This is a genomic window from Kitasatospora sp. NPDC028961 (genome assembly GCF_055564815.1).
Map to the genome: position 1 here is coordinate 1 of NZ_JBVHVO010000021.1, position 56,287 is coordinate 56,287.

Here is a 56,287-nt window from a genome sequence, read left to right on the forward strand (position 1 = left end):
TGTTTTTTTCGGTTTTTTGGGGGGAGCCCCGTCGGGGGGGCTGGGGGTTGGGGTTTGGGGGGGGGGGGGGGGGTGGTCCCTGGCGCGGCCCCCCCCCCCGGCCCCGGCCCCGGTGCCGGAGCCGCCCCCGCCGACGCCCCCGGCCCCGACGCCCCCCGCCCCGCCTCTCCCGCCCCCGGCCGTCGTGCGAGCGGGGGGTGACCGAGTGACGGTGCCGCATCCGGCAGGGCTCTTCCACCACGTCGAGCTCTGGGTGGACGACCTCGCCGCCGCCGAGGCGCAGTGGTCCCCGGTGCTGCTCGCCCTCGGCTGCGAGCCGTTCCAGCAGTGGCCCCGGGGCCGCAGCTGGCGTCTGGGCACCGCCTACCTGGTGATCGAGCAGTCGACCGCGCTGCTCCCCGGCGGTCATCAGCGCCTGCGCGCCGGGCTCAACCACCTCGCCGTGCACGGCTCGCGCGCGGCGGTGGCCGCCGCCCTCGAGGCCGGGTGGACGGTCCGGGTGGACACCGGCGAGGCGGTGCACCTGATCAACGGTCAGGGCTTCGAGCTGGAGATCGTCTGCGCCTAGCGGCGGACCTCGGTGTCCGCTCCCGCGCGGCGTCCGGCGGCCGTCCGCCCCGGATTCCCGGCGCCGGCACCGGCGGGTGAGTGCGCGACGGCCTCGTGACCGTCCCTCGATCGGGGCACCCCGACACCGGTGCCGCCGACGGCGCCGCCGGGGCCTGACCAGCGCACTTGCCGTATCCCGCCGCCGAGTTCACTCCACCGTCGTCAGACTGCCCGTCAATTGCCTTGGCATGACCACTTACCGAGCACCCTACTGCCTGGTATCACAGACGTGACTCACGTCACTCCCTGGAGGTGTCATGCTACGCCCCACCCGTGCCATGTCCATGGCCGCCCTCGCGGCTCTCCTCACGATGACCACCCTCTTCACCGCCTCGTCAGCCCACGCGGCCGGCGTGAACTACGCCGCCCTCGGCGACTCCTACGCCTCCGGCCTCGGCTCCGGCAGCTACACGAGCGAGAGCGGCAGCTGCAAGCGCAGCACCAACGCCTACGCCTACCTCTGGAAGAACGCGCACGCGCCGTCGTCCTTCTCCTTCGTCGCCTGTTCCGGTGCCAGAACCGGTGACGTCCTCAACAACCAGCTCTCGGTCCTGAACTCCGGCACGACGCTCGTCAGCATCAGCGTCGGCGGCAACGACGCGGGCTTCGCCAGCACCATGCAGACCTGCGTGCTGGACTCGGAGAGCGCCTGCCTCAACGCCGTCGCCGCCGCGAAGACCTACGCCAACAACACCCTGCCCGGCCAGCTCGACCAGGTCTACGCGGCCATCCACGCCAAGGCGCCCAACGCCCGCGTGGTGGTGCTGGGCTACCCGCACCTCTACAAGGTCGGCGGCAGCTGCATCTTCGGCATCGGCGACACCAAGCGCGCCGCCATCAACAGCGCGGCGGACGTCCTCGACGGTGTCATCGCCAAGCGGGCGGCCGACGCCGGCTTCGCGTTCGGTGACGTCCGGGGCGCCTTCACCGGGCACGAGATCTGCGCTTCCGGCACCACCTGGCTGAACAGCACGACCCTGCCCATCGAGGAGAGCTACCACCCGAAGGCCGCCGGGCAGTCGGGCGGCTACCTCCCGGTGTTCTCCGCGCAGGTCTAGCCGGCGCGGCACCCGGGTGCCGGCCGGTCCCGCCCACCTCCGGGGCGGGACCGGCCGGCGCCTCGCTCAGCGCACCTGCTCAGCGCACCGGCTCAACGCCCCGGCTCACCGCCCCGGTGGGAACGGGATGCCGGCGAGCACCGGCAGCAGCTCCCGCTCCTCGTGGTCCAGGTGCGCCTCCAGCTCGGCCGCCATCCGGGCCAGCTCCGCCCGGAACCGCTCGGGTTCGGCCACCCCGATCCCGGCGAGCAGCTTCACCAGCCCGTCCTTGATCCGGCCGACCGAACGGTGCTCCTCGCCCAGCCGGGCGAGCGTCTCCCGCAGGTGCGGGTGGCTCCGCGCCAGCGCGGGGAAGATCGCGGCGTCCTCCCCGGTGTGGTGGTGGGTCAGCCCCGCGCAGAGCGCGAGGCAGTGCTGCCGGATCTGCAGCCCGAGGCCCGGCGGCCGGCCGTCACCGGCGGGCCCGGCCGCGAAGTGGGCCTCCGTCTCGGCCCGGACGTGCCGCAGCTGGGCACGCAGCCAGGTGTGCACCTCCAGCAGTTTTCCCGCCAGGTCGGTCACCTCGCGCCGCTCGGCCCCGGACCGTTCCAGTGCCACCACCGGCAGCACCCGTGCGGTGTGCGCCTGGTAGTCGCCGTACCCGGGGGCGGCCCGGACCACCGCCTCGAACAGTCGGTCCCGCCGGGCGCCCTCGGCCGGCACCGCGACGGCCTCGAACACCTCGGCGCCGAGCTCCACCCGGACCACGGGGTGGGCGAGCAGATTGCGGTACCACTGGGGGTGGTCGGGCGCCCCGGCCGCCGAGGCGACGACCAGCAGCAGACCGTCCGCGCGGACGTATCCGAGCGGCACGGTGTGGTCCTGTCCGGTCCGTGCGCCGGTGGTGGTGAGCAGCAGCAGGTCGCCGCCCTCGAAGGGGCCGCCGACCTCGCCGCCGTTGGTTCGGAATTCCTCGATGATCGCTTGGTTGAAAGACATGGGCATACGCCTGTGGAGTCTCCGGTGCATGGGGAGTGGAGGCCACGGCGCCGCATCGCACGAGCGCAACGGACCGAAGCGGGCGTGCGGGCAGCGCCGCAGCCGCTTGGGTCAGATCAGGGAAGCGGAGTGAGAACTCATCGCGCATCGTCCCTCGGTCGAAGGTGCCCGCCCGGTCGCCGGCCGGCCCAGTTCTCTTTGGCCGACACCGCGCTGCACGCCCCCATTACAGTCATCCGCCCACCCCGTGTCAACGAGCTCGATCAGGATCGAGGGCAGCGCGCGCCGCCGCTCTTCCCCCGGGGGAGCGGCGACGCGGGTCGGGGGGCTACCGCAGGTAGGAGGCCAGGCCGGCCGGCTTCAGGCCGGCGGTGTCGGCGGCGGCGAGGGCGCGCTGGAGGTCTCCGGCGAGGGTGTCGGTCCAGTGCATCAGGACGACGTCGCCGGGGGACAGGGTGCCCTCGTGCCAGATGTTGGAGGCACCCCAGCTGAAGTCGGCGTCGGCGGTCAGCACGTGCTGGATGCCGCAGTTGGCGGCGGCCTGCAGGGTGTCGGCGTTCCAGGCGAAGAACGGCGGGCGGAAGACGGTCGGGGCGGTGCCGAAGGTGCGGACCTGGGCGTCGCGGGCGTCGCAGATCTCGACCTGCTGCTCGGCCGGGCTGAGCGTGGTCAGATCCGGGTGGGAGACGCTGTGGTCCTGGATGGAGGAGCCGGGCACGGCGGTGACACGGCGGAAGAAGTCGGGGTCGGTGGCGGCCGGCATGGGCAGCGGGAACGCGGTGATCGGCAGCTGGTGGTCGGCGATGAACCGCTCCGCCTCGGGGGTGCGCTGCCAGCCGTCGTCCACGGTGAAGAAGACGACCCGGTCGCTGGTCGGCACCGAGCCGGCGGCGGTGGCCGGAGCGGGCGCCGGACCGTCCACCCGGACGTCGTCGACGGCGAACGGACCCTGCTGGTACCAGCCGTGGACGTACAGTCGGACGGTGCGCGCGTCGGGACCGGTGGTGAACCGGGTGGTCAGCTTCTGCCAGCCGCCGTTGGTGGTCGCCGTCCAGGCCGGGGCGACATCGCGCCCGGTGCCGGTGACGCCGAGGTGGACGAAGGCGCCGCGGACCCAGGCCGAGGCGGTGTACGTGGTGCCGGGCCGAACGGAGACGGTCTGCGCGCACTCGCCGTTGGAGTCGTCGTTCGCCGGGGTGACGGCGAGGGCGGAGCCGCCGGAGTGCGGGGCGGTGGTGGTGGCGGACGCCTCGGCGGGGCCGCCGGTGCAGCGCCAGCCGGGGACGCTGCCCCAGTCGGCGAGCGAGGAGGCGGGGATCTCGAAGCCCGGGTTGGTGGCCAGGTTGACGGCGGGCGCCGCGGTCCCGACCGGTCCGGCGGAATCGGCCGAGGTAGAGGTCGAGGCCGACGCCGGGGCCGCGAGACCGCAGACGGCGAGCAGCGTGCAGGCGGCGAGCGCCGACAGGCGTGAGGACATGGACACGTGAGGACTCCTGCGTGGGGGCAGTGGAGGACACGCCCGTGGGGAGGGCGTGTGGAACGGGGTGGAGCGCTCCCCGAGGGGCGGGAGCCGTGGGCGTGCCGCACTCAGACCGAGGCAAAACAATGGACTGGACCACTCGGATCGTCAAGGGAGTGACGTGCCGTGAGCACACTGTCCGCCGTACCGCAAAAGGGACGAGACGGACCGTCAGGAGCTGTACAGCTCGTCGATGTCCGGCCGGTAGTACTCCGTGATCGCCGCCCGGCGAAGCTTCAGCGAGGGCGTCATCAGGCCCTGGTCGACGCCGAACTCGCGCGGCAGCAGCCGGAACGCGCGGATCGACTCGGCGCGGGAGACGGCGGTGTTCGCCGCGGCCACCGCCCGCTGGATCTCCGCGTGCAACTGCTCGTCGGAGAGCACCGCCCACGGGTCCAACTGCTCCCGGCCGTGCGACTTCAGCCAGTGCGCCAGGGCGGCCGGGTCGAGCGTGATCAGCGCGGCCACGTACGGGCGGTCGTCGCCGACCACCAGGCACTGCGAGACCAGCGGATGCGCCTGCACCCGCTCCTCCAGCGTGGCCGGGGCGAGGTTCTTGCCACTGCTGGTGACGATCAGGTCCTTCTTGCGCCCGGTGAGGGTGAGGTAGCCGTCCTCGTCCAGCCGGCCGAGGTCGCCGGTGCCGAACCAGCCGTCGTACAACGACTCCTCGGTGCAGCTCGGGTGGTTGAGGTAGCCGCCGAAGACGCCGGAGCCGCGCACCCACACCTCGCCGTCGTCGGCGATGGCCACCGAGGCCCCCGGGACGGGGCGGCCGACCGTGCCGAGCTTCTGCCGGCCGGCCGGGTTGGCGGTGATCGCGGCGGAGGTCTCGGTGAGGCCGTAACCCTCGTACAGGCTGAGGCCGATGCCGGTGAAAAAGAGGGCGAGCTCCCGGTTGAGGGCCGAGCCGCCGCACATCACGCCGCGCACCCGGCCGCCGAGCACGGCCCGCAGTCGTGGGTAGACGGTCCGCTCGTACGCCAGGTGACGCAGCCGCAGCCGGGGGCCCGGTCCGGGGCCGTGGCCGAGCGCGCGCTGCTCGCGGGCGGTGGCCCACTCGACGGCCACCTGCCGGGCCTGCTCGAAGAGTTCGCCCCGGCCGGCCTCCTCGGCCGCCCGCCGGGCCTGCTGGAACACCTTCTCGAAGACGTAGGGGACGAGGTGCAGGAAGGTCGGCCGGTACGCGGCGAGCGCGGGCAGCAGGGCCTCGGTGGAGACCTCGGGGATGTGCCCGATCCGGAAGCCGCCGCGGATCGCCGCGATCTGCACCATCCGGCCGTAGACGTGCGCCAGCGGGAGGAAGAGCAGGGTGGACGGCTGGCCGCCGCCGGTGTCCGCGAAGACCTCGGCCCAGCCGTCCAGCAGGGCGTCGGCCGCCGAGGCCAGGTTGGCGTGGGTGAGCATGCAGCCCTTGGGGCGGCCGGTCGTCCCGGAGGTGTAGACGATGGTGGCGACGTTCTCGGCCGCGACGCCGAGCCGCTGGCGGTGGACGAGCGAGTCGGGCACCCCGCGGCCGTCCTCGGTGATCGAGTCGACGCAGCCCCGGTCCAACTGCCAGATGCCGGTGAGGTCGGGGAGCGCGTCGCAGACCGCGCCGACCGTCATGGCGTGGTCCTCGTCCTCGACCAGGCAGGCCACCGCCTGGGTCTCGGCGAGGATCCAGCGGACCTGCTCGGGCGCCGCGGTCGGGTAGATCGGGACGGTGATCGCGCCGATCGACCAGAGCGCGTAGTCGAACAGCGTCCACTCGTAGCGGGTGCGGGACATCAGCGCGACCCGGTCGCCGTACCGGACGCCCCGGGTCAGCAGGCCCTTGGCGAGCGCCAGCACCTCGTCCCGGAAGGCGGTCGCGGTGACCTCGTGCCACTGCGGGTCGCCGTCCGTCCGGCGGGCCAGCTGGACCAGGCCGGACATGCGTTCGGCGGTGTCGTAGAGCGAGTCGGCCAGCCCGCCGGTGGCCGGTGGTCCGGTCGGTGCGGGGGAGCTGAACTCGCGCACATTGCCCCCGATCCCGTTGTGGCCCCTGCCTGCCGGGCCCGTACGGGCGTCCGGATCGGCGGCGCGCTGAACGGTCGGGCAGGTGGAGCGAAACTATCGGATTGCTCTGTCACTGCCCAGGGGTGTGACCGTGACGCGACGAGATCGGCACCGGCCCGTAGGGAAAGTGCCGTGGCGGGGGATGACCGGGGGTGGGCGGTCGAGGGGTGAATCCGGGATGACAGGGATCATTCGGACATCATCGGGCCGGGGGTCGGGAGAGGGCGGGTTCGACCCTCGAACGAGTGGTCAGGGCGTAGTAGGCTCTCGCAGACCTGCGGCCGAGGCCTCGCCGACCGGCCTGGTCCGACCGCCGGAAACCAGGGCAAAAGCCCTGGTTGACAGCCGTGAGCCACCCTGGTCGTCCACAGCCCCTGAGAGCGACCCCGAACGACAGCCCCACCCGAAGGCCTCGCCCGAGGTCGCGCACCACCCCGCACCACCGCCGCCGTACCGCCACCGCCAGCCCTCCTCTGCCGACCGCCCCTTCGAACCGCTCCCCGTCCGCGCCTGGCACTTCCCGACCGAGGACTCCATGCGTCTGCGCAGCAGCTCGATCCGCGCGAAGATCATCGCGCTGCTCCTGGTGCCCATCGTCGCGCTCACCGCCCTGTGGGTGTACGCGACGCTCGCCACCACCGGTGACGTCTGGAGCCAGTTGGCGGTCAGCAGTACGTACAAGGAGTTCGGCAAGCCGGTCGACCAGTACGCGTACGACCTGCAGAACGAGCGCCGCGCCGCCGTCCAGCGGCTGGCCGACCCGAGCTCGCGGGCCGCCCGGGACGCCTTCGAGCAGGCCCAGGCCGTCACCGACCGGGACCTCGTGACGCTGCGGCTGAAGAAGACCGACGACGGGAGCAAGCTCGACGCGGCGCAGCGCGGCCGGTACCTGCAGATCCTCGCGGCCGCCGACCAGCTGACCCCGCTCCGCAGCCAGATCAACCGCTCCTCGCTCAACTGGGAGTTCGCGCTCGGGCAGTACAGCGACCTCGTCAAGCCCACCTTCGGCTTCAGGTCCGCCTTCGTCGCCCGCCAGAGCGGCCAGCTGCCGCGCCAGGGGACGATCCTGATCGAGCTGGCCCGGGCCCGCGAGTACCTCTCCCAGGAGGACGCGGCGATGGAGGGCCTGAGCACCGCCTCCGGTCGGCCCACCGCCGAGCAGTACCAGGTCGCGATCGACGCCCTGCACAACCAGCAGGCGCTGTTCACCGTCTACATCGCCGAGCTCGACCCGGCCGACCAGAGCGACTACATCGCGCTGCGCGGCGGCGAGGCCTGGGCGGCGCTCTCCCGCGCCGAGGCCGACTTCGTGGGCGCGGGCGGGCCGGAGCGGGTGGTCCAGGCGATCAACGGCGACTCCTGGCGGGAGACCGCCGACCGGGCGCTGGGGGACCTCGCCGCCATCAACACCCGGCTGGCGGGGGCGATCGGCGACCGCGAGCGCTCGTACGCGATCGGGCTGCTCTGGCGCGGCGGCATCGCCGGCGCGATCGGCCTGGTCGCGGTGGTGCTGTCGGTGATGATCTCCTACCGAATAGGCCGGGGCCTGGCCCGCGAGCTGATCGGCCTGCGCAACGCCGCCAACGAGCTGGCCGGCACCCGGCTGCCCTCGGTGATGCTGCGGCTTCGCAAGGGCGAGGCGGTGGACGTCGCGACCGAGGCGCCGGAGCTGCAGTTCGGCTCGGCCGAGATCGGCCAGGTCGGGCGGGCGATCAACGCCGTCCAGCGGGCCGCCGTCGAGGCCGCCGTCGAACAGGCGGACCTGCGGCGCGGTGTCTCCGCGGTCTTCGTCAACCTGGCCCGCCGCAGCCAGGTGCTGCTGCACCGCCAGCTGACGCTGCTGGACACCATGGAGCGCCGCACCGAGGACCCGGCGGAGCTGGAGGACCTCTTCAAGGTCGACCACCTCACCACCCGCATGCGCCGCCACGCCGAGGGCCTGATCATCCTGGCGGGCGGCTCCCCGGGCCGGGCCTGGCGCAAGCCGGTGCGGATGGTGGACGTCGTCCGCGCCGCCGTCGGCGAGGTCGAGGACTACGCGCGGGTGATCGTCCGGCCGTTCCCCGGCACCGGGCTGCTCGGCAGCGCGGTCGCGGACGTCACCCACCTGATCGCCGAGCTGGTCGAGAACGCCGCGGTGTACTCCCCGCCGAGCACCCAGGTGACCGTCCAGGGCGAGGTGGTGGCCCACGGCTTCGCGCTGGAGATCGACGACCGGGGGCTCGGGCTGAGCGAACTCGCGCTCGCCGAGATCAACGAGCGCCTCGCGGTGGAGCAGGAGTTCGACCTCGCGGACACCGACCGCCTGGGCCTCTTCGTGGTCAGCCGGCTGGCCCGCCGGCACGGCATCCGGGTCCACCTGCGGCCGTCGCCGTACGGCGGGACGACCGCGGTGGTGCTGATCCCGCGCGAGCTGCTGGCGGAGGCGTCGGACGGGGCGCCGGCCGGGGCGGCTCCCGGCCGGCGTGTGGTGCCGGCCGGGCAGGGCGAGCGCGATCTGGTCGTGGTGCCGCCGCCGGGCGGCGCGGGTACGGCGGGCGGTGCGAGCGGCACGGCCGGCGGCGGGCCGGGGCCGGAGGCCCGCCGGGCCGTCGGGACCGCGTCCGACCAGGGCGGACGCCACCGGGGGAGCGGCGGCCCGCGGCCGTCGGCGCCCGACATCACCCGTACCCCGGGCGGTCTGCCGCGGCGGGCGCGGAACAGGACCGGGCCGACGCTGGTCACGGCCTCGCCGGACGAGGCGGTCCGGGGCCCGGGCCGTCACCGCCGGGAGGGCCTGGCCGCGCCGGAGGGCGCCGAGGCCGGACCGCAGGACGCCGGTGCCGCCGGTGGGCCGGACCGCACGCCGGTCGGGCAGCAGCCGCCGGCCGCCTTCCCCTCCGCCAGGCTGTCCTCGGTCGGGCGGCCCTCGGTCGGGCGGCCGGAAGCCGGGCTGCCCTCGGTCGGGCGGCCCTCGGCCGGACTGCCCGAGACCGGGCTGCCCGAGGCCGGGCGATCCGTGGCAGCGCAGCCCCCGGCGGAGCAGCCCTCCGCCGGGCAGGCGGCCGACGGTCCTCGCGCCGGCGGGCCCGGTCCGCTGCCGCGCCGCGTCCGGCAGGCCAGCCTCGCGCCCCAGCTCCGGGAGCGCGCCGTCCAGGAGGCCGAGCGGTCGGCTGCCGAGACCGCCCGCGAGCGCTCGCCGGAGGAGGCGCGGGCGACGTTCGCCTCCTTCCAGCGCGGCTTCACCCGGGGCCGCGGTTCGGCCGCCCCCGTCCCGCCCGCCCGGCCGGCCGCCGTGCCCGGGTGGCAGCCGCCGGACCCGAACCGGCGCGCGATCGCACCGGCCCCGGCCCCGGCGGCCCTGCCCGCCCCGCCGCCCGGCGACCGGGCCCCGCTCGCCCGCTGGGTACCGGGCGCGTCGCCCGCCCCGCGCCCCGCACAGACAGCACCCTCGACACCCGCGGTACCGGCACCACCTGCAGCATCCGCAGTGAAGGCACCACCCGCAGTGAAGGCACCACCCGCACCACCCGCTCCAGCGGAAGGAAGAGATTCATGACCACTTCGACGCAGTCGTCCGGGGACCTCAACTGGCTTCTCGACGATCTCGTGGGGCGCGTCGCGGCCCTGCGGCACGCGGTGATCCTGTCCAGTGACGGGCTGGCCACCGGGGCCTCCCGCGACCTCGACCGCGAGGACGCCGAGCACCTGGCCGCCGTCGCGGCCGGCTTCCACAGCCTGGCCAAGGGCGCCGGCGGGCACTTCAAGGTCGGCGGCGTCCGCCAGACCATGGTCGAGCTGGACGAGGCCTTCCTCTTCATCACCGCGGCCGGCGACGGCAGTTGCCTGGCGGTGCTGAGCGAGGCCGAGGCCGACATCGGCCAGATCGCCTACGAGATGGCCCTGCTGGTCAAGCGGGTCGGCGAGCACATGGCCGCCGAGCCGCGCACCGAAGCCGCCCCGCCGGGGAGATGAGCGGCCCGATGGCGGAGGAGGAGCCCGAGCTGGAACAGGACGACCCGGCCGGGGACGAGTCCGGGGTCGACCTGTTCCAGCCGCGCACCCCGGTCGACGACCGGTGGTTCGACGACGAGGCCGGTCCGGTGGTGCGGCTGTACTCGATGACCCGGGGCCGTACCCGCCCGGTCGAGGACGGCCTGTTCGACCTGATCTCGCTGATCACCGTCGCCGAACCCGGGCCCCGGGCCGGGGCGGTGCCCGCACTGGTGCTCGACCCGGAGCACCAGACCATCCTGACCTGGTGCCGCCGCGAGCCGCTGTCCGTCGCCGAGCTCGGCTCCTACACCGACCTGCCGGTCAGTGTGGTCCGCGTGCTGCTCGGCGACCTCTACGACGCCGAGCTGATCAGCGTCACCCGACCCGTTCCGCTCGCCGAGCTGCCGGACGAGCGCCTGCTGCGAGACGTGATCAATGGACTCCGTGCGCTCTGACCACCACGAGAACGCCGCTGCCGGTGCCACGGCCGACGACCCGCCCTGGCGGGGTGGTCCGGCGGTCGCGGTGAAGATCCTGGTCGCGGGCGGCTTCGGCGCGGGCAAGACCACGCTGGTCGGCTCGGTCAGTGAGATCCGCCCGCTGCGCACCGAGGAGGAGCTGAGCGAACTCGGCCGCCCGGTGGACGACACCGCGGGGGTGGAGGCCAAGCGGACCACCACCGTGGCGATGGACTTCGGCCGGATCGACCTGCGCGCCGGGCTGGCGCTCTACCTGTTCGGCACCCCGGGGCAGGACCGGTTCTGGTTCGTCTGGGACGAGTTGGCGCGAGGTGCGCTCGGTGCGGTGGTGCTCGCCGACACCCGCCGACTGGCGGACTGCTTCCCCTCGGTGGACTTCTTCGAGCAGCGCGGCATCCCCTTCGTGGTGGCCGTCAACTGCTTCGACGGCACCGAGCTGTTCGCCGCCGAGGAGGTCCGGGACGCGCTCGACCTGGACCCGGGGATCCCGGTGCTGCTCTGCGACGCCCGCCGGCGCGAGGACGGCAAGGACGTGCTGGTCGCCCTGGTCGAGCACGTCGGCGCACAGCGAAGGGGCGGCGCGGGCCGGTCCTGACCGGCGCTCCGCCGATCAGGCCCGGCGCAGACGCCGGGGGCCCCGGGCGGTCGTCGGCGGCCGCCAGGAGCCTCGTCTCATTCGGGCGTCCGCATGCCGGACGTCCGCCGGTCGGAAGGTTGCCTAGACCGGGTCCGGCGTGGAAGGCTCTGGACGAAGGCCGCCCGGCCCTGCGGTTCGGGATGCCTCGGAGTACACCGGAACGCCGCGGGAAGCCCGGCGGCGCACCACGACGCACCGCTCACGCGACCGCGTCCAGGACCAGGGGGAGGGCAGTACCGTGACCGTCGACCACCGCCGCGCCGCGGCCGCGCCGGCCCCGGTCACGCCGGCCCTGACGATCCGCCGGTACATCGACCACGCGCTGATCTGCAGCGCCTGCTGTCGGTGACGGACCGGCCGACCTCCCGGTAGTCCGACGGGCCTCGCGGCCCACCCGGTCGTGAAGTACACCCTCTGACGCTTCGTCAATCCGTAGGCCCAGCCGCACCGGACGCCGGTGTCCGGCCGTGCCGCCGTTTCCCATGCCCGCTCTCGCGGAGACCACCAGTGAACCTCGCCCGCCCCATCACCACCCCTGCTGCCGCCGTGCCCGTCGGCGTGCCGGGAGCGTCGCACCGCGTGCGGTGCAACGGTCCGTTCACATGGTTGAATGGGCGCATGAGCAACGTCGTGGACAGCAGCCGAGGTCACCTCGACCTTGAGCCGTTCTGGCCGTCCCGGCAGCCGCACCTGTTCGACCAGACGTGTCCGGGCTCGCCCAGCGCGTCCCGGCCCGCCGTCCGCTGACCTCGGTTCAGCCCCCGGCAGTACACCCGGTCGACGCGCAGACGACTCCACCCCGTCCGTCACGCGCGAAATGAGCGGCACCATGTCTTCCTCCTCCACGGCCACCCTTCCCCTTCCCGCCGCGACCCCGCACCTGCGCGCGGTCCGCTCCGTCCCGTCGAGCGCCGAACGATGGCACGGCGCCACGATCCCGCCGCACCCCGCCGCCCCCCAGCACCAGTCGGGGTCGCACCACCAGGTCAGCCAGGCGCCGTCGCACTTCGTCGCGCCCGCCCCGGTCGCGGCCCCGGCGCCGCAGGGCGGCCAGGTCGCGCAGGCCCTGCTCGCCGCGCTGCCGGAGGGGGCCACCGTCGTCGCCGCGCTCCCGCAGGGGGCGCTGCCGCAGGCCCTGCTGGCCCAGTACGGCGCGCAGTTCGGCGCCTCGGCCGGCCATCCGATGGTCGGCTACCTGGTGCTGGTGCCCGCCGAGGGCGGCGCCGCCGCGGTCGGCCCCGGCCAGCACGTCCAGGGCGCCCCGCTCCTCGCCGCGCAGGCGCCGGACCCGACCCAGCCCCGCGCTCAGGTCCAGCCGCAGGCCGCCCGCCCGGTCCGGCCCGCCGGTCACGGCATCTCGGTCGACACCGAGCGGCGCAACGCCTACGTCGACGGGCGGTTGCTCGACCTCACCTACCTGGAGTTCGAGCTGCTGGCGCACCTGACCGAGCACCCGCAGCGGGTGCACACCCGTGACCACCTGGTCTCCGCCGTCTGGGGCTACGGCCACGTGGGCGACGGCCGCACGGTGGACGTGCACGTGGCGCGCCTGCGCCGCAAGCTCGGCGCGGCCTACCGCGACAGCATCGTCACGGTCCGCCGGGTCGGCTACAAGTACACCCCGGTGGCGTGACCCGCTACTGAATCCCGTCGTCACGGGCCGGGCGTTCCTTCGAACGCCCGGCCCGTGACGTATGAATGACAGTCGGTCAGGTCCGCTGGTCAGGCGGCAGCAGCAGGACGGCCAGTGCGGCGGCGCAGGTCCGCGCGTGCCCCAGGAACCAGTCCAGCCGGTCGTCGGTCAGGTGCGCCGGAGTCGAGCGGACGGCCAGTGCGAACCGGGCCTGCCCGGCGCCGTCCAGCACCGGGACGGCCACGGTGCGGACCCCGGCCGCCGACTCGCCGTCGTTGAGCGCGTAGCCGGCGGCCCGTACCTTCGCCAACTCCGCGTCCAGCCGCGCCGGTTCGGTAATGGTCCGGTCGGTGAACGGCAGCAGCGGGCCGATCGTCGAAGGCTGCGGCTCGCCGGGGCGCGGCCAGCCCAGCAGGACCTTGCCCAGCGCCGTCGAGTGCAGCGGGCGCCGCAGTCCGAGCCCGGTGTCCGGGCGCACGGAGGCGCCGACCAGGATGACCGCGTGCGGGCCGCTGCGGATCGCGAGGTCCGCGGTGGCCCCGGTGCGCTTGGCGAGCAGGTCCAGTTCGGGTGCGGCCAGGTGCAGTCCCCGCTGGTGGAAGCTGAGTTGGCCGAGTTCGGCGACGGCCGGGCCGAGCCGGTACCGGGCGGTCTGCTCGTCCTGCTCCAGGAAGCCGGCGCTGACCAGGGTGCGGGCCAGGCGGTGCGCGGTGGAGACCGAGAGGTCCATCCGGCGGGCCAGGTCCGAGGCGCTCAGGTCGGGGCCGTTGTCGTGGAAGCAGTGCAGGAGCCCGAGGGCCCGCTGGACGGCCTGTGCACCGGCCGGCGGGCTCTGGACGGCGGTGGCGGCCTCGGCCATGGCACCTCGCGTTCGGTCCGGCGCCCCGGCGGGTCCACCGGGGTCGGTTCCAGACTATGGCAGCCGCTGCTGCGGAATTGTGTCGGTGGCATTGCAATGGGATGGCGTTGATGAACAAGTGATCCCACGATGTGGCAAAAGCTTGCTTCGCGCTCCCTCGCCGTGGAACGCTCGGCACATCGCCCCGGACGGCCCCGTCCGGAGCCCGAGTTGTCGCCCGGACCACCCAACCGGCAGGAAGGAGCAGCGCCGTGACGACCCACCGGTGCTCCGCCCCCTGCACCTGTTGTCGCTGACCCGCCGTAGCCCCCGAGCCGGTCGGAACGCCGCACCGCGCCCCGTGTCCTCCCAGGTCGGCCCTCCCGCACCGCCGTGGGCCCGTCGCCCGGCCGCGCCACGGCCGGGCCGCCCGCCCGCTCCCCACCCGGTTCCCCGGTCGGCCCCCGTGCAGCCCGCTGCTCAGCCCTCCGCTCAACCCTCTCCCTCCGACCGACCACAGCCGGTGCCGCGCCCCGCCGCTGCCCGTATCCGCCCAGCCAGAGGACCCGCCACCGTGCCCAGCCACGCCCGCTCCACCGCCGATGCCGCCCCCTCCGACGCCGCACCCGCCGCGGCGGCCGGTGTCGCAGCCGACGCCCCGGCCACGCTCTGGTTCACCCGCTGCCCCGTCCCCACCGCCACCGGCATCGCCGCCGACCAGGGCCGCTTCGCCCGGGAGTTCGCCGCCGACGGCATCACCGTCCGCTCCCTCCAGGACGCCCCGCCGGAGGTGGCCGCCGACCACCACTACACCCACGCCCTCACCGGCCTGTTCCGCGAAGGCGGCAACGTGCCCGCGCTCTGGGCCCGTTCGCGCGGCGAGCGGACCCGGCTGATCGGTCTCACCTGGATCGAGGAGCGTCAGGTCGTCCTGGTCCGGGCCGGCAGCGGTATCGGCTCGCCCGGGCAGCTGCGCGGGCTGCGACTGGCCGTCCCACGCCATGGGATCGGCATCGACTTCTGGCGGGCGATGGCCCTGGCCGGCCTGCACGGCGCCCTCGCCACGGCCGGACTCGCCCTGGACGAAGCCGAGTTGGTCGACGTCCCGGCCGTCCCGGGCGGTGGGCAGTGGGCCGCCGAACTGGCCGCGCTGCGCGACGGCGTGGTGGACGCGGTGTACGTCAAGGGCGCGCTGGCCGTCGAGGCGGCCCGCCGGTTCGGCGCCGAGGTAGCGATCGAGCTGGACGCCGTGCCGGACCGCCGCCGCCGGGTCAACAACGGCACACCGCGCCCGGTCACCGTCCACCAGCGGCTGCTGGACGAGCGTCCGGACCTGGTCGTCCGCTTCCTGGCCGTCCTGCTGGAGGCCGCCGACTGGGCCGCCGGGAATCCCGCCGAGGTGGCCCGGATCCTGCGGGCCGAGACCGGCGCCGGCGCCGAGGGCGTCGCCGGGGCCTACGCGGCGGGCGGTCACCGCACCCTGCACCTCGACCTCTCGCAGGAGCGCCTCGGCCTGTTGGAGCAGCAGGAGCGCTTCCTGCGCCACCAGGGCTTCCTCGCCGCCCCCGTCGACGTCGCCGCCTGGGCGGACCCCGAGCCGCTGCGCGCCGCCCGCGCCCTGCTCGCCGCCCGCCGCGCCGCGGCCGGGCCGGCCTGACGCCGCTCACCCCACGCCGCCGCCCCGCCCGCGTCGCCGCTCTGTCCGCGTCGCCGTCCTGCCCTCCGCCGCTGTCCTGCCCCCCCGCCGCGCCCGCCGGCCTGCCGATTCCCCTGGAGCTGACCGTGAAGACCCGCCGCCTCGCCCTCGCCGCCACCGCGTTGCTCACCACCACCGCCCTGGCCGCCTGCGGTTCGTCCGCCGGTGGCGCCAAGGCCTCCGCCGACGGGGGAGGCAAGGCCGAGGTGGTGCTGCGCCTGCCGGACCCGGGCAACAGCGGCTTCCTCGCGCTGGGCAAGAAGGACGGCTCGCTCGACCGGGCACTCGCCGCCGTCCACGCCAAGGTCGCCTGGACGGGGAGCGCCGGCCCGTTCGCCCCCGCCGCCCAGGCGCTCTCCGCCGACCAGCTCGACGTCGCGCTGGGGTCGATCACCTCGGCCGTCGCCGCCCTGGCGCAGAAGCCAGGCTTCAAGCTGTTCGCCCAGACGGCGCCGGACGGCGTGGGCGAGGGCATCCTGGTGAAGAACGACTCGCCCATCAAGTCCGTCCAGGACCTGGCCGGCCGGAAGGTCGCGGTGAGCCAGGGCGGCACCAGCGAGTACCTGTTGCTCAAGGCCCTGGAGAAGAGCGGCGTGCCGGCCGACCGGGTCGAACGCGTCTACCTGCGCGCCGACCAGACCTCGGGCGTCTTCAACTCCGGCCAGGTGGACGCCTGGGCGACCTGGAACACCTTCTCCACCCCGTCGATCGCCAACTCCGGCGCGCACTTCCTGGTCAACGGCAAGGAGGTCGGCTCCGACAACTACGCGGTCTGGGCGGTGCGCAACGGCTTCGCCGAGAAGCACCCGGAGGTGGTCAAGGCCTTCTACGCCTACCTGCACGAGGGCGGCCTGAAGGAGAAGGCGGACCCGGCGGGCTACCTCAACGTGTTCACCGACTCCGGCCCGACCGCCGTCACCCCCGCCGAGAAGGAGATCGCGGTCGCCGTCACCCGGCAGAGCGCCACCGCCGACGTCATCACCGAGGCCGACACCGCCCGTTTCGCCACGGTGGCGGCGTTCTTCGCCGACCAGAAGGTCACCAAGCAGCTGGTCGACGTCAAGCCGTACCTGATCGACATCGCCACCCTCGCGGACGGTGCCAAGTGAGCACCGTGACCGACGCGCCCGCCGTCACCCGGGACGCCACCGGGGACGCCACCGTAGGCGCCACCGGGGACGCCGCCGCCGGGTACGCCACCGCCGACGACGGCACCGTCGCGGCCCTCGAAGCCGGTCTGGTCGCCCCGCGCACCCGGCTGCCCGCGCCCCGCCCCCGCGCCGTCGCGCTGATCCTGCGCACCATCGGCCCGCTCGCCCTGCTCGGCGGCTGGGCGCTGGCCTCCGCCACCGGGGCGCTCACCCAGGACGTGCTCGCCTCGCCCGCCCAGGTCGCCGACGCGGTCGGCGAGCTCTGGGGCAACGGCCAGCTCACCGACGCGCTCACCGTCTCGCTCACCCGGGCCGGTCTCGGCCTGGTCTTCGGGGCCGGCGCCGGGCTGGTGCTCGGCGTCGTCACCGGGTTCTTCCGGCTGGGCGAGGAGCTGCTGGACTCCGCGGTGCAGGTCCTGCGCACGGTGCCGTTCCTCGCCCTGGTCCCGCTCTTCATGGTCTGGTTCGGCATCACCGAGACGGCGAAGATCGCCCTGATCGGGGTCGCGACCAGCTTCCCGATGTACGTCTCCACCTCCGGGGGCGTGCGCAACACCGACCGCAAGCTGATCGAGGCGATGCGCAGCTTCGGTCTCGGCCGCTGGGCGATCGTCCGCACCGTGGTGCTGCCCGGTGCGCTGCCCTCACTGCTCTCCGGGCTGCGGCTCTCGATGACGCTCAGTGTGATCGCGCTGATCGCCGCCGAGGAGATCAACTCGACCGAGGGCATCGGCTATCTGATGGCCCAGGCGCAGAACTTCTCGCGCACCGACGTCCTCGCCGTCTGCATCCTGATCTACGGGCTGCTCGGCCTCACCGCGGACGGTGTGGTCCGCCTCCTGGAGCGCTTCCTGATGCCCTGGCGCAAGGCCACCCAAGGAGCAGGCCGATGAGTACCCCGACCACCACCGCGACCACCGGTGCGACCCCGACCGCCACCGCGACCCCGACCACCGGCGCCGTCGCGGCCGAGGACGGCGCCCCCGCCGTCCACCTGCGCGGCCTGCGCCGGGTCTTCGGCACCCGGGCCGTCCTCGACGGGGTGGACCTGTCCATCGCCCGGGGCGAGTTCGTCGCCCTGCTCGGCGCCAGCGGAACCGGCAAGACCACCCTGCTGCGGATCCTCGGCGCCCTGGACAGGGCCGACGCCGGAACGGTGCTCGTTCCGCCGGTCCGCACGGTGGTCTTCCAGGAGCCCCGCCTGGTGCCGTCCAAGCGGGTGCTCGCCAACGTCACCGTCGGGCTGCCGCGCGGCGCCGCGACCCGGGAGACCGCCCTGCGGGCACTCGCCGAGGTCGGGCTGGAGAAGCACGCCGACGCCTGGCCGGCCACCCTCTCCGGCGGTGAGGCGCAGCGGGCGGCGCTCGCCCGGGCGCTCGTCCGGGAGCCGCAACTCCTCCTTCTGGACGAGCCGTTCGCCGCCCTGGACGCCCTCACCCGGCTACGGATGCAGGACCTGGTCGGTGACCTCGTCCGCCGCCACCGCCCGGCCGTCCTGCTGGTCACCCATGACGTGGAGGAGGCCGTCCGGCTCGCCGACCGGGTCGCCGTCCTGCGGGACGGCAGGCTGGTCCGCGACGAGCGGGTCGCCGTCGAGCGCCCCCGGGACCCGGCCGACCCGGCCTTCGCCGAGCTGCGCCGCCGCCTGCTCGCCGACCTCGGCGTCCACTGACCCCGCGATTCGCATTCCCCGCCCCCCAAGTCCCCGCCAGTACACCGGAGATCACCATGGCCATCACCCTCGGCGTCCACGCCAGCAACCCCTCGCTCTACTACCTCTCCCGGCTGGACCACCTGGCCGAGGAGCTGGCCCCGCTCGGTGAGACCGGCGTCTTCCACCACTACGCCGACGGCACCCGGACGGGCGCCCTGCTGGCCGACGGCACCATCGACTTCGGCGGCACCGGCTCCACCCCGCCGGTCACCGCCCAGGCCGCCGGACACGACCTGGTGTACGCGGCGGTCTCCGCTCCCCGCCCCGACCACGGTGCGCTGCTGGTGCTCGCCGACGGCCCGGTGGCCTCCGTCGCCGACCTGAGGGGCGGCACCGTCGTGCTGGCCGTCGGCTCCTGGCAGACCCACCTGCTGGCCAAGGCGCTGCATGCCGAGGGCCTCTCCTACGCGACCGACATCACCCCGGTCCGCCCGGCCGCCGACGAGGACCAGGCGCAGCGGCTGCGCGACGGCGAGATCCTCGGCTGGATCGCCCAGGGCGCCGAACTGGCCGCCGCCCGCCGGAGCGGGCGGTTCCGCGAGCTGATCCGCACCGGTGACGTCATCACCGACCGCTCGGTGTTCTTCACCCGCCGGGACTTCGCCACCGAGCGCCCCGAGGTGGTGGCGGCGATCGCGGCCGCGCTGCGCCGGGCCGATGCCTGGGTGGCCGCCCACCCGGCCGAGGCGGCCGCGATCGCCGCCGCCGACCTGGGCGGGGCGGTGGAGGACTGGGAGCAGGCGCTGACCGCCCTGCCGTGGCGGCTGGAGCCCGCCACCGCCGGGTTCGTCGCCGAGCAGCAGGAGGCCGCGGACATCTTCCACGGCGTCGGTTTCATCGACCGCGCGCTGACCGTCGCCGACGCCCATCTGCCCGCGCTGGAGGCCCCGGTGGCCGCCGCACTCGCCAAGGCGGTCTGACCCGATGGCCTCCGAAGTCCTCTGGTACATCATCCCGCGCGAGGGCCACTACCCCTGGGAGCCGGCCGGCCGACGCCCGGTCGACCTCCGCTACCTCCAGCAACTCGCGGGCAGTGTCGAGCGACTGGGCTACACCGGTGCGCTGCTCGCGACCGACCTCTACGACGTCTGGGACCTCGGCAACGCGCTGGCCGCCGCCACCACCCCCGCGTTCAAGCCGCTGCTGGCCGTCCACCCCGGGCTCATCTCGCCCACCCTGCTGGCGAAGATGGCGCTCAGCTTCGACCACCTGCACGGCGGCCGGCTCCGGTTCAACGTCGTGAACGGCTCCACCGCGCAGCTGCGCGAGTACGGCCTGGACGTCGAGCACGACGACCGGTACCGGCTGAGCGCCGAGTACTGGTCGATCGTCCGGCGCCTCACCTCCGGTGAAGTCTTCGACCACAAAGGCGAGTTCTACAACCTGAAGAACGCCGGTGCGAGCCTGCGCGAACTCGCTCCCGTCCAGCCGGGCGGCATCCCGCTCTGGTTCGGCGGCAGTTCGGCGGCCGGCATCGAGATGGCCGCCGAGCACGTGGACGTCTACCTGACCTGGGGCGAACCGCCCCAGCAGCTCCGGGAGAAGCTGGACCTGGTCCGCGAGCGCGCCGCCGCGTACGGGCGCACCCTGCGGATCGGCCTGCGGCTGCACCTGATCGTCCGCGACACCGAGGACGAGGCCTGGGCCGCCGCAGACCGGCTGCTCGACGTCACCAGCGAGGCCACCTACGCCCGGCAGCTCGGCGGGGCGACCGGTGAGGACGGGGTCGGCTGGCAGCGCCAGTTCCGCCAGCACGGGGGCCGAGTGCCCGCGCGGGCAAGGGAGTTGGAGAGCCACCCGAACCTGTGGCCCGGGATGAGCCTGTTCCGCCCCGGCCCCGGTACGGCGGTGGTCGGTTCGACCGCCCAGGTGGTCGAGCGTCTCCAGGAGTTCGAGTCGCTCGGGGTGGACACCTTCATCCTCTCCGGCAACCCGCTGCTCGAAGAGGCGCACCGGGTCGCCGAGACGGTGCTACCCGCGCTCGGCGTGGGCCGCCGCTAGCGGAGGGGCGAAGGTGCCCGGCAGGACGGGGAACGGCACCGGTGAGGTCAGTGCCAGCTGTCGGGCGAAGCGCGCGAGAGTGCGCAGGAGGAGCGTCCGCACGGGGACTCCAGGGTCTCGAAGGACGTGTGCGGACGGTACAACGCCCGAAGTCCCGGCAGGTCACGCGGTGTCGCCCGAGGAAGCTCGGGGCGGCACTGTACGGACTGCCGGGACTTCGGGACTGCCGGGTCGGCCGGATCAGGGGCCGAAACGGCTCAGCGACTGAGCGCGTCGATCTCCGCGAGGTCCTCGGCGGTCAGCGGGCCGCCGTTCAGCGCGTCGATGTTCTGGTCGAGCTGGGCGACGCTGCTCGCGCCGATGATCACCGATGCCACCCGGTCGTCGCGGAGCACCCAGGACAGCGCCAGCTGGGCGAGGGTCTGCCCGCGCCGCTCGGCGACCTTGTTCAGCGAGCGCAGCTGCTCCAGCTTCGGGCCGGTCAGTGCCTCCTTGTTCAGGAACCGCCCGACCGACATCCGCGACCCGGCGGGCACCTCACCGGAGAGGTAGCGGTCCGTCAGCAGCCCCTGGGCGAGCGGGGAGTAGGCGATCAGGCTGGTCCGGGTGTCGCCGACCGCGTCCAGCACCCCCTCCTCCACGGAGCGGTCGAGGATCGAGTACGCGGACTGGTTCAGCAGGACCGGGGTGCCCAGCTCGCGCAGGATCGCGACGGCCTCCCGGTGCTGCTCGGCCGGGTAGTTGGAGATCCCCGCGTACAGGGCCTTCCCCGAGCGGACGGCCGAGTCCAGCGCGCCCATCGTCTCTTCGAGCGGGGTTTCGGGGTCGTGGCGGTGCGAGTAGAAGACGTCCACGTAGTCCAGGCCCATCCGGCCCAGCGACTGGTCCAGGCTGGCCAGCAGGTACTTGCGGCTGCCGCCGTCGCCGTACGGGCCGGGCCACATGTCCCAGCCCGCCTTGCTGGCGATGAACATCTCGTCCCGGTACGGGCGGAAGTCCTGCGCGAAGAGGTAGCCGAAGTTGCGCTCGGCGCTGCCGTACGGCGGGCCGTAGTTGTTCGCCAGGTCGAAGTGGGTGACGCCCCGGTCGAAGGCGCGGCGCAGCACCGCCCGCTGCACCTCCAGCGGCTGGGCGTCACCGAAGTTGTGCCACAGGCCGAGCGAGACGGCGGGCAGCTGGACGCCACTGCGGCCGGCCCGGCGGTAGGTCATCGAGGCATAGCGGTCATCCGCGGCGAGGTACGTCATGCCGGACATCCTGCCAGGACCGTCGCCCCGATCAAGCTCTTGCCCCGCCCCTGACCGGTGCATATGCTCGCGGTGGATCGTGTGTGTGCGAGGCGAAGGGGAGCCGGTATGACCATCTGCGCAGCTCTCCCGCGCTGTTGTCGCCCCGTCCGCGGCACGCGCTGACGCCGCCGCCCAAGCTCCTCTCCCGCCCCGCCGCCGCTCCCGTGTGAGCGCGATCGGCCCCTGGGCGCGGGGCCGCCGGGGCCCGGGTGCGCCGCGCCGCCGTTCCCCCCGGGATCCCCGTTCCTCCCGGATCCCCGTTTCCCTCCGGATCCCCGGACCTCCCCGGTGGATCCCCGCCGAGCGCCGGCGCACCCCGCCGAGCGCCACCGAACGCCCCACAAGGAGACCGCCATGCGGTTCACCGTCTCGTCCCTCGTCTCCAACGGACCCGACCCCGTCACCGGAGTGCGGCGCACGACCCACGAGAAGCTGCACAACGTCATCGACCAGGCCGTCACCGCCGAACGGCTCGGCTACGACGGCTACGGCGTGGGGGAGCGGCACGGCGAACCGTTCCTCTCCCCGGCGCCCCCCGTGCTGCTCAGCGCCATCGCCGCCCGCACCTCCACGATCCGGCTCTTCACCACCGTCACGGTGCTCAGCATCCTGGACCCGGTCCGGGTCGCGGAGGACTACGCGGTGCTCGACCAACTCTCCGGCGGCCGCCTCGAACTGATCATCGGCAAGGGCAACGACCCGCGCCACTTCGACCTGTTCGGGCTGCCGGAGGACCGCCAGTGGGACGCGCTGGCCGAGAACTACGGACTGCTGCACCGACTCTGGCGGGAGGAGAAGGTCAGCTGGGAGGGCAGCACCCGCCCGCCGCTCAGGGAGGTCACCACCTCGCCGCGTCCGTACCAGGATCCGATCCCGGTCTGGCACGGCAGCGCGACCAGCGAACAGTCCACCGACCTCGCCGCCCGCTTCGGCGACCCGCTGTTCTCCGCCAACTCCTTCCATCCGCTGGCCAAGTACAAGGCGCTGGTCGACCACTACCGCGAGCGCTGGGAGCACTACGGCCGCGACCCCGAGGACGCCCGGGTCGGGACGAGCTTCGGCGGCCTGTTCGTCGCCAGGCGCTCGCAGGACGCGATCGAGGGCTTCCGCCCGTACTGGGACGCCCTGCTCGGCTCGGCGGCCGGCAGGCACAACAACTCGCCGTTCGAGTCGCTGGAGGACGCGCTGGAGCGCGGCTCGGCGCTGGTCGGCAGCCCGCAGCAGGTGATCGAGAAGATCCACCGCTATCACGAGGCGTTCGGCAACGAGGTGGTGGGCATCGGCGTGGACGCCCTCACCGAGGACGTCCAGCACGAGCAGCTGGAGCTGTTCGCCGCCGAGGTCGCCCCGGTGATCCGCCGCGAGCTGCCCTGACCGGCGGCCCCGCGCGCACCACCGTCACCCGGTGAGGCTCTCGCCTCCCGGGGCTCCGGCAGCCATCCCGGCTCTGTACCTACTGGTATGTACATTGGACGTACCAGTAGGTACAGTCGCCGCATGGCCACGGCAACCCAGCACGTCATCGCCGGCCCGCGGCTGCGCGCCCCGGTCGAGGCGACCTTCGACCGGCTGTGCGACCCGCTCGCCGAGGTGATCGCCGAGGGACAGGCCGCCGGTGAGCTCGCTCCCCGCGCCGACCCGGCGACACCGCCGCGGCCGGGGTCGCCCTCGTCCAGGGCGGCTACGTGCTGGCCCGCGCCGCCGGTACGGCCGAGTCGTTCGACCGGGCCGTCCGGGGCGCCCTCGGGCTGCTCGCCGCGTACCGCACCGGCCGAGACCGCCTACCGGCCGAGGTGAGCCGCCCCGCCCTGTCCGAAGCCCCCACCAGGAGCCCGACGTGCACGCCATGCAGTACGAGATCACCCTCCCCGCCGACTACGACATGGGGATCATCCGCCGGCGGGTCGCCGAGAGGGGCCACCTGCTCGACGCCTACCCCGGCCTCGGCCTCAAGGCGTACCTGGTGCGCGAGCGCGGCCACGACGACTCGCCCGTCCACCAGTACGCCCCGTTCTACCTCTGGCGGACCGCCGAGGGCATGAACAGCTTCCTCTGGGGCCCGGGCTTCCGGGGCCTGAGCGCCGACTTCGGCCGTCCGGCCGTCCGGCACTGGCTCGGCGCCGGTCTGCGCCACGGAGGTCCGCGCCGGGACGGACCGCCGCGCGGCGGTCTGCTGCGCGGTGACGCGGACGGGTCCGCCGGCTTCGCCAGCCGCCACCTCGAACCACTCCCGGACGGCGCCGACCCGGCCGAGGCCGTCGAGGCCGCCCTCGCGTCCCTGCCCGACCACCCGGCGCTGCACACGGCGGCCGTCGCCGTCGACCCCGACCGCTGGGAACTGCTGCGCATCGCGCTCTGGAGCGGCCCGGTCCCGGAGGACGCCCCGGGCACCCGCTACCGGGTGCTGCACCTGTCGACCCCCGAACTCGACCGGCTGCCCGCCGGCCGCCACTGGTGAAAGGACCACACCCCGTGAACCCCGCCGACCTCGTTCCCGCCCCGCTCGACCGCGCCGCCGGCTACGCGCTCCTGGACGAACTCGCCGGGCCGCAGACCCAGGCCGCCACCCTGACCGGGCTGGACGCGCTGGCGCCCGGCTTCGCCGACTGGATCGTCACCAGCCTCTTCGGCGGCACCTACCAGCGGCCCGGGCTGGCGCTGCGCGACCGCCAGGTGGCCAACCTGGCCGCGCTCACCGCCCTCGGCGGGGTGGAGCCGCAGCTCGCCGACCACGTCCGCAACAGCCTGCGGGTCGGGCTGAGCAGAGCGGAGATCACCGAGGTGCTGGTCCACCTCGCGCCCTACGTCGGCGTGCCCAAGGCCCTGGCCGCCCTGCGGGTGGCGAAGACCGCCTTCGCCGAGGCTGAGACCGGGGGCCGGGCCGCGTGAGTGCTTCTGTCGACAGTGGCGCCGAGGTTGCCGCCGGCGCCGGGGGCGGTGCCGTCCGCACCGTTCTGGGTGACCTCGACCCGGCCGAGCTCGGCGTCTGTGACGCCCACGACCACCTGTTCCTGCGCAGCCCCCGGCTGCCCGGCGAGGAACTGGACGACCCGGCGGCCGCCGAAGGGGTGCTGCGCGACTTCGCGGCGGCCGGCGGCCGGGCGCTGGTCCAGTGGACCCCGCACGGCATGGGCCGCGGCGCCTTCGCGCTCCCCGGTCTCGCCCGCGCGACCGGCGTCCACCTGGTCGCGGCCACCGGCCTGCACCAGGACGTCCACTACGACCCGCAGTGGCTGGCCGAGCGCTACGAAGGGCTCGCCGAGCTGTTCACCGCCGAGCTGACCACCGGTCTGCGCGGCGCGCCCGCGGGCGTCCGGGCCGGACTGATCAAGGTGGCGGGCGACTACCACGGTCTCGGCCCGCACACCCGCCGGGTGATGGCGGCCGCGGCCGAGGCGCACCACGCCACCGGCGCGCCGATCGCCGTCCACCACGAACTCGGGACCGCCGCCCCGGACGTCCTCGACCTGCTCTGCGGGCAGCACGGCGTGCCGGCCCACCGGGTGATCCTCGGCCACCTCAACCGGCTGCCCGACCTGCGGCTGCACCGGCACCTTGCCGGCTCCGGCGCCTACCTGGCCCTGGACGGTCCCTCCCGGGCCCATCACGCCACCGACCACCACCTGTTCGACACCGTCGCCGCGCTGGTCGAGGCCGGCCACGCCGACCGGCTGCTCCTCGGCGGTGACACCACCACCCGCACCGCCCGGCACAGCCCCGGACCCACCCACCTGCTCACGGCCGTCGCTCCGCGCCTGCACCGCGAGTTCGGCCCGGACCTGGCCCGACGCCTCCTCGTCACCAACCCCGCCCAGGCCCTGACCGTCCGCTGGGCGCCCCACTGAGCGCTCTGCGCCACCGGTCCGGAGCGGCCGCCACCCCGCCGGGGCGGGGCGGGGCGGTCCGAGCCGATGACAGGTACACCGGCTGTCCCGCGGGCTGCTCACCGACCCGCTGCGTTGCCTGCCCGGCGGGGCCGCTCGACCGGGACTCGGGTGGGCTGCCCGGTGGGCCGGGCAGACCGATACCGGTCGCGGCGAGCGCGGCGGCCGGCTCGTGGGCGTTCGTCCAGGGCTTGTGCTGCCGGGCCGGTGGGGTCGGCGGGTTCGGCACAGCCGTCCGCAGCGTCGAGCCGTTCGCCGGGGTGGGAGTGCGGTCCGAGTAGGCCGGTCAGGGCTGCGGAGAGGGCACTGGTCGTCCCGTCGGCCCTGTGCTGCGGGCCTCGCGGCGCCGCGTTGGCGGGCGTCCGCCCGGCCGGAGCCGAGTGCTCGGAGGATCGGCCGGTCCGATGCGCCGAGCCGGTGGCCCGCGGCGGAGAAGGCGGGGAGCGGGTCGGCGAACCGGTACGGGCTGCGCCGTCCCTGGCCGACCGCTGAGGACCGGGCGGTGCCGCGTTGGCGGGCGTCCGCCCGGCCGGGGGCCGGGTCAGCCGCCGAGTGCCCGGAGGATCGGCTGTCCCAGTGCGCCGAGCCAGCCCGCCAGGGCCGAGAGGGGCCCGAGCAGGCCGGTACCGGCGGCGACGAGTGCACCGGCCGAGCCGAGCAGGCGGGTGATCCTGGTGAGCCGGCCCGCGACCGCCTCGCGGTCCGGCTCCGGTCGCGCGACCTCCGTGTCCAGCGCGTCGAGTTCGGTCCGGACCTCGGGGGCGACCGCCGGGGGCAGCTGCGCCCGCTCGGCGGCGGAGCGGAGTTCGCCGACCAGCGCGCGGACGTCCTGCCCGGCCGCCGTGAAGTGGCCCGTCTGGCCGCCCCGGACCGTCTGGTCACCGGCGACGTTGTTGATCACGCCGCCCTGCTGGTTGCCGATGTTGAAGACCATGGCGTCCCTCCGGGGGAGTCGGTCCTTGGACGCTGGGGAGTCTCAGCGGGGCGGTGGCGCCTGGAGCCGCTGCGCTTCCGCCGACTCGAAGCGCCGCCGACGGGAGGTGGCCACGATGTGCAGGACGATTCCGACGAGGATCAGGACGCTGCCGATCGCGGCCACCCCGAAGCCGATGGCGCCCACCGGCATACCGCCGATCTCCGGGCCGAGGACATTGGGCACGGTCAGGTGGGGGCTGTCGGTGTTGGCCGCGTCGTTGGTCTGGGCGATGAAGCGGATGATCGCCCAGCCGTAGACCGCGCCGCCGACCACGAACAGCAGGAAGCCCGCCACCACCAGGTGCCGCGCCCTGGTCCGGGTGGCCGCGATCTCGCGGAAGAAGCTCTCCCGCCGGGCCTGCGTGACGTAGTTGTACTGGTCACCTGCGACGTTGCTGAGGTTGCCCGCCTGCTGCTGCCCCACCTCGAACCGGCGCTCCGCCCCGTACGGTGGTGCCGCCGGGCGGTCGGGCGGCCCGGGCGGTGGCGGGCGGCGGCCCGGCGGGGGCGGCCGCGCCGACGGGTACTGCGGCGGCGTTGGGCCCTGCGGTGCTGGGTACTGCTGCTGCTGCTGCGCCGACGGCGGCACGAGCGGACCCCGCAGTCCGCGCGGCTGCTCCTGCGGTTGCCGGTACTCCTGGCGCTCCTGGTACTCCTGGCGCTCCGACGGCTCCGGCTGGAGCGGCAGCGCGGCGGTCCGGGTGACATCGGCGGGCCGCTCCGCCGGGCTCTGCGCCGGGTCCCCCGTGCCGGGGCCGGGAAGGATGGCGGTGGCGGCCTCCCACGGGTCCTCGTAGTGCACCTCGAAGGAGCCGAAGTCCAGGACGTCCCCGGCGTGCAGCTCCTCCTGTCCGTGCACCGGGTGGCCGTTGAGCCGGGTGCCGTTGGTGGAGGCCAGGTCCTCGACGGTGGTGTGACCGGCCGACCGCTGCACCACGGCGTGGCGCCGGCTGACGCCGGGCTCGCCCACCCGGATCTGGCAGGTGGCGTCCCGGCCGACGAGCAGCGGCCGGTCGGTCAGTTCGAAGACCTCGCCCCGCAGCCGGCCGGGGGTGTCGACGACGAGACGGGGTAAGGCTTGTTCCCGCGACGGTGAACTCATGGCACGGCCTCCTGCCGGGCGGGCTGCTGAACCACCGGCGGCGGCGACACGGTGCGGCGTCCGTCCGCCGGCTCGAGTGCCCTCACCCTCCAGTAAAGGCCACCTCGGCGCCCCGGGACAGCCCCCGGGGCCCACCGGGTCGGCCGGCCGTCCGGTCGAGGGTCACATGTGGGTGCCGCCGTCGATCCGGATCTCGGTGCCGGTGACGAAGGCGCCGTCGTCCGAGGCCAGCATGGCGATCACGCCGGCCACCGTCTCCGGCCCGGCGAAGCCCTGGCCGAGCGCGGGGGAGAGCTTGGCGAGCAGGCTGAAGTCGGCGTCGGCGGGCAGGCCCGGGTTGTTGGTCATGCCGCTGTCGATGCTGCCCGGGGCGACGCAGACCGCGCGCAGTCCCCGCTTGGCGTACTCCGAGGCGATCGCGTGGGTGAACGACTGGATGCCGCCCTTGGTCGCGGCGTACGCGGCCATGTAGGGGTGCGCGAAGGTCGCGGAGGTGGAGCTGAAGTTCACCACCACGCCCCGCCCGTCGGCGAGCAGGGCCGGCAGCGCCTCGCGGGTCATCAGGAAGGTGCCGGTCAGGTTGACCGCGATCAGCGTGTTCCAGAACTCCAGGCTGGTCTCGTGGGTGTGCGAGGAGCGCAGGATCCCGGCCGCGTTGACCAGGACGTCGAGCCCGCCGAGTCCGGCCACCGCCTCGGCCACGCCCGCGCGGACGGCGGCCTCGTCCGAGATGTCCACGACCGAGGTCGTCAGCCGGTCGGCGGTCCCGTCACCGGTCGCCCGGTCCAGGGTGGCCTTCAGGCCGTCCTCGTTGACGTCGACCGCGACGACCCGCCCGCCCTCGGCGAGGATCCGGTGCACGGTGGCCTGGCCGATGCCCGAGCCGCCGCCGGTGATCAGGACGTTCCGCCCGCTGAAGCGCTCCATGGTGGTTCTCCGTTCGTTCGTGGTCTCGCGACCTCGATTGACACGGTACGCCGAAGTGGCACATCGTGCCAATAAGTCGTGACGGGCCAAAGTGGCATGATGTGCCATGCGGATTCGGTTGGACGGTCATGTCGGTCATACCGCTGACGACCGCCCGGCGCGGCACGCCGCCGAGGCCCGCCGCGCCACCCGGGCGTGTCACGCCGCCCCGGCACAACACGTCACCCCGACACGTCGCGCCACCCCGGCGTGTCGCGCCACTCCGGCACAACGCGCCATCCCGGCACGTCGCGCCACCGCGTGCGTCGGTCCGCGTACGCTGAGTGCTGTGATCGGACGCCCCACCCTGAACCAGCGCCGCCGTGACACCACCCGGCTGGAGATCGCCCGTACCGCCGCCGCGCTCTTCGCCGAGCGCGGGGCCGAGGCGACCACCGCCGAGGAGATCGCGCTCGCCTCCGGCATCTCGGTGCGCACCTTCTACCGCTACTTCTCCGTGAAGGAGGACGCCGTCGCCCCGCTGCTGGCGGCCGGCGGCCGGCGGTGGGTGCTGCTCTTCGCGGAGAGCTCGGCCGATCTGCCGGTCCGCGAGGCGCTGGAGCGTTCGGCGGTCGAGTCGCTGACGCCCACCGACACCCCGGGCGTGGAGGCCATGCACTGGACCCGCGACCTGCTTCGCGATCCCCGGCTCGACTCGGTCTGGCAGCGCGTGCACGCCGACTCGGAGGAGCGGCTGCGCGCGGTGCTCACCGCCCGCTGCCCCCGGGGCACCGACGAGCTGGAGATCCGGCTCGCGGCCGCCGCCGCGACCACCGCGATCCGGGTGGCGCTGGAGGAGTGGGCCTTCTCCGACGCCCCCGCCGCCGGGCCGGGCTCGCCCCAGGAGCTGGGCGCCCGGTGCATGCGCGAACTGACCGCCGGTCTGCGCCTCTGGAGCAGCGTCAGCTGACGCGACCTCAGCCCGGCCCGCCCGCCGCACCGCCCGCCACACCGCCCCTCACTCCGCTCGTGCCGGCCCGTTCTCCCGGCGTCCCGGCACTGCCCCGGCCGCCATACCCGCTGGTCGGCGGGTCCACGGGGGCCCGGCGGGCCGCTAGGGTTGTTGATCGCGCCTCGGTGCTGGCTTCCGTGGTGGACGGGGGAACCGGGGCGGCCGTTCCGGTTGTCCTGACAGTTGTCCTGCCAACGGGGACGGGGGAGTTCGAGGCGTGGGAGCAAGTAGGACATGGGTCTGACGAGCCACAAGGTGCTGGCGCTGACCGTATTGATCGCCGTCGTGATGATGGCCGGCACGGTCTGGCTGTGGCCGAGACTGTCGAAGACGACCTGGCAGGCGGTGCTCGGCCGGATCGGCGCGCTGCTCGCCACCCAGCTCACCGTGCTCGCCGCGCTGGGCCTGGTGGCCAACAACTACTTCGCCTTCTACAGCAGCTGGGACGATCTGCTCGGCACCGGCGACAACGGCCCGGTCGTCATCCAGAACAAGGCGGACGCCTCCGGGCGCCTCCAGGTGGAGACCATCGGGCACGCGTCGGTCCAGGGCGGCGGGGCGCTCGGTCGCGACCCCAAGCAGTCCGGCGAGATCCGCGAGGTCCGGATCGACGGCGCCGGCACCCGGCTCTCCACCGACGGGTACGTCTACCTGCCGCCGCAGTACTTCCAGCCGGAGTACGCGCAGAAGCAGTTCCCGGCGGTGATCGTGAGCACCGGCTTCCCCGGGATCGCGAAGAACCTGGTGACCCGGCTGAACTACCCGGGCGCGGCGCTCAAGCTGCTCCAGGAGGGTCGGATGCAGCCGACCGTGATGGTGCTGATGCGCCCCTCGCCCGCACTCCCGCAGGACACCGAGTGCGAGGACATCCCGGGCGGCGCGCAGTCGGAGACGTACTTCACCAAGGACGTCCCGGCCGCGATCCAGGCGACTTACCGGGTCTCCTCGGACCCGCAGGCCTGGGGCTTCATGGGCAACTCGACCGGCGGCTACTGCGCCCTCAAGCTCGCCATGCGGCATCCGGAGGTCTTCCCGACCGCCGTCTCGCTCTCCGGCTACTACCAGGCCGCCGACGACCCGACCACCGGCGACCTCTTCCGGGGCAGCCAGCAGCGTCGCAACGAGGCGGACCTGATGTGGCGGCTGAAGAACCTGCCGCAGCCCGAGGTGTCCGTCCTGCTGGCCGGGACCAGGGAGGGCGACGGCGACTACCGCCGGGACACCGAGGCCTTCGTGGCCGCCGCGCACGCGCCCATGAAGGTCTCCTACAGCATGATGAAGACCGGCGGCCACAACTTCGAGACCTGGAGCAGGCTGCTGCCGTCCTCGCTGGAGTGGCTCTCCCAGCACCTCAAGGTGCCGAGCCACACGGTCTGACCGCCGCCGGGCCCGCCCGCCCGGCCAGAACGCCCGGATACCAGCGCGCCAGGTCACCAGGACGCCAGGTCACCAGGACGCCCGGTCACCGGCGGCCCCGGACCGGCCTCAGGCCACCGGCTCCAGCGTCCCGGTGTGCAGCTCGCCGACCCGGCCGCCCTCGCCCTCGTACGTCCAGAACGCGCGCACCGTCAGCCTGCCGAGGTCCATCACGTGGCTGACGGTGATGCCGCTCTGCTCGGTCCAGCTGACGAAGTACAGCTCCGGCCCGATCTCGGCGATGTGCAGCGCGACGTCCTCCCACTGGCCCGCCGACTCGCCGAGGCCCTCCCAGCGCAGCCGCTTGCCGTCGGGCGAGTAGGCGTTGCGGAAGGCCGCGCCGTTGTCGACCTGGAAGAGGTAGGTACGGCCGGCGAAGGCGGGCAGGGGCGCGGTCATGGCGGAGCGGGTCCTCGTCTCTCGTCTGTGCGGTACGGCTGGACTCCCAACCTATCCGACCGGCCGACCTTCGCGGCGGACATGCGGGCACCCGGCCACGGAGCGGACACCGGGCCGGCGCCGCGCCCGCCCCGGCGCCGCGCCCACCCCGGCCGGACCTCCGCCACCCGCTCGCCGGCCCGCCGCCGACCCCGTCGGCCGCCCCGGCCGCGCCCCACGCCCCGCCCCGCCTCCAACTGATCAACTTCCCCGGTGACTTGATCCACTCCGGACGGCTCCCACTGTGAGCTGCGCGACAACGCCCCCCGTCGGCTTGTCGACATTCGAGCGGCCTGCCTAGCCTGCACGAGTCCGTCTTCGCGGACCCCGCCGTCGGGACGCCGAGTCCTGTCCACCCGCCGGTCGGCATTCGAGCACCGCAGCGGACGGGAGCGGGGGACCCAGGTCAGTGCCCGGCCCACGCGCTCGCGCGTGCGGACCGAGGCTAGGGGTGAAGCCGCTCCCACAGGCGGCCGGGCAACCTCAGCCCGAACCCGACAGCTCACCTCGCAGGCGTCTACAGAGGACACCGCCATGCAGAAGCCTGCCCGGCGCGCGACCCCGCGCCACGCCCGCCCCGCCCACCGAGGCCGCAAGGCCGCCTTCGCCGCCACCGGAGCGCTCGCCATCAGCGGCGCCGGCCTGCTCGGCGTCCCGGCGCTCAGCGGCGCCCAGGCGGCCACCGCGCCGACCGTCACCCAGGACAGGCTCGCCCCGGCCACCATGGTCGCGGGCAAGGCCACCACGGCCGCGCTGACCGTCCACTCCTCGTCCTGCTTCACGGCCAGGACCGTCGGCGTCGGCGTCCGCGACGCGGCCGGGCGCAACCTCGACTTCCCCGGCAACGTCTCCAACGCGCAGATCTGCCCCAGCGGCCTGTCGATCACCACCGGTGCCCGCACCCTGCCCGCCGGGACGTACACCCAGTTCGGCTTCTGGCAGGACCTCGGCGGTACCTGGCACAACCTGCCCTCGCGCCAGCTCGCGGTCTCCGACCCGACCGTCGCCCCCGCCCCGAGCCCGACCGCCACCCCCACCCCCAACCCCACCCCGACGCCGTCGCCCACCGCGACCGCGACGCCGTCGCCCACCGCCCCGGCCCCCACGACGCCCGCGACCGGCGCCCCGGTCGCCGGGAAGTCGCTGACCTGGTCGGACGAGTTCAACGGCCCGATCGCCTACGGCTCGCGCTGGACGGGTGACAAGAGCAGCGCCTACCACTACGGCAACCACAACCCGGACGACAACAAGCTCGACTGGCTGAACAAGAACAACGTCTCGGTGGCCGGCGGCGTCGCCACGTTCACCGCCAAGCCGGGCGCCAACACGCTGGAGAACGGCAAGAAGTCCTGGGACACCGGGCTGCTCACCACCGAGTACTCCAGCGAGGGCTTCCAGGTGAAGACCGGCGACTACGCCGAGACCCGGGTCAAGCTCCCGGCCGGTACGGGCGCCTGGCCGGCCCTGTGGACCTGGAAGAACGGCAACGGGGAGATCGACTCCTTCGAGTACCACCCCGACAACCCGAACCTGCTGGAGCTGACCAACCACGTCAACCCGGGCCACCTGTACTACACCGACGCCAAGGCGATCGCGAAGGACGGCTGGGTCACCATCGGCACCCACTACGGCGCCACCTCGGTCGACTGGTACGTCAACGGCACGAAGGTCTTCTCGGACGGCAAGGGCGTCGGCGCCAACTGGTCCGCGTACCTGATCCTCAACCTGTCCCTGAGCGCCGGGCAGTACCACGCCGCGCCGCAGGGCACGGCCCCGATCACCTTCGCCGCGGACTACGTCCGGGTCTACCGCTAGGCCGATCGGCGCCCGGTCCGGACCGGAACGCACCCGGCCCGGTCCGGATCAGGACAGCCGTACCGCGCTGAGCCGTCGAGGCCCAGCGCGGTACGGCCGGTCCGGCCCGGTCAGAGGTCGTCGGGGGGCTCGATGATGCGCATCGTGAACGGCAGCTTGTTGTTGTCCGGGTTCCGGTCGTCCGCACTGCTGACGGCGACGTAGCCGCCGTTCAGCTCGCCGTAGGGGACGTTGGCGCCGACCTTCAGCGGGATCAGTGCCGTGGCGCTGTCGAGGTTCGGCAGGCCGGCGGGGAAGTGGCAGCGCACCCGGTGGCCGTTCTGGAACACGGTGCAGTTCTCCGGGTAGAACGGCTCCTTCGGCGTGACGCCCTCCGGCAGGGTGACCACCACGGTGAACGGCGAGGCCGTCTTGTCCGGGCCGCGGTTGCCGATGAAGGCGTGCAACGTGACCATGCCCTCCGGCACGACGGGGTCCGGGTCGAGCCGGACCACCTCCAGGTCGGAGTTCGACGGGGCCGGCACCGCGAGCGGCGCGACCTCCGCCGCCGGGGCGTCCCCGACCGCGGGATCGGCGCCCGGGCAGGCGGCCCCCGCGGATCCGGCGGCCAGCGCGGTCACCGCGCACGCCACCGTCAGTGTCCTGCCGAGGAGACTCCGTACGGACCTTCTGCGCGACATCGTCGCTCACCCTGCCCTCTGCGTTCCGGCGGCCCGCACCGTTGCGGGCCGCGTCGGCACCAGCGTGACCGACCGGCTCGCCGTCCTCGTCGCACCCCGCCCTCGGGCCGTCCGAACGGCGGAACGGCGCGCCGGAGGCCGCCCGTCCTTCCCCGCGCGGCAGGAGCGGTGAGTGCCCGTCAGGGGGCGAGGACCTGCCCCAGCCGGGCCGCGATCTGGTGCATCACGGGGACGAGCGAGGCCGCGCCGGCCTGCTCCTCCAGTGCCCGGATCCGGGCCTCCGGGCCGGAGACGGAGAGCGCCGTCGGCGTCGGCGCGCCGGGTACCGCGAGCGCGATGCAGCGCACCCCGATCTCCTGCTCCTGGTCGTCCACCACGTAGCCGCGCTCACGCGCCTGCGCCAACTGGACCAGCAGCTCCTGCGGGTCGGTCACGGTGTAGGAGGTGTGCGCCGGCAGCGGGTTCGGGCCGAGCACGGCCCGCGCCTCCTCCTCGGGCAGCTGGGCCAGCAGCGCCTTGCCGACGCCCGTGCAGTGCGGCTGCACCCGGCGGCCGACCTCGGTGAACATCCGCATCGAGCGCCGCGACTGCACCTGTCCGACGTACACCACCTCGCCGCCCTCCAGCACGGCCAGGTTCGCCGTCTCGCCGGTGGCCTCCATCAGTTCGGCCAGGTAGGGGCGGGCCCAGCTGCCGAGCAGTCGCCCGGCCGTCTCGCCGAGCCGGATCAGCCGGGGACCCAGGGTGTAGCGGCGCGCGGTGTCCTGGCGGACATAGCCCTGCTGCACGAGGGTACGAACCAGGCGGTGGATGGTGGGCATCGGCAGCCCGGAGGAGGTGGAGAGCTCACTGAGCGTCGCCACGCCACCGGAGTCGGCCAGCGCCTCCAGGAGCACGAAGGCGCGCTCGACGGACTGCACGCCGCCGCTCGCGCGGTCCGGACCCGTCGTCGATGCTGTGTCGGGGGTCGCAACCACCGGCGTTCCCTTCGCTGTCGGGGGAGGAGTAGAGTCCCAGCGATCACCTCAACAAACCGTTGAAATTCTGTATCGCGGAAACTAGTCTCCACCTTACAGAATCGAACCCTCCGACAGGTGGGGTTTCCCCTCGGTTCAGATCAAGGACGTTCCCACCGGAACTGCCTTCGCCATGCTCAACCGTCTTAGGAGTGTCCTGCTCATGGCTACAGATCAGGGACCCGCCGGCGCCTCCCCCGCCGCTCCGGTCGTCACTGTCGCCGGTCCGCGAGTCCACCGGGCCGAGGAGGTGCTCACTCCGGAGGCGGTCGCCTTCGTCGTCGGCCTCCACCGCGCGTTCGAGGACCGCCGGCAGGAGCTCCTGGTGCGCCGCAGGACCCGCCGTGCCGAGATCGCCGCGGCCGGCACCCTGGACTTCCTCCCCGAGACGGCCGCCGTGCGGGCGGGCGACTGGACGGTGGCCGAGGCCCCCCGCGCCCTCCAGGACCGCCGGGTCGAGATCACCGGCCCCACCGACCGCAAGATGGTCATCAACGCCCTCAACTCCGGCGCCCGGGTCTGGCTGGCGGACTTCGAGGACGCCACCTCGCCGACCTGGGAGAACGTGGTCGGCGGCCAGATCAACCTGATCGACGCCTTCGAGGGCCGGATCGACTTCACCTCCTCGGCCGGCAAGGCCTACACCCTCAGGCCGGCCGCCGAGCTGGCCACCGTGGTGGTCCGCCCGCGCGGCTGGCACCTGGACGAGAACCACCTGCTGGTCGACGGCCGGCCGGTCGCCGGGGCCTTCCTCGACTTCGGCCTCTACTTCTTCCACAACGCGGCGCGGCTGCTCGCGCGCGGCGCGGAGGACCCGAACTCCGGCCCCTACTTCTACCTCCCGAAGACGGAGAGCCACCTGGAGGCCCGGCTCTGGAACGACGTCTTCACCCACGCCCAGGCGGCGCTCGGCATCCCGCACGGCACCGTCCGGGCCACCGTGCTGATCGAGACCATCACCGCGGCGTTCGAGATGGAGGAGATCCTCTACGAGCTGCGGGACCACGCCGCCGGGCTCAACGCCGGCCGCTGGGACTACCTGTTCTCGATCGTCAAGAACTTCCGCGACGCCGGCGAGCACTACATCCTGCCGGACCGCAACTCCGTCACCATGGCCTCCCCGTTCATGGCCGCCTACACCCGGCTGCTGGTGCAGACCTGCCACCGGCGCGGCGCGCACGCGATCGGCGGGATGGCCGCCTTCATCCCCAGCCGCCGCGACCCCGAGGTCAACGCGGCCGCCCTGGAGAAGGTCAGGGCCGACAAGGACCGCGAGGCCGGCAACGGCTTCGACGGCTCCTGGGTCGCCCACCCGGACCTCGTCCCGGTCGCCCGTGCCTGCTTCGACGCCGTCCTCGGCGAGCGCCCGAACCAGAAGGACGACCCGGGCCCGGCCGAGCCCGTCACGGCCGCCCAGCTGCTCGACATCGCCGGCGCCGGCGGCCACTGCACCCACGCCGGCCTGCACAACGCCGTCCAGGTCGGGGTCCGCTACATCGAGGCGTGGCTGCGCGGCCTCGGTGCCGTCGCCATCTTCAACATGATGGAGGACGCCGCCACCGCCGAGATCTCCCGCTCGCAGATCTGGCAGTGGATCCACAACGGCGTGGTGCTCTCCGACACGGGCGAGAAGGCCACCGCCGACCTGGTGCGCCGTCTGGTGGCCGAGGAGCTCGCCGCGCTCCGGGCCGAGCTGGGCGACGAGGCCTACGCCGGTGGGCGCTGGCGCGAGGCCGCCAAGCTCTTCGAACAGGTCGCCCTGGCCGAGGAGTTCGCGGACTTCCTGACCCTGCCCGCGCTGCCCCTGCTGGGCTGAGCCCAATCTATCCGCGCGTGCGCCCGCTGCCGCCTGCCGGCTTGTAGCAGTCGCCGCGCCCCATTGCTCCGTTCCGTACGGCGACGAATCCAGCTGTCCTCATCGTCGCCGTGCGGAACGGCCGTTTCCGGAGGCATCGATCCCCGTGGCACGCATCTTCTTCAACGGCCAGGCCATGGTCGGCGGCCCCTTCCACCCCTCGGTGGCCGACGCGCTGGTCGGCCCGGTCCGCACCGCGCCGGGCTACCGCTTCTTCTCCATCGGGGACGTCTGCCCCGGCCTGCTCGCCGACCCGTCCGTCGACACCGCCATCGAGGGCGAGCTGTACGACATCACCCTCGAACACCTGCGTGACGTGATCCTCCCCGGCGAGCCCCGTGAGCTCGAACTCGGCGTCATCACGCTGGCCGACGGCTCGCCCTGCCTCTCCATGCTGCTCGCCCGCGGCGAGGCCGACCGCGGCGTCCACCGCGAGATCACCCGCTACGGCGGCTGGCGCCGCTACCTCGCCACCCTGGGCCGCACGGCCTGACACCCACCACACCCGGAGGGCCTGCGCCGACCGGCGCAGGCCCTCCGTCGTGTCCGGACCCCGATCGGGCCGGCCCGCTGCTGCGGAGGGGCCGCCTCCGCCCGGGCACGCCACAGCCCCGGACCCTCGCCGTGGGTCCGGGGCTGGGGTCCGTGCGCCGTCCTGAGCGGTGGCGCACGGAGTCCGGGTGACGCACCGTCCCTGGGCGGCCCGGAGTTCAGGGGGTTACACGGGGCGGGCGGCGAGCTCCTTGGCGGCGCGGGCGCAGGCCTGCGCGATCCGGTCCTCGTTCACCGTGGTCAGCTGCCCCTTCTCCACGACGGCGTTGCCGTTGACGAAGAGGGCGGCCAGCGGCGGCAGGGCGCCGAGGGTGAGCGCGGCGACCGGGTCGGCGATCGAGGAGTGCATGATCCCGTCGATCTTCCACAGCGCGAGGTCGGCCAGCTTGCCGGCCTCGATCGAGCCGATCTCGTTCTGCCGGCCGAGCACCCGGGCGCCGCCCATGGTGCCGAGGCGCAGCGCCTGGCGGCCGGTGAGCGCGGTCGGGTAGCCGTGCAGGCGGTTGATCAGCAGCGCGTTGCGCAGCTCGGTGCCCAGCTCGCCGGACTCGTTGGAGGCGGTGCCGTCCACCCCCAGGCCGACCGGGACACCGGCCTTCAGCATGTCGGGGACGCGGGCGATGCCGGCGGCGAGGCGGGCGTTGGAGGACGGGCAGTGCGCGACACCGGTGCCGGTCTCCGCGAACTTGGCGATGTCCGAGTCGTTCATGTGGACGCAGTGCGCCATCCAGACGTCCTCGCCGAGCCAGCCCACCGACTCGAAGTAGTCGGTCGGGCCCATCCCGAACAGCTCCTTGCAGAACGCCTCCTCCTCGGCGGTCTCGGAGCCGTGGGTGTGCAGCCGGACGCCCTTGCGGCGGGCCAGCAGGGCGGCCTCGCGCATCAGCTCGGTGGAGACCGAGAAGGGCGAGCAGGGCGCGATGGCGATCTGCAGCATCGCGTCGGAGGAGGCGTCGTGGTACTTGTCCACGGCCGCCTCGGAGGCGATCAGGATCTCCTCGGTGTTCTCGACCGCGTGGTCCGGCGGCAGGCCGCCGTCCTTCTTGCTGCGGTCCATGGAGCCGCGCAGCGCGGTGAAGCGCATGCCGAGCTCCTGGACGGCCTCGATCTCGGCGCCGAGGATGTCGCCGCCGTCCTTCGGGAAGACGTAGTGGTGGTCGGCGGCGGTGGTGCAGCCGGACTTGAGCAGTGCGGCGGCCGAGCCCTGGGCGGCGGCGTGCACGAGCTTGTCGTCGATCCGGGCCCAGGTCGGGTAGAGGGCGACCAGCCAGTCGAAGAGGATGTTGTCCTGGGCGAGCCCGCGGGTGATCCACTGGTAGAAGTGGTGGTGGGTGTTGACCAGGCCGGGGGTGACGAGGTGGCCCTCGCCGTTGATCCGGCGTACCACGTTGTCCAGCCACTGCGGGGCGGGGCCGTCGCCGACCGACTCGATCCTGTTGCCGAGGACGACCACGTGGCCGCGGGCGTACTCGGTGTCGTTGGCGTCGACCGTCGCGATCGCGACGTTCTCGATCACGATCCGCTGGTCGGCGGGTGGGGGCTGGACTGCCATGGTGTTACTCCTATGGGGGGAGGGTTGACGAGGAGCGCGCGATGAGCGGCACGCGCCCCCCGTCAACCGGTCAGGACGGTGTCGCCGTCGGCACCGTCGTGGCGGGGTTCCCGTCGGCCGGCGACCGGCGGGCGACCCCGACGTGGTGGAAGAGCAGGTTGAGCAGGACGGCCATCACGCTGCCGGCCGAGATCCCGGAGTGCAGCAGGGTGCGGACGGCCTCCGGGAAAGCGTCGTAGAAGGTCGGTACCGCGATCGGTATGATCCCGACCCCGAGCGCGACCGACACCAGGATGGTGTTCGAGCTGGACTCCATGCCGGCCTCCGCGAGGGTGCGGATGCCGCTCGCCGCGACCGTGCCGAAGAGCACGATCCCGGCGCCGCCCAGGACGGGCTGCGGCACCAGCGAGACGACCGACCCGAGCACCGGGAAGAGCCCGAGCAGGACCAGGATCCCGCCGCCGGCCGCGACCACGAAGCGGCTGCGGATCTTCGTCAGCGCCACCAGCCCGATGTTCTGGGCGAAGGCACTGGCGGCGAAGCCGTTGAAGACCGGGCTCAGCGCGGTGGCCAGGCCGTCCGCCCGCAGGCCGGCGGCGAGGGTGGCCTCGTCGGCCTGACGGTCGACGATCTTGCCGAGCGCCAGCATGTCGGCGGTGGACTCGGTCATCGAGACCACCATGACGATGCAGAGCGAGACGATCGCGGCCGCGTCGAACACGGGGGCGCCGAAGTGGAACGGGGAGGGGAGCGCGAAGACCTTCGCGTCCTGTACCGCGCCGAAGTCGGCCAGGCCCAGCGGGAAGGCGAGCAGGGTGCCGAACGCCAGCCCGACGAGCAGCGAGAGCTGCTGCCAGAAGCCGCGCAGCAGCCGGTTGCAGAGCACCACCGCGAGGAGGGTGATCGCGGCGAGGCCGATGGCCCGCATGGAACCGAATCCCGGGGCGCCCGGCGATCCGCCGCGCGCCCAGTTCACCGCCACCGGCAGCAGGGACACCCCGATGAGGGTGATCACGGTGCCCTGGACGACCGGTGGGAAGAACCTGATCAGCTTGCAGAAGTACGGCGCCGCGAGGAAGCACAGGAGCCCCGCCACGATCACCGCTCCGAAGATCACCGGGAGGGCGTCCTTCGGTCCGTGTTCCTTGGCTATGGCGATCATGGGCGCGACGCCCGCGAACGAGACGCCGTTCACGAACGGGAGCCGCGCGCCGATCTTCCAGATGCCGAGGGTCTGCAGGAGGGTGGCCAGTCCGGCGGTGAACAGGCTGGCCGAGATGAGCAGGGCGAGTTCGGTGGGGGAGAGCCCCACGCCGGCGCCGACGATGAGTGGAGGAGCGACGACTCCCGCGTACATCGCGGCGACGTGCTGCAGACCGGTGGAGACCAGCTTCACCGTCGGCAGCATCTCGTCCACGGGGTGGACTCCCGGCCCGGAAGGGGTGTCGGGGAGGTGGGTTGACACACCGTCCGGACCGGGTGGTCTTTCTGGGGTGGAACCGCCGTCTGTGGTGCGGGTGGAACGGAGTGCCATGTCGAGCCCCTCTTGTGCCCTGGCTCTCGGCGCGCCCGCGGCGCTGGAGATCCCCCGAGGGCGGGACGGCGGAGCAAGGATCCCTCGGGACGCTTCTCCAGCACCCCGGGCCGGCCGCCGTGAGGCGGGCACGATCTCCGGTGGGTGGGGGGTGGAGAAACTGCTGGTGCAGGAGTTGCGGGTACTGCGCACCGTCCGGTGCCGGCCGGCCGTGGGAGGCCGGGGGGTGCGGTGGTGCCGGACGGGGTCCATGGGTGGCGAGCGGTCAGGCGACCGGGATCACCGGAACGACGCCCTCGCGGTGCACGGTGCCCTCGATCAGGCCGTACATCCGGTCGGCGGCGTAGTAGACCTCGTTGTCGTTCTTGAGGCCGAACGGCTCCAGGTCGACCAGGAAGTGGTGCTTGTTGGGCAGCTCCAGGCGGACCTCGTCCACCTCGGCGCGGTTGTTCAGGACCCGGGTGCCCATCGAGTGCAGGGTCTGCTGCAGCGAGTAGGAGTAGGTCTCGGCGAAGGCCTCCAGGAGGTGGCGCCGCACATGGGTGTAGGAGCGGTTCCAGTTGGGCTGGGGCTCCTCGTCCCGGCCGTCGAAGCCGTACTTCCAGCGGGCCGTCACCTGGGTGGCGAGGATCCGGTCGTACGCCTCCTGGAGGGTGGTGTACTTGTCCTTGATGTAGCCCCAGAACTCCGAGTTGGTGGAGTTCATCACCACGAGGTCCTTGAGGCCCGAGATCACCTGGACGGTCTCACCGTCGTAGACGACCTCGCAGGTGCGGGTCTCGCCGCCGTTGCGGACGAACGAGTGGCCGACCTCCTCCGAGCCGATGAAGCGGGCGGAGTTGTCCGGGGTCTTGATCCGGTCCCAGGTGTACTCCTCGATCCGGATCCGGGCCCGGTGGATCGGCTCGTTGTTGTCCACGAAGTGCTTCGCCAGCGTGATGCCGAACTGCTCCGCGGACTCGATCCCGTACTCCTTCGCGAAGGCGAAGACGGTGTTCTTGGTGGTGTCGGTGGGCAGGCAGTTGGCGTTGGAGCCGGTGAGGTGGACGTCGTCGAGGTCACCGGAGAGGGCGACCGAGACGTTCAGGTCCTTGATCTCGTGACGGGTGCTGTCACGGTAGACGCGGACGATGCGGTTCTCCGCCTTGCCGTACTGGTTCTGACCGAGCACGTGGGCCATGACAGGCTCCCAATCAATCAAGCGGTCTAGCTTCCGCGGTAGACCGAGTATCCGAACGGGTTCAGCAGCAGCGGCACGTGGTAGTGGTGCTGCGCGGGTGCGACCGTGAAGACGATCGCGACCTCGGGGAAGAACGGCGGCTCCGCGGAGGTGCGCGCGTAGTACGCGGCGGTGTCGAAGAGCAGCCGGACGACCGAGCCCGCCTCCGCGGCCGGCAGGTCCTTGGCCCGGCCGTCGGAGTCCGTGGCGGAGGTGCCGAGCACCTTCCAGCCACCCTCGGTGTGCAGTGCGAGCTCGACCGGGACACCCTCGGCCGGGCGGCCGAGGCTGGTGTCGAGCACGTGGGTGGAGATGCCAGTCATGGGTGAAGTGACCTTACTGATGGCAGATGTGACGGTACGTCGATACGTCGAAAGTAGCTGACGACAGGTCAGTTCTCGTCGAGCAGTCGGTTGATCCGAATGTCGTTGATCTTGCGCAGCTCGCCCCGGACGATCTCCGCCTCGGTGGCGGCGTCGTTCGGGAAGCGCTCCCGCAGGGCGGCGAGCATGGTGTCCGCGGTGCGGCCGGTCGCGCAGATCAGGAACACGTGGCCGAACTTGGCCTCGTAGGCGGTGTTGGCCCGGTGCAGTTCGTCGAGGAGTGCGGTGTCCACTCCCCGGATGCCGGCCTGTTCGCGCTCGGAGGTGGCGTCACCCGACTTGGGCGTGCCGATCCGGGCGTGGCCTGCCATCGCGTCGTGCAGGTCGGCGGCCGTCAGTGCGGCCATGGCCGTCGCGTTGGCGTCGAGCAGGGCCGCGCGGTCCGGCCAGGGTCGGGCCGCTGCCACGGCGTCGGCCCAGGTGGGGCTGGAGCAGACCTCCAGCAGGAGCTCTCTCAGCTCGGCGGCGTCGGCCGCCGCCAGGGCGTCAAGGGCGTGGGGGTGGTTGGTCACGGGTGGACCTCCTGAAGAGTGGTGCCACCCGCACAAGCTAGATCCACCCAACCGGGCCGTCAACACTTTGTTGAACGGTTGGTGGTTACGTTTTGAACCGGCCCCGGTTGCCGGGCCGTTTCGTGTGCGATGAGACAAGTGTGCCCCGCCGGGGGCTGATGAAGACTGGCCGGGCCGGCGGAGCACACCCGATCGGCCGACGCGGCCGACCGGGGCGTCGCACGCTCAGCCGGACTTCGTGCCGTCCTGGCGGTTGAGGTAGTTGTACACGGTGAAGCGGCTCACGCCGAGCGCCGAGGCGACCGTCTCCACCCCGTGGCGGACGGTGAAGGCGCCCCGCTCCTCCAGGAGGGCGACCACGCGCTGCTTCTCCCAGCGGTCCAGCTCGGCCAGCGGCCGGCCGTCGAACTGGCGGGCCATCTCGGTCAGCAGCCGGTCCAGCGCACTGCTCAGGTGGGGCAGCCGGACGGCCAGGGCCGGGGTTCCCTCCCACTCCAGCAGGACGTCCTCGGCCTTCGCCTCCGCCAGCGGCACGGGCGTCGCGCCGACGGCCTCCAGCAGCGGCTTTATCGCGGCGGCGAGGGGGTGGTCCACGTGCTCGGTCACGGCGTACCGCCCTCCTCGCCGAGCACGCTGACCTGGACCGAGATCCGGGTCGCGCCGGCGTCCAGGGTCTCCCGGAGCAGCTTGGTCACGGCGGCCAGGACCTGGTCGGCCTCGCCCTCCGCGCCGGTTCCGAAGGGGCCGACCGCGACGGCCAGGCCGGCTTCGTCGACCACCTTCCGGGCCGCCACGGCGTGCTCCGGGAACGTGTCCAGTTCGAACGGTTCTGTCGTGAACTCCACCATCAATCGCACCCGCTCACTGTAGCGAGCGGGAGCGCGGCCGGTCATCGGGCGGTCGGCCGCCGGGGGGCGGCTGGTCGATCGAACAGTGCGGGCCCGGGGCGGGGGATCGGCTTCGGCATCTTCAACAAATTGTTGCGGCGGTCTTGACACTCGCTCGGCGCGGCGGACATGCTTCCACCAAGCAGAATCCCTCTTCCGGATCGTGGAAGTTGCGGATAGACGGAAGAGAGATGAGAGGTGATTGACGTGACTGCCGCCTCCGCGCACAGCTTCACCGTCAACCTGTCGATCCTGTTCGGCGAGCTCCCGCTCCTGGAGCGCCCGGCCGCTGCCGCCGCCGCCGGCTTCACCGCCGCCGAGCTGTGGTGGCCGTTCGGTGAGGAGCACGCCCCGTCCGAGGCCGAGCTGGACGCGCTCCGCAAGGCCTTCGGCGACGCCGGCGTGCGGCTGACCGGTCTCAACTTCCTGGACGACCTCGGCAAGGGCGCCCGCGGCACCGTCTCGGTCCCGGCCGAGAAGGAGCGCTTCCGGGCCAACGTGCCGGTCGCCGCCGGGCTGGCCGCCTCGCTCGGCACCACGGCGCTCAACGCGCTCTACGGCAACCGGGTCGAGGGCGTGGACCCGGCCGAGCAGGACGCGCTCGCGCTGGAGAACCTCGTCGTCGCCGCGCGGGCCGCCCACGAGATCGGCGCCGTCCTGCTGATCGAGGCGCTGAACAAGCCCGAGTCCCCGGACTACCCGCTGGTCTCCGCGGCCGCCGCGGTCGAGGTGGTCGACAAGGTCAACGCCGCGACCGGCCTGGGCAACGCCAAGTTCCTCTGCGACCTCTACCACCTGGCCATGAACGGCGAGGACCTGGCGGCCGTGATCGACACCTACGCCGACCGCTTCGGCCACGTGCAGATCGCCGACAACCCCGGCCGCAACGAGCCGGGCACCGGCGGGCTGGACTTCGAGGACCTCTTCGCCCGGCTGACCGCCGCCGGCTACACCGGCCGGATCGGCCTGGAGTACCGCCCGGCGGGCGGCGTCAGCGCCGACAGCTTCGAGTGGCTCCCGCGCGAGCACCGCGCCGGCTAGCGCACCGCGCTCCGGCAGCCACCGCACCCCACCCCACCACGGACAAAGGAACGACGCGATGAGCCGCAAGATCGCCTTCATCGGCCTCGGCATCATGGGCAGCCCGATGGCCGCCAACCTCGTCAAGGCCGGCCACCACGTCACCGGCTACAACCTCACCCAGCCGCAGATCGACGCGCTGGTCGCGGTCGGCGGCCACGGTGCGAGCAGCATCGCGGACGCGGTGAAGGACGCCGAGGTCGTCATCACCATGGTCCCGGCCGACCCGCACGTCGAGCAGGCCGTCCTGGGCGAGGGCGGGGTGCTGGAGAACGTGCGGCCCGGCACGCTCGTCATCGACATGTCGAGCATCACCCCGCAGACCTCGATCAAGGTCGAGGCCGCCGCCAAGGAGAAGGGCGTCCGCACCCTGGACGCGCCGGTCTCCGGCGGCGAGGCCGGGGCCGTCGAGGCGGTGCTGTCGATCATGGTCGGCGGCGCGGCCGAGGACTTCGCCGAGGCGAAGCCGCTGTTCGACGTGCTGGGCACCACGGTCGTCCACGTCGGCCCGGCCGGCGCTGGCCAGACCGTCAAGGCCGCCAACCAGCTGATCGTCGCCGTCAACATCCAGGTGCTGGCCGAGGCCGTGGTGTTCCTGGAGAACGCCGGCGTCGACCTCGCGGCCGCGCTGGACGTGCTCGGCGGCGGCCTGGCCGGCTCCACGGTGCTGAACCGCAAGAAGGCGAACATGCTGAACCGCGAGTTCGCGCCGGGCTTCCGGATCGACCTGCACCACAAGGACATGGGCATCGTCACCGACGCCGCCCGCGCCGTGGGTGCCGCGCTGCCGGTCGGTGCGGTGGTGGCCCAGCTGGTCGCCTCCGCCCGCGCCAACGGCGACGGTTCGCTGGACCACTCGGCGCTGCTGCGCGGCGTCGAGCGGCTCTCCGGCCGCGAGCTCGCGTGACGCTCGCGGGACCGGCGGTACCCCCGCGGTACCTCTGAGACTCCTCCTGGTGGCGTGTACCTCACCGGTCGTGCCCGCGCCACCAGGAGGCCAGACCCGATCGGCAGGCGGGCCGGGGCTCATCCGCCTCCTGCCGATCGACCAAACCGGCGGCGCGCACTCCCTGTCGGGGGCACTTCGGTCGTGCCCGCGCGCCGCCCGGCCCCCTCCCTCGCCGAGGGGAGCCCCTCGTACGTCGGAAGCGGGACGAGGGGAACGGCGGGGAGGGGGCCGCACCCCGCGTCCCGGCCTCCCGGGGCACATGCTTGACGAACCAGCGCCAGAACCGTCCGGAAGTGAGGCCCGCACCATGCCCGCCACCCCCACCCAGGGCCATGTGGTCGTAGCTCCCGACAAGTTCAAGGGCACCCTGGAGGGCGCCGAGGTCGCCGCCCGGATCGCCGCCGGCATCCGCCGTGCCGCGCCCGGCGTCGAGATCCGCGAACTTCCCGTCGCCGACGGCGGCGAGGGCACCCTGGCCGCCGCGCTGGCCGCCGGGTTCAGCAGGATCCCGGCCAAGGTGGCCGGCCCCACCGGCCTGCCGGTGGACGCCGCGCTCGCCGTCCGGGGCGACACCGCCGTGGTCGAGCTGGCGCAGTCCTCCGGGCTCGCCAGGCTCCCCGGCGGCCGGACCGCCCCGCTCGCGGCCGGCTCCTACGGGGTCGGCCAGCTGATCGGCCGGGCGGTGAGCCTGGGGGCCAAGCGGATCGTGCTCGGCCTGGGCGGCAGCGCCTGCACCGACGGCGGCGCGGGCATGGTCCAGGCGCTCGGCGCCGGGCTGCGGGACGCCGACGGCGCCGAACTGCCGCCGGGCGGCGCCGCACTGCGCAAGCTGGCCCGGCTCGACCTCGGACCGCTGGCCGACGTCCTCACCGGCGTCGAGGTCGTGGTGGCCTGCGACGTGGACAACCCGCTGCTCGGCCCGCGCGGCGCGACCGCCGTCTACGGGCCGCAGAAGGGCGCCGACGGTGACGACCTGGTCGTACTGGAGGAGGGGCTGACCCGCTTCGCCGACGTGGTCGGCGAAGCGGTCGGCCGCGACGTCCGGGAGGCCCCCGGCGCCGGGGCCGCGGGCGGGGTGGGCTTCGCCGCCCTCGCCCTGCTCGGCGCCACCATGCGACCCGGCATCGAGTTGATGCTCGAACTGCTGGGTTTCGACGAGGCCGTGCGTGGGGCACGCCTCGTCGTGACCGGCGAGGGCTGCCTGGACGCTCAGACGCTCCACGGCAAGGCGCCCGCCGGAGTTGCCGCGGCGGCCACCCGGGCGGGGGTTCGGGTGGCCGCTGTGGCCGGACGGCTGGAGCTGTCGGAGCGCGAGTGGCGGGCGGCCGGCTTCACCGCGGCCTACGCGCTCACGGACCTGGCGGAACAGCCGGGGGACAGCATGACCCGGGCCGGGGAGCTGGCCGAGGTCGCGGGGGAGCGCATCGCGAGGGCGCTGCTGCGCGGCTGAGCGGGCCGTCCGGCTCTCGTACCTTCCTACATTGACGTTTTGTTGAAGGCGGCCCTAGGCTCCGGGCATTCCTTCGGCACACCCCACTCGTACCCAGGTTTTCGGAGGTCCCCCATGCCCCCCAGCGAGGCGTCCTTCAGTGAGACGGCGGTGATCCGCTCCCGCCGGGTCGTGCTGCCGGACGGCGAACGTCCCGCTGACGTGCTGATCCGCAACGGCACGATCGAGCGGATCGCCGGGCACGGCGCGCTCACGGCCGGCGACGGCGGACTCACCGACCTCGGCGACACCGCCCTGCTCCCCGGTCTGGTCGACACCCACGTGCACGTCAACGAGCCCGGCCGGACCGAGTGGGAGGGGTTCGCCACCGCCACCCGGGCCGCCGCCGCCGGCGGGGTCACCACGATCATCGACATGCCGCTCAACTCCATCCCGCCCACCACCACGGTGGACGGCCTGGAGGCCAAGCGGAAGACCGCCGAGGGCCAGGCCTGGGTCGACCTCGGGTTCTGGGGCGGGGCCGTCCCCGGCAACGTGCCGGACCTCGAACCGCTGCACCGCGCGGGCGTGTTCGGCTTCAAGAGCTTCCTGGCGCCGTCCGGCGTGGACGAGTTCCCGCACGTCGAGCAGGCCGACCTGGAGGCCGCGCTGGCCGAGCAGGCCCGGATCGGCGCGCTGGCCATCATCCACGCCGAGGACCCGGCCGTGCTCGCCGCCGCCCCGCAGCAACCCGGCGTCCACTACCGCGACTTCCTCGCCTCCCGGCCCGCCGACGCGGAGACCGCGGCCGTCGCCCGGCTGCTCGACACCGCCCGCCGGACCGGCGCCCGGGTGCACATCCTGCACGTCTCCTCCGCCGCGGTGCTGCCGCTGCTGCGGCAGGCCCGCGCGGACGGCGTCCGGGTGACCGCCGAGACCTGCCCGCACTACCTCACGCTGGCCGCCGAGGAGGTGCCGGACGGCGACACCGCGTTCAAGTGCTGTCCGCCGATCCGCGACGAGGCCAACCGCGACGCGCTCTGGGCCGCGCTGGCCGCCGGCGAGTTCATCGCGATCGTCTCCGACCACTCGCCGTCCACCCCGGACCTCAAGCTGCTGCCCGAGTTCGGCGGCAGCGGCGACTTCGCGGCGGCCTGGGGCGGCATCGCCTCCCTCCAGCTCGGCCTGCCGGCGATCTGGACCGAGGCCCGCCGCCGCGGCCACACGCTGTCCGACGTCGTCCGCTGGATGGCGAGCGGGCCGGCCGCCCTGGTCGGCCTCACCGGCACCAAGGGCGCCATCGCCGTCGGCCACGACGCCGACCTGGTGGCCTTCGACCCGGACGGCGCGTTCGCGGTGCACGCCGCCGAGCTGCACCACCGCAATCCCGTCACCCCCTACGCGGGCCGCACGCTGACCGGCGCCGTCCGCACCACCTGGCTGCGCGGCCGGGTGGTCGACACCGCCGCCGAGCCCTTCGGCCGCCGGATCACCCGTCACCAGGAGACCCAGTGAGCACCGTCAACACCCCGAGCGCTCCGTTCACCGAGCTGGTCGACCTGGCCTCCCGGCGGCTCGGCGCGGGCGTCGTCGCCACCAACGAGGACACCTTCGCGGACGCGGAGAACCTGCTGGTCGCCAAGCCCGCGGAGTTCCGCGCGCACACCTTCGGCCACAAGGGCCAGATCATGGACGGCTGGGAGTCCAGGCGCCGCCGCGGCGCCGGCCCCGAGCAGCCGCACCCCACCGACGAGGACCACGACTGGGCGGTCGTCCGGCTCGGCGTCGGCGGAGTGATCCGCGGCCTCGTCGTGGACACCGCCCACTTCACCGGCAACTACCCGGAGAGCGCCTCGGTCGAGGCCGCCGCCGTTCCCGGGCACCCGTCGCCGGCGGAGCTCGCGGCCGCCGAGTGGGTCGAACTGCTGCCGCGCACCCCGCTCCGGGGCGACACCGCGCACGAGTTCGCGATAACCGACGGCACCCGCTACACCCACGTGCGCCTCAACATCTTCCCGGACGGCGGGGTCGCCCGGCTGCGGGTGCACGGCGAGGTGCTGCCCGACCCGCGCGAGCTGGACGGCCTCACCTTCGACCTGGCCGCCCAGGAGTTCGGCGGCGTGGCCGAGGCGGCGTCCGACCGCTACTTCTCCTCCCCGCACAACCTGAACGCTCCCGGCCGCGCCACCGTCATGGGCGAGGGCTGGGAGACCCGGCGTCGGCGCGACAAGGCCAACGACTGGGTGCAGATCGCCCTGGCCGGGGGCGGCGAGGTCCTTGCCGCCGAGGTGGATACCACCCACTTCGTCGCCAACGCCCCCGGCTGGGCCGACCTGACCGGCTACGACGCCACTGACGGCGGGGACCCTTCCACCGACCCCGACGGCTGGTTCGAGATCCTGCCCCGCACCCGACTCCAGCCCGACACCCGGCACCGCCTGCGGCTCGACGTCGGCCGCCCGGCGACCCACGTCCGGATCAACGTGTACCCGGACGGCGGCCTCGCCCGGCTGCGCCTCACCGGCCGCCTGACCGAGTCCGGCCGCGCGGCCCTCGCCCTGCGCTGGTTCAACGCCGTTCCCGCTGCCGAGGCCGCCGCCGCGCTCACCGAGGCCGGTCTCACCGGCGCGGAGGCCGCCGACCTGGCCGCCGCCCGCCCGCTGGCGGACCGGGCCGCGGCCACCGCCGCCGTCGCCGCGCTGCGGCCGGGCGACGGCCCGGACGGCGAGCACTCCTCCCGCCGCCGCTCGGCCGTCTGGCGCCTGCTCGGCGTCTGAGACGCCGTCAACCTCCTCTCCACGCATGCCTTTGTCGACCCTGAAGGACCCTCCATGTCCAAGATCCTGACCACGGAGTCGGGCGCGCCCGTCGCCGACAACCAGAACTCGGCCTCGGCCGGCGAGTACGGCCCGCTGCTCATCCAGGACCAGCAGCTCCTGGAGAAGCTGGCCCGGTTCAACCGCGAGCGCATCCCGGAGCGCGTCGTGCACGCCCGGGGCTCCGGCGCGTACGGGTACTTCGAGGTCACCGACGAGGTGTCGCAGTACACCCGGGCGGCCTTCCTCTCCGAGGTCGGCAAGCGCACCGAACTGTTCCTGCGCTTCTCCACCGTGGCGGGCAACCTGGGTGCCAGCGACGCGGTGCGCGACCCGCGCGGCTTCGCGCTGAAGTTCTACACCGAGGAGGGCAACTACGACCTCGTCGGCAACAACACCCCGGTGTTCTTCATCAAGGACCCGATCAAGTTCCCGGACTTCATCCACTCGCAGAAGCGCGACCCGTACACGGGCGTCCAGGAGGCCGACAACGTCTGGGACTTCTGGGCCCACTCGCCGGCCTCCACCCACCAGATCACCTGGCTCTTCGGCGACCGCGGCATCCCGGCCTCGTACCGCCACATGAACGGCTACGGCTCGCACACCTACCAGTGGGTCAACGAGCAGGGCGACGCCTTCTGGGTGAAGTACCACTTCAAGACCAACCAGGGCATCCGCTCGCTGGACGGCGGCCAGTCCGCCGAGGTGCTCGGCGCCGACGCCGACAGCCACCAGCGCGACCTGCACCAGGCCATCGAGCGCGGCGTGTTCCCGAGCTGGACGCTGTACGTCCAGCTGATGCCGGTCGCCGAGGCCGCGGACTACCGCTTCAACCCCTTCGACGTGACCAAGGTGTGGCCGCACGCCGACTACCCGTTGGTCAAGGTCGGCCGCCTGGTGCTGAACAAGAACCCGGAGAACGTCTTCGCCGAGGTCGAGCAGTCGGCGTTCTCGCCGAACAACTTCGTGCCCGGCATCGGCCCGTCCCCGGACAAGATGCTCCAGGGCCGGCTGTTCGCCTACGCGGACGCCCAGCGCTACCGCCTCGGCGTCAACCACACGCTGCTCGCCGTCAACGCCCCGCGGGCGACCGAGGCGAACAACTACGGCCGCGACGGCTTCGCCGCCGTCAACAAGTCCGGCCGCGGCAAGAACTACGAGCCCAACTCGTACGACGGCCCGGCCCAGACCGACAACGCGCTCGCCGCGCCGGTCGCGCTGAACGGCCACACCGGCACCTACACCACGCCGGCGCACACCAAGGACGACGACTTCTTCCAGGCCGGCGAGCTCTACCGGCTGATGTCGGCCGGCGAGAAGACCCGCCTGATCGACAACATCGCGGGCTTCCTGGCGCAGGTGACGCGCGACGACATCGTCGAGAAGAACCTCGCCCACTTCCACGCGGCCGACGAGGAGTACGGCAGCCGCCTGGAGGCCGCCGTGGCCAAGCTCCGGGCCGGCGACGAGGGCTGACCCCGCGTCCCACCGGTCCGCTGTGAACCACCCTCACCGGCCGCCGGGGCCCGCACCCCGGCGGCCGCACACCGAGCCTCTCCCCCCAGGGCAGTGGGGGAGGGGCCGTTGTGCTGTCCGCACAGAGCACCCGACACCGGCGCCGGTCAAGTTCTTTACCGTACCTGCACGAATATCCGCGGAGCGGCACCGGCCGACCTCCCCGGGTGGTTAGGCTGGAGAACACCCGCGGGTAACTCCCTGGGGGACATCGGAAGGGGACGACATGTCGACACCAGCCCCGGGTCGCCACGCCATGCTGGACGAGGGCGTGCCCGGTCCGTTCACCTCCCTGCAGCACGCCCTCAGACTGCTGGAGGCCGTCGACCGGCACCCCGGCGGTGCCACCCTGGTCTCCCTCGCCCGGGAGACGTCCCTGGCCCTGCCGACCGTCCGCCGGCTGGCCGAGATCCTGGAGATCGAGGGCTACCTCCAGTGCCAGGACGGCGGTTGGGTGCTCGGCGGCACCTTCGCGCTGCTCGGGCAGTACAACCGGGAGCAGCTGGTCCGGGCCCGGCTGGACCGCAAACTCGCGGAGCTGCGGGACGAGTTGGGCGCGGCGGTGTACTTCACCCGGTACCACGACGGCGAGCTGTCGGTCGAGGCGGTGGCGGCCGCCGAGCACGCGCCGGCGGTGCAGGAGTGGGTGGACTTCCGGGCCACCGCGCACGCCAGCGCGATCGGCAAGTGCCTGCTCAGCCAGCTCGACCACGACGCCCGCCGGGACCACCTGTCCCGCCACCCGGTGGCCCGGCTCACCTCGCGGACGGTCGTCGACGCCGACCAGTTGATGCACCGGCTGGAGCGCCAGCCGGCCACCGTGCCGGTGCTGGACATCCAGGAGTACGCGCTCGGCACCGTCTGCGCCGCCGTGCCGGTGACGGCGGGGAGCACGGTCGGCTGCCTGGCCACCTCGATGCCGCTCGACAACGCGCACCGGCTCAAGGCGGCCGCCGAGCTGCTGGCCGCCCGGGCCGCGCCGCTGATGCTCGCGATGGCGGTCTGACCCTTCGGGGCCGCCCCCTCCCACGAGCCCCGCCGGATCCCGGCGGGGCTCGCGTGTTTCCCGGGCCGCCGTCCGGTGCACATCACCTATTAGACTCGATGTCGATAAGGGCTGCCGAAACCCTTGTAGCAGGCGCTACCCGCGAGTAAGTTGCCTGGTGCCGCGCGAGCCGAGCCGCCCCGCCCCCAGGTCAGGAGGGCCTCCATGCCCCGCACCACCACACCCGTTCCCGCCGTCGCCGCCCCGGCCGCCCGGGTCCACGACAGCCTCGTCCTGGAGCCCCGGGACGTCCGCTTCGACTGGTCCGGGCTGCCGCTGCACTGGATCCCCGACGAGCCGATGGCCACCCACGTCATCAACGTCCTGCACCTGCTGCTCCCGGAGGGCGAGCGCTGGTTCGTCAAGGTGTTCAAGGAGGCGCTGCCGCTGATCCGGGACGAGCGGCTGCGCGAGGAGGTGCTGGGCTTCATCGGCCAGGAGGCCATCCACGCCGAGGCCCACCAGGAGGTGCTGGACCACCTGCTCGGCCAGGGCCTCGACCCGCGTCCCTACGTCCGCCAGGTCACCTGGCTGTTCCAGCGCGTCCTCGGGGACAAGCCCGGCCTCCCGCCCGTCCGGCGGCGCGAGAACATCGTCGAGCGGGTTGCCTTCGTCGCCGCGATCGAGCACTTCACCGCCTTCCTCGGCGACTGGGCGCTCAACTCGCCCGGCCTGGACCGGGCGAAGGCCGACCCGACGATGCTCGACCTGCTGCGCTGGCACGGCGCCGAGGAGGTCGAGCACCGCAGCGTCGCCTACGACCTGATGGTCCACCTCGACCCCGGCTACGCCCGCCGGATCCGCGGCATGGCCGTCTCCGGGCCGCTGCTGGTCCACCTCTGGGTGCGCGGCGCCCGCTTCCTGCTGGCCGCCGACCCCACCCTGGACGGCCGGATCCGGCCCAGCTGGCGCGAGGCCCGGCGGCTCGCCCGGCGCGGCCTGCTGCCCGACCCGGTCCGCTCGCTCCGCTCCGGCCTGCGCTACCTGCGGCCCGGCTACCACCCCACCCAGGAGGGCTCCTCCAGCCAGGCCCTCGGCTACCTCGCCACCTCCCCGGCCGCCCGCGCCGCCGCCCACTGACGCCAGGAGAGTCGCCCGGATGGACCTGCACAACCCGCCCCCGGACCTCTACGGCCGCCCCCGCGCGGACCGGTTCATGCGAGGCCTGACCGCCTTCGGTGACCGCTACACCCCCGCGCTGGGCGGCCCGCTGCTGCGCCGCAGCCCCCGGCGCCCGTTCGGCCGCCCCACCCCGGCGCTGCAACTGGTGGTGACCGCCCGTCGGACGATCGCCACCGACGTCGTCGAGCTGCTGCTCGGCGACCCCTCCGGCGGGGCGCTCCCGCCCTGGCAGCCCGGCGCGCACCTGCGCCTCGCGCTGCCCTCGGGCCGCGAGCGGCACTACTCGCTCTGCGGCGACCCGGGCGACCGGCGGGCCTACCGGATCGCGGTCCGCCGGCTGCCCGGGGGAGGCGGCGGGTCGGAGGAGATCCACCGCGAGCTGCACCCCGGCACCCGGCTGACCGCCCGCCACCCGCGCAACGGCTTCGCCTTCTGCGCCGAGCCGGCCGTCCTGCTGCTGGCCGGCGGCATCGGGATCACCCCGCTGCTGCCGATGGTCCACGAGGCCCGGCGGCACGGCCTGGACTGGCACCTCGTCCACGTCGGCCGCAGCGCCGACACCCTCCCCTACGCGGAGCTGCTGCGCGGCCTCGACCCGGGCCGGGTCCACCTGCGCACCGACGACGAGCACGGCGGGGTGCCCACCGGCGCCGAGCTGCTGGCCCACGCCCCGCGCGGCGCCGCCGTCTACTGCTGCGGCCCGGCCCCCATGCTGACCGCCGTCCAGCGCGCGCTGGACGGATCGCCGGCCCGGGCCCTGCACTTCGAGCGGTTCGGCGCCGCCCCGGTCACCGGCGGCGAGCCGTTCGCCGTCCAGCTCGGCACGGACGGCCCGGTGCTGGACGTCCCCGCCGACCGGTCCGCCCTGGACGTGCTCCGCGAGGCCCGTCCGGACCTGCCGTACTCCTGCCACCAGGGCTTCTGCGGCACCTGCGAGGTCCGGCTGGTGGCCGGCGCCGCGGACCACCGCGACCGCCGCCTCACCCCCGAGCAGCGCGCCGCCGGCGCCCTGCTGCCCTGCGTCTCCCGGGCCGCCGGGGGCGAGACCCTCGTCCTGGACCTCTAGCACTGGAGCCCGCCGTGCTGCTTCGCCCCCCGGCCGTGCCCCGCACCCCGGCCTTCCCGTTCACCGACCACGACCTGGACCGTTTCCGCGAGGTCCAGCAACTCGCCTACCACTGCGCCGAACAGGTCGCCGCCTGGATCGAACCGGGGGTGACCGAGCGGCAGGCCACCGCCGAGCTGCGCCGGTGCCTGGTCGCCGCCGGCGTGCAGGACTTCTTCCACGTCCCCTTCGCCTGGTTCGGCGACCGCACCGCCTTCCGGCACTTCCGCACCCCGCTGCAGTTCTTCGCCGGCAACCGCCGGCTGGAGGACGGCATGCCGTACGTCCTGGACTGCGCGCCGATCGTGGACGGCTACACCGCCGACATCGGCTACGGCGGCAAGGTCGGCGAGAACCCGGTCTGGGACCGGCTGGCCGCCGACCTCCGGGTCTACCGCGAGCTGATCCTCACCGAGGTCCGCGCCCGCCGCCCGCTCGACGAGGTGTACGCGGCGGTGGACGCGCAGATCGCCGCGCACGGCTACGACAACCGCCACCGGGTCTACCCGGGCCGGGTGATCGGCCACCAGGTCACCCGGACCACCAGCCGCGGCCCGGCCGGGGTGAACGTCCTCGGTTTCGGGGTGCGTACACTCCAGACGCTCGGCCGCGAGCTGATCGGCGAGCGCCTCCAGGGCCGCTCCCCGCTCTGGGCGGACGGCCGGTCCTCCCGGCACGCGCCGACCCCGGGCCTGTGGGCGGTGGAGCCGCACATCGGGTTCCGCGCGGTGGGCATCAAGTTCGAGGAGCTGCTGGTGGTCACCGAGGACGACGCGTACTGGCTCGACGACGACCTGCCGCACGTGCGGCGCTGGACCGCTGCCCACGCCGAGGCGACCGCCCAGGAGGCGACCCGATGACGACCACCCGCCGCCGCACCGTCCACTCCGGCGGGCTGCCGCTCGCCGTCTTCGAGGACGGCGACCCCGACGCGCCCACCGTCCTGCTGGTGCACGGCTACCCGGACACCCACGTGGTCTGGGACGACATCGCCGCCGACCTCGCCCGCGACCACCACGTGGTCCGCTACGACGTGCGCGGCGCCGGCGAGTCCGGAGTGCCCGCCTCTCGAGAGGGCTACCGGCTGGAGCACCTGGCCGCCGACCTCTTCGCGGTCGCCGACGCGGTCAGCCCGGACCGCCCGGTGCACGTGGTCGCCCACGACTGGGGCTCGCTGCAGTCCTGGGAGGCCGTCACCTCGCCCGGCGCCGAGCGGCGGCTCGCCTCCTACACCACGATGTCCGGCCCCTGCCTGGACCACATCGGCCACTGGATGCGCGAGCGCTACCGCCGCCCCACCCCGCGCCACCTGCGGCAACTGCTCGCGCAGGGCGTGCACTCCTGGTACATCACGGCCTTCCACCTGCCCTACCTCGCCCCCGGCATCTGGCGGCTCGGCCTGGCCCGCGCCTGGCCCCGGGTGCTGCGCGACCTGGAGGCCGTCACCCCGCGGCCCGGCCACCCGCAGCCCACCCTGCGGCGGGACGCGGTGCGCGGCATCGAGCTCTACCGGGCCAACATGCGCCCCACCCTGCGCAATCCGCGCGAGCGGCCCACCGAGGTGCCGGTCCAGCTGATCACCCTCACCCGGGACCACTACGTCGGCGAGTACCTCTCCGAGGGGCTGGAGCGCTGGGTGCCCAGGCTGACCCGCCGCTCCCTGCACGCCACCCACTGGTCCGCCCTCCTGGAGAAGGGAACCGCCGTGGCCGGGATGGTCCGCGAGTTCACCGCCGGTGTCGACGCCGGACAGGCCCCCGACCCGGCCGGCGACGGCCCGCTGGTCGTCATCACCGGCGGCGGCAGCGGCATCGGCCGGGCCACCGCGCTCGCCTTCGCCGAGGAGGGTGCCCGGGTGGTGGTCTGCGACC

At 73.7% G+C, this 56,287-nt stretch carries 52 protein-coding genes, 1 pseudogene and 1 riboswitch (1 of these 54 cut by a window edge); of the genes and pseudogenes, 35 read left to right on the plus strand and 18 right to left on the minus strand.

Annotated elements, in window-relative coordinates:
- The first annotated feature begins 205 nt into the window (after positions 1-205).
- Positions 206-568 (plus strand): VOC family protein, encoded by a 363-nt coding sequence (locus ACZ4UX_RS27415; protein WP_465708662.1) that lies wholly within the window; start codon positions 206-208, stop codon positions 566-568.
- Between the two features lie 298 nt (positions 569-866).
- The gene (locus ACZ4UX_RS27420; protein WP_465708663.1) at positions 867-1,667 is read left to right on the plus strand and encodes an SGNH/GDSL hydrolase family protein; all 801 of its coding nucleotides are present in this window, start codon (positions 867-869) and stop codon (positions 1,665-1,667) included.
- A gap of 105 nt (positions 1,668-1,772) precedes the next feature.
- Here the strand turns inward: ACZ4UX_RS27420 and ACZ4UX_RS27425 are convergent, their stop codons facing one another.
- The 3 genes from ACZ4UX_RS27425 to ACZ4UX_RS27435 form a co-directional block, all read right to left on the minus strand.
- Positions 1,773-2,651, minus strand: coding sequence for a nitroreductase/quinone reductase family protein (locus ACZ4UX_RS27425; protein WP_465708664.1), 879 nt, complete (start codon positions 2,649-2,651; stop codon positions 1,773-1,775).
- Positions 2,652-2,973: 322 nt separating this feature from the next.
- Positions 2,974-4,122: a polysaccharide deacetylase family protein gene (locus ACZ4UX_RS27430; protein WP_465708665.1), complete on the minus strand. Its 1,149-nt coding sequence runs from the start codon at positions 4,120-4,122 to the stop codon at positions 2,974-2,976.
- 213 nt (positions 4,123-4,335) lie between these two features.
- A complete protein-coding gene (locus tag ACZ4UX_RS27435; RefSeq protein ID WP_352291134.1) occupies positions 4,336-6,165 on the minus strand; it encodes an AMP-dependent synthetase/ligase in 1,830 nt (609 codons plus the stop codon).
- 574 nt (positions 6,166-6,739) lie between these two features.
- Here ACZ4UX_RS27435 and ACZ4UX_RS27440 point away from each other — a divergent pair.
- The 6 genes from ACZ4UX_RS27440 to ACZ4UX_RS27465 all read left to right on the plus strand — a co-directional run bounded on the left by ACZ4UX_RS27440 (position 6,740) and on the right by ACZ4UX_RS27465 (position 12,928).
- Complete coding sequence (locus tag ACZ4UX_RS27440; RefSeq protein ID WP_465708666.1) at positions 6,740-9,742, plus strand: sensor histidine kinase; 3,003 nt, start codon at positions 6,740-6,742, stop codon at positions 9,740-9,742.
- Complete coding sequence (locus ACZ4UX_RS27445; protein ID WP_329490565.1) at positions 9,739-10,158, plus strand: roadblock/LC7 domain-containing protein; 420 nt, start codon at positions 9,739-9,741, stop codon at positions 10,156-10,158. Before ACZ4UX_RS27440 ends, ACZ4UX_RS27445 begins: the two co-directional genes overlap by 4 nt.
- Positions 10,159-10,166: 8 nt before the next feature.
- On the plus strand, positions 10,167-10,634 hold the full coding sequence (locus ACZ4UX_RS27450; RefSeq protein WP_396487808.1) for a DUF742 domain-containing protein: 468 nt from the start codon (positions 10,167-10,169) through the stop codon (positions 10,632-10,634).
- A 70-nt stretch (positions 10,635-10,704) separates the two neighbouring features.
- Positions 10,705-11,253, plus strand: coding sequence for a GTP-binding protein (locus tag ACZ4UX_RS27455; RefSeq protein ID WP_329492336.1), 549 nt, complete (start codon positions 10,705-10,707; stop codon positions 11,251-11,253).
- 660 nt (positions 11,254-11,913) lie between these two features.
- On the plus strand, positions 11,914-12,042 hold the full coding sequence (locus ACZ4UX_RS27460; RefSeq protein WP_329490566.1) for a hypothetical protein: 129 nt from the start codon (positions 11,914-11,916) through the stop codon (positions 12,040-12,042).
- A gap of 82 nt (positions 12,043-12,124) precedes the next feature.
- Positions 12,125-12,928, plus strand: coding sequence for a winged helix-turn-helix domain-containing protein (locus ACZ4UX_RS27465; RefSeq protein WP_465708667.1), 804 nt, complete (start codon positions 12,125-12,127; stop codon positions 12,926-12,928).
- A 76-nt stretch (positions 12,929-13,004) separates the two neighbouring features.
- On the opposite strand, the gene ACZ4UX_RS27470 is transcribed toward ACZ4UX_RS27465, so the two are convergent.
- Complete coding sequence (locus tag ACZ4UX_RS27470; RefSeq protein ID WP_465708668.1) at positions 13,005-13,787, minus strand: IclR family transcriptional regulator; 783 nt, start codon at positions 13,785-13,787, stop codon at positions 13,005-13,007.
- Between the two features lie 553 nt (positions 13,788-14,340).
- On the opposite strand from ACZ4UX_RS27470, the gene ACZ4UX_RS27475 reads away from it, so the two are divergent.
- From ACZ4UX_RS27475 to ACZ4UX_RS27500, 6 genes are all read left to right on the plus strand, one after another.
- Positions 14,341-15,423, plus strand: coding sequence for an ABC transporter substrate-binding protein (locus tag ACZ4UX_RS27475; RefSeq protein WP_465708669.1), 1,083 nt, complete (start codon positions 14,341-14,343; stop codon positions 15,421-15,423).
- 119 nt (positions 15,424-15,542) lie between these two features.
- Positions 15,543-16,571, plus strand: coding sequence for an ABC transporter substrate-binding protein (locus ACZ4UX_RS27480; RefSeq protein ID WP_465708718.1), 1,029 nt, complete (start codon positions 15,543-15,545; stop codon positions 16,569-16,571).
- Between the two features lie 128 nt (positions 16,572-16,699).
- Positions 16,700-17,506 (plus strand): ABC transporter permease, encoded by an 807-nt coding sequence (locus ACZ4UX_RS27485; RefSeq protein ID WP_329492337.1) that lies wholly within the window; start codon positions 16,700-16,702, stop codon positions 17,504-17,506.
- Positions 17,503-18,285, plus strand: a complete 783-nt coding sequence (locus ACZ4UX_RS27490) for an ABC transporter ATP-binding protein (RefSeq protein WP_465708670.1) — start codon at positions 17,503-17,505, stop codon at positions 18,283-18,285. Before ACZ4UX_RS27485 ends, ACZ4UX_RS27490 begins: the two co-directional genes overlap by 4 nt.
- A 56-nt stretch (positions 18,286-18,341) precedes the next feature.
- Positions 18,342-19,247 carry an ABC transporter substrate-binding protein gene (locus ACZ4UX_RS27495; RefSeq protein ID WP_352291142.1) on the plus strand — a complete coding sequence of 302 codons (906 nt, stop codon included), beginning with the start codon at positions 18,342-18,344 and terminating at the stop codon, positions 19,245-19,247.
- Positions 19,248-19,251: 4 nt separating this feature from the next.
- The gene (locus ACZ4UX_RS27500; protein ID WP_465708671.1) at positions 19,252-20,328 is read left to right on the plus strand and encodes an LLM class flavin-dependent oxidoreductase; all 1,077 of its coding nucleotides are present in this window, start codon (positions 19,252-19,254) and stop codon (positions 20,326-20,328) included.
- Between the two features lie 257 nt (positions 20,329-20,585).
- On the opposite strand, the gene ACZ4UX_RS27505 is transcribed toward ACZ4UX_RS27500, so the two are convergent.
- Positions 20,586-21,575, minus strand: a complete 990-nt coding sequence (locus ACZ4UX_RS27505; RefSeq protein ID WP_465708672.1) for an aldo/keto reductase — start codon at positions 21,573-21,575, stop codon at positions 20,586-20,588.
- A gap of 396 nt (positions 21,576-21,971) precedes the next feature.
- Here ACZ4UX_RS27505 and ACZ4UX_RS27510 point away from each other — a divergent pair, with 396 nt between their 5' ends.
- From ACZ4UX_RS27510 to ACZ4UX_RS27530, 5 genes are all read left to right on the plus strand, one after another.
- Complete coding sequence (locus ACZ4UX_RS27510; RefSeq protein WP_465708673.1) at positions 21,972-22,991, plus strand: LLM class flavin-dependent oxidoreductase; 1,020 nt, start codon at positions 21,972-21,974, stop codon at positions 22,989-22,991.
- A gap of 123 nt (positions 22,992-23,114) precedes the next feature.
- Positions 23,115-23,414, plus strand: a complete 300-nt coding sequence (locus ACZ4UX_RS27515) for a hypothetical protein (RefSeq protein WP_465708674.1) — start codon at positions 23,115-23,117, stop codon at positions 23,412-23,414.
- Between the two features lie 40 nt (positions 23,415-23,454).
- Complete coding sequence (locus tag ACZ4UX_RS27520) at positions 23,455-24,075, plus strand: DUF4865 family protein (RefSeq protein WP_465708675.1); 621 nt, start codon at positions 23,455-23,457, stop codon at positions 24,073-24,075.
- A 14-nt stretch (positions 24,076-24,089) separates the two neighbouring features.
- Positions 24,090-24,506 (plus strand): carboxymuconolactone decarboxylase family protein, encoded by a 417-nt coding sequence (locus tag ACZ4UX_RS27525; RefSeq protein ID WP_465708676.1) that lies wholly within the window; start codon positions 24,090-24,092, stop codon positions 24,504-24,506.
- Entirely contained in the window at positions 24,503-25,462 is a 960-nt protein-coding gene (locus tag ACZ4UX_RS27530; RefSeq protein ID WP_465708677.1) for a phosphotriesterase family protein, read from the plus strand. Before ACZ4UX_RS27525 ends, ACZ4UX_RS27530 begins: the two co-directional genes overlap by 4 nt.
- Before the next feature lie 580 nt (positions 25,463-26,042).
- Here the strand turns inward: ACZ4UX_RS27530 and ACZ4UX_RS27535 are convergent.
- The 3 genes from ACZ4UX_RS27535 to ACZ4UX_RS27545 all read right to left on the minus strand — a co-directional run bounded on the left by ACZ4UX_RS27535 (position 26,043) and on the right by ACZ4UX_RS27545 (position 28,505).
- Positions 26,043-26,435: a hypothetical protein gene (locus ACZ4UX_RS27535; protein WP_329490579.1), complete on the minus strand. Its 393-nt coding sequence runs from the start codon at positions 26,433-26,435 to the stop codon at positions 26,043-26,045.
- Positions 26,436-26,477: 42 nt separating this feature from the next.
- Positions 26,478-27,578 (minus strand): FHA domain-containing protein, encoded by a 1,101-nt coding sequence (locus ACZ4UX_RS27540; protein WP_465708678.1) that lies wholly within the window; start codon positions 27,576-27,578, stop codon positions 26,478-26,480.
- A gap of 162 nt (positions 27,579-27,740) precedes the next feature.
- The gene (locus tag ACZ4UX_RS27545; protein ID WP_465708679.1) at positions 27,741-28,505 is read right to left on the minus strand and encodes an SDR family NAD(P)-dependent oxidoreductase; all 765 of its coding nucleotides are present in this window, start codon (positions 28,503-28,505) and stop codon (positions 27,741-27,743) included.
- 328 nt (positions 28,506-28,833) lie between these two features.
- On the opposite strand from ACZ4UX_RS27545, the gene ACZ4UX_RS27550 reads away from it, so the two are divergent.
- Together ACZ4UX_RS27550 and ACZ4UX_RS27555 are read left to right on the plus strand one after the other, a co-directional pair.
- Positions 28,834-29,454, plus strand: coding sequence for a TetR family transcriptional regulator (locus tag ACZ4UX_RS27550; protein WP_329490582.1), 621 nt, complete (start codon positions 28,834-28,836; stop codon positions 29,452-29,454).
- 276 nt (positions 29,455-29,730) lie between these two features.
- Complete coding sequence (locus ACZ4UX_RS27555; protein ID WP_352291151.1) at positions 29,731-30,873, plus strand: alpha/beta hydrolase; 1,143 nt, start codon at positions 29,731-29,733, stop codon at positions 30,871-30,873.
- A 108-nt stretch (positions 30,874-30,981) separates the two neighbouring features.
- Here the strand turns inward: ACZ4UX_RS27555 and ACZ4UX_RS27560 are convergent, their stop codons facing one another.
- Positions 30,982-31,311 carry a MoaF-related domain-containing protein gene (locus tag ACZ4UX_RS27560; protein ID WP_329490584.1) on the minus strand — a complete coding sequence of 110 codons (330 nt, stop codon included), beginning with the start codon at positions 31,309-31,311 and terminating at the stop codon, positions 30,982-30,984.
- A 404-nt stretch (positions 31,312-31,715) separates the two neighbouring features.
- Positions 31,716-31,880: riboswitch (cyclic di-AMP (ydaO/yuaA leader) on the plus strand.
- A 4-nt stretch (positions 31,881-31,884) separates the two neighbouring features.
- Here ACZ4UX_RS27560 and ACZ4UX_RS27565 point away from each other — a divergent pair.
- The gene (locus ACZ4UX_RS27565) at positions 31,885-33,165 is read left to right on the plus strand and encodes a glycoside hydrolase family 16 protein (protein ID WP_465708680.1); all 1,281 of its coding nucleotides are present in this window, start codon (positions 31,885-31,887) and stop codon (positions 33,163-33,165) included.
- A gap of 110 nt (positions 33,166-33,275) precedes the next feature.
- Here ACZ4UX_RS27565 and ACZ4UX_RS27570 read toward each other — a convergent pair whose 3' ends face one another.
- Together ACZ4UX_RS27570 and ACZ4UX_RS27575 are read right to left on the minus strand one after the other, a co-directional pair.
- Entirely contained in the window at positions 33,276-33,845 is a 570-nt protein-coding gene (locus ACZ4UX_RS27570) for a hypothetical protein (RefSeq protein WP_465708681.1), read from the minus strand.
- 179 nt (positions 33,846-34,024) lie between these two features.
- Positions 34,025-34,822: an IclR family transcriptional regulator gene (locus ACZ4UX_RS27575; protein ID WP_465708682.1), complete on the minus strand. Its 798-nt coding sequence runs from the start codon at positions 34,820-34,822 to the stop codon at positions 34,025-34,027.
- Positions 34,823-35,024: 202 nt separating this feature from the next.
- On the opposite strand from ACZ4UX_RS27575, the gene aceB reads away from it, so the two are divergent.
- Both aceB and ACZ4UX_RS27585 read left to right on the plus strand, forming a co-directional pair.
- A complete protein-coding gene (gene aceB / locus ACZ4UX_RS27580) occupies positions 35,025-36,677 on the plus strand; it encodes a malate synthase A (protein WP_465708683.1) in 1,653 nt (550 codons plus the stop codon).
- A 145-nt stretch (positions 36,678-36,822) separates the two neighbouring features.
- Positions 36,823-37,209 (plus strand): allophanate hydrolase-related protein, encoded by a 387-nt coding sequence (locus ACZ4UX_RS27585; protein WP_329490590.1) that lies wholly within the window; start codon positions 36,823-36,825, stop codon positions 37,207-37,209.
- A gap of 225 nt (positions 37,210-37,434) precedes the next feature.
- Here the strand turns inward: ACZ4UX_RS27585 and ACZ4UX_RS27590 are convergent, their stop codons facing one another.
- From ACZ4UX_RS27590 to ACZ4UX_RS27620, 7 genes are all read right to left on the minus strand, one after another.
- Positions 37,435-38,820, minus strand: a complete 1,386-nt coding sequence (locus tag ACZ4UX_RS27590) for an 8-oxoguanine deaminase (RefSeq protein WP_329490591.1) — start codon at positions 38,818-38,820, stop codon at positions 37,435-37,437.
- 70 nt (positions 38,821-38,890) lie between these two features.
- Positions 38,891-40,354: a nucleobase:cation symporter-2 family protein gene (locus ACZ4UX_RS27595; protein WP_465708684.1), complete on the minus strand. Its 1,464-nt coding sequence runs from the start codon at positions 40,352-40,354 to the stop codon at positions 38,891-38,893.
- A gap of 265 nt (positions 40,355-40,619) precedes the next feature.
- Positions 40,620-41,534: a factor-independent urate hydroxylase gene (gene pucL, locus ACZ4UX_RS27600; RefSeq protein WP_329490592.1), complete on the minus strand. Its 915-nt coding sequence runs from the start codon at positions 41,532-41,534 to the stop codon at positions 40,620-40,622.
- A 26-nt stretch (positions 41,535-41,560) separates the two neighbouring features.
- Positions 41,561-41,896, minus strand: coding sequence for a hydroxyisourate hydrolase (gene uraH, locus ACZ4UX_RS27605; protein WP_329490593.1), 336 nt, complete (start codon positions 41,894-41,896; stop codon positions 41,561-41,563).
- Positions 41,897-41,964: 68 nt separating this feature from the next.
- Positions 41,965-42,468, minus strand: coding sequence for a 2-oxo-4-hydroxy-4-carboxy-5-ureidoimidazoline decarboxylase (gene uraD / locus ACZ4UX_RS27610; RefSeq protein ID WP_465708685.1), 504 nt, complete (start codon positions 42,466-42,468; stop codon positions 41,965-41,967).
- 225 nt (positions 42,469-42,693) lie between these two features.
- A complete protein-coding gene (locus ACZ4UX_RS27615) occupies positions 42,694-43,074 on the minus strand; it encodes a helix-turn-helix domain-containing protein (RefSeq protein WP_329490595.1) in 381 nt (126 codons plus the stop codon).
- Entirely contained in the window at positions 43,071-43,316 is a 246-nt protein-coding gene (locus ACZ4UX_RS27620; RefSeq protein ID WP_387887521.1) for a thiamine-binding protein, read from the minus strand. The genes ACZ4UX_RS27615 and ACZ4UX_RS27620 overlap by 4 nt, the downstream gene beginning before the upstream one ends.
- 237 nt (positions 43,317-43,553) lie before the next feature.
- Here ACZ4UX_RS27620 and ACZ4UX_RS27625 point away from each other — a divergent pair, with 237 nt between their 5' ends.
- The 11 genes and pseudogenes from ACZ4UX_RS27625 to ACZ4UX_RS27675 form a co-directional block, all read left to right on the plus strand.
- Positions 43,554-44,396, plus strand: a complete 843-nt coding sequence (locus tag ACZ4UX_RS27625; RefSeq protein ID WP_465708686.1) for a TIM barrel protein — start codon at positions 43,554-43,556, stop codon at positions 44,394-44,396.
- A gap of 58 nt (positions 44,397-44,454) precedes the next feature.
- Complete coding sequence (locus tag ACZ4UX_RS27630) at positions 44,455-45,342, plus strand: 2-hydroxy-3-oxopropionate reductase (RefSeq protein ID WP_329490598.1); 888 nt, start codon at positions 44,455-44,457, stop codon at positions 45,340-45,342.
- Between the two features lie 349 nt (positions 45,343-45,691).
- On the plus strand, positions 45,692-46,834 hold the full coding sequence (locus ACZ4UX_RS27635; protein WP_465708687.1) for a glycerate kinase: 1,143 nt from the start codon (positions 45,692-45,694) through the stop codon (positions 46,832-46,834).
- A 114-nt stretch (positions 46,835-46,948) separates the two neighbouring features.
- Positions 46,949-48,328, plus strand: coding sequence for an allantoinase AllB (gene allB / locus ACZ4UX_RS27640; protein WP_465604353.1), 1,380 nt, complete (start codon positions 46,949-46,951; stop codon positions 48,326-48,328).
- A pseudogene (gene alc, locus ACZ4UX_RS27645) lies at positions 48,325-49,377 on the plus strand (allantoicase); the annotation flags it as partial. The gene allB and the pseudogene alc, both read left to right, overlap by 4 nt.
- A gap of 267 nt (positions 49,378-49,644) precedes the next feature.
- Positions 49,645-51,105, plus strand: coding sequence for a catalase (locus ACZ4UX_RS27650; RefSeq protein WP_465708688.1), 1,461 nt, complete (start codon positions 49,645-49,647; stop codon positions 51,103-51,105).
- Between the two features lie 265 nt (positions 51,106-51,370).
- The gene (locus ACZ4UX_RS27655; RefSeq protein WP_465708689.1) at positions 51,371-52,150 is read left to right on the plus strand and encodes an IclR family transcriptional regulator; all 780 of its coding nucleotides are present in this window, start codon (positions 51,371-51,373) and stop codon (positions 52,148-52,150) included.
- Positions 52,151-52,354: 204 nt separating this feature from the next.
- The gene (locus ACZ4UX_RS27660; RefSeq protein ID WP_465708690.1) at positions 52,355-53,269 is read left to right on the plus strand and encodes a metal-dependent hydrolase; all 915 of its coding nucleotides are present in this window, start codon (positions 52,355-52,357) and stop codon (positions 53,267-53,269) included.
- Between the two features lie 19 nt (positions 53,270-53,288).
- Complete coding sequence (locus ACZ4UX_RS27665) at positions 53,289-54,377, plus strand: PDR/VanB family oxidoreductase (protein WP_352295124.1); 1,089 nt, start codon at positions 53,289-53,291, stop codon at positions 54,375-54,377.
- Positions 54,378-54,391: 14 nt separating this feature from the next.
- Positions 54,392-55,276, plus strand: a complete 885-nt coding sequence (locus tag ACZ4UX_RS27670) for a M24 family metallopeptidase (RefSeq protein ID WP_465708691.1) — start codon at positions 54,392-54,394, stop codon at positions 55,274-55,276.
- Positions 55,273-56,287, plus strand: partial view of an SDR family oxidoreductase gene (locus ACZ4UX_RS27675; protein WP_465708692.1) — the 5' portion only. It continues 707 nt past the right edge of the window; the window shows 1,015 of its 1,722 coding nt (coding positions 1-1,015); it begins with the start codon at positions 55,273-55,275; its stop codon lies off the right edge, out of view. Before ACZ4UX_RS27670 ends, ACZ4UX_RS27675 begins: the two co-directional genes overlap by 4 nt.

Coding starts and splice junctions, on each gene's coding strand:
- ACZ4UX_RS27420 (WP_465708663.1), top strand. CDS start 867: ATGCTACGCCCCACCCGTGCCATGTCCATGGCCGCCCTCGCGGCTCTC.
- ACZ4UX_RS27425 (WP_465708664.1), bottom strand. CDS start 2,651: ATGCCCATGTCTTTCAACCAAGCGATCATCGAGGAATTCCGAACCAAC.
- ACZ4UX_RS27430 (WP_465708665.1), bottom strand. CDS start 4,122: ATGTCCTCACGCCTGTCGGCGCTCGCCGCCTGCACGCTGCTCGCCGTC.
- ACZ4UX_RS27440 (WP_465708666.1), top strand. CDS start 6,740: ATGCGTCTGCGCAGCAGCTCGATCCGCGCGAAGATCATCGCGCTGCTC.
- ACZ4UX_RS27445 (WP_329490565.1), top strand. CDS start 9,739: ATGACCACTTCGACGCAGTCGTCCGGGGACCTCAACTGGCTTCTCGAC.
- ACZ4UX_RS27450 (WP_396487808.1), top strand. CDS start 10,167: ATGGCGGAGGAGGAGCCCGAGCTGGAACAGGACGACCCGGCCGGGGAC.
- ACZ4UX_RS27460 (WP_329490566.1), top strand. CDS start 11,914: ATGAGCAACGTCGTGGACAGCAGCCGAGGTCACCTCGACCTTGAGCCG.
- ACZ4UX_RS27465 (WP_465708667.1), top strand. CDS start 12,125: ATGTCTTCCTCCTCCACGGCCACCCTTCCCCTTCCCGCCGCGACCCCG.
- ACZ4UX_RS27470 (WP_465708668.1), bottom strand. CDS start 13,787: ATGGCCGAGGCCGCCACCGCCGTCCAGAGCCCGCCGGCCGGTGCACAG.
- ACZ4UX_RS27490 (WP_465708670.1), top strand. CDS start 17,503: ATGAGTACCCCGACCACCACCGCGACCACCGGTGCGACCCCGACCGCC.
- ACZ4UX_RS27495 (WP_352291142.1), top strand. CDS start 18,342: ATGGCCATCACCCTCGGCGTCCACGCCAGCAACCCCTCGCTCTACTAC.
- ACZ4UX_RS27500 (WP_465708671.1), top strand. CDS start 19,252: ATGGCCTCCGAAGTCCTCTGGTACATCATCCCGCGCGAGGGCCACTAC.
- ACZ4UX_RS27505 (WP_465708672.1), bottom strand. CDS start 21,575: ATGACGTACCTCGCCGCGGATGACCGCTATGCCTCGATGACCTACCGC.
- ACZ4UX_RS27510 (WP_465708673.1), top strand. CDS start 21,972: ATGCGGTTCACCGTCTCGTCCCTCGTCTCCAACGGACCCGACCCCGTC.
- ACZ4UX_RS27515 (WP_465708674.1), top strand. CDS start 23,115: ATGGCCACGGCAACCCAGCACGTCATCGCCGGCCCGCGGCTGCGCGCC.
- ACZ4UX_RS27535 (WP_329490579.1), bottom strand. CDS start 26,435: ATGGTCTTCAACATCGGCAACCAGCAGGGCGGCGTGATCAACAACGTC.
- ACZ4UX_RS27540 (WP_465708678.1), bottom strand. CDS start 27,578: ATGAGTTCACCGTCGCGGGAACAAGCCTTACCCCGTCTCGTCGTCGAC.
- ACZ4UX_RS27545 (WP_465708679.1), bottom strand. CDS start 28,505: ATGGAGCGCTTCAGCGGGCGGAACGTCCTGATCACCGGCGGCGGCTCG.
- ACZ4UX_RS27555 (WP_352291151.1), top strand. CDS start 29,731: ATGGGTCTGACGAGCCACAAGGTGCTGGCGCTGACCGTATTGATCGCC.
- ACZ4UX_RS27560 (WP_329490584.1), bottom strand. CDS start 31,311: ATGACCGCGCCCCTGCCCGCCTTCGCCGGCCGTACCTACCTCTTCCAG.
- ACZ4UX_RS27565 (WP_465708680.1), top strand. CDS start 31,885: ATGCAGAAGCCTGCCCGGCGCGCGACCCCGCGCCACGCCCGCCCCGCC.
- ACZ4UX_RS27570 (WP_465708681.1), bottom strand. CDS start 33,845: ATGTCGCGCAGAAGGTCCGTACGGAGTCTCCTCGGCAGGACACTGACG.
- aceB (WP_465708683.1), top strand. CDS start 35,025: ATGGCTACAGATCAGGGACCCGCCGGCGCCTCCCCCGCCGCTCCGGTC.
- ACZ4UX_RS27590 (WP_329490591.1), bottom strand. CDS start 38,820: ATGGCAGTCCAGCCCCCACCCGCCGACCAGCGGATCGTGATCGAGAAC.
- ACZ4UX_RS27595 (WP_465708684.1), bottom strand. CDS start 40,354: ATGGCACTCCGTTCCACCCGCACCACAGACGGCGGTTCCACCCCAGAA.
- pucL (WP_329490592.1), bottom strand. CDS start 41,534: ATGGCCCACGTGCTCGGTCAGAACCAGTACGGCAAGGCGGAGAACCGC.
- uraH (WP_329490593.1), bottom strand. CDS start 41,896: ATGACTGGCATCTCCACCCACGTGCTCGACACCAGCCTCGGCCGCCCG.
- ACZ4UX_RS27620 (WP_387887521.1), bottom strand. CDS start 43,316: ATGGTGGAGTTCACGACAGAACCGTTCGAACTGGACACGTTCCCGGAG.
- ACZ4UX_RS27630 (WP_329490598.1), top strand. CDS start 44,455: ATGAGCCGCAAGATCGCCTTCATCGGCCTCGGCATCATGGGCAGCCCG.
- ACZ4UX_RS27635 (WP_465708687.1), top strand. CDS start 45,692: ATGCCCGCCACCCCCACCCAGGGCCATGTGGTCGTAGCTCCCGACAAG.
- allB (WP_465604353.1), top strand. CDS start 46,949: ATGCCCCCCAGCGAGGCGTCCTTCAGTGAGACGGCGGTGATCCGCTCC.
- ACZ4UX_RS27650 (WP_465708688.1), top strand. CDS start 49,645: ATGTCCAAGATCCTGACCACGGAGTCGGGCGCGCCCGTCGCCGACAAC.
- ACZ4UX_RS27655 (WP_465708689.1), top strand. CDS start 51,371: ATGTCGACACCAGCCCCGGGTCGCCACGCCATGCTGGACGAGGGCGTG.
- ACZ4UX_RS27660 (WP_465708690.1), top strand. CDS start 52,355: ATGCCCCGCACCACCACACCCGTTCCCGCCGTCGCCGCCCCGGCCGCC.
- ACZ4UX_RS27665 (WP_352295124.1), top strand. CDS start 53,289: ATGGACCTGCACAACCCGCCCCCGGACCTCTACGGCCGCCCCCGCGCG.